The organism is Bacillus sp. 22483 (assembly GCF_052044605.1).
In the GTDB taxonomy this organism is placed as follows: domain Bacteria; phylum Bacillota; class Bacilli; order Bacillales; family Bacillaceae; genus Bacillus; species Bacillus altitudinis.
In genome coordinates this window covers 403,226-459,417 of sequence record NZ_JBQENU010000002.1, presented here as the reverse complement: position 1 = coordinate 459,417, position 56,192 = coordinate 403,226, and the positions used below count along the sequence as shown (strand labels likewise).

Annotated in this window: 61 protein-coding genes, 7 riboswitches and 1 other annotated feature (2 of these 69 running past the window's edge); of the genes, 43 read left to right on the top strand and 18 right to left on the bottom strand. The window is 40.3% G+C overall.

What is annotated here, in order from left to right:
- Positions 1-876, bottom strand: partial view of a bifunctional transcriptional activator/DNA repair enzyme AdaA gene (locus ACTJJQ_RS05305; RefSeq protein WP_217967296.1) — the 5' portion only. 168 nt of this gene lie to the left of the window's left edge; only the first 876 of its 1,044 coding nucleotides appear in the window; its start codon is at positions 874-876; the stop codon falls past the left edge of the window.
- A 199-nt stretch (positions 877-1,075) separates the two neighbouring features.
- A riboswitch (guanidine-I (ykkC/yxkD leader) is annotated at positions 1,076-1,185 on the top strand.
- A 66-nt stretch (positions 1,186-1,251) separates the two neighbouring features.
- Here ACTJJQ_RS05305 and ACTJJQ_RS05300 point away from each other — a divergent pair.
- Together ACTJJQ_RS05300 and ACTJJQ_RS05295 are read left to right on the top strand one after the other, a co-directional pair.
- Positions 1,252-1,581, top strand: a complete 330-nt coding sequence (locus ACTJJQ_RS05300) for a DMT family transporter (protein ID WP_212361541.1) — start codon at positions 1,252-1,254, stop codon at positions 1,579-1,581.
- Positions 1,578-1,892 carry a DMT family transporter gene (locus ACTJJQ_RS05295; RefSeq protein WP_025207223.1) on the top strand — a complete coding sequence of 105 codons (315 nt, stop codon included), beginning with the start codon at positions 1,578-1,580 and terminating at the stop codon, positions 1,890-1,892. Before ACTJJQ_RS05300 ends, ACTJJQ_RS05295 begins: the two co-directional genes overlap by 4 nt.
- Positions 1,893-1,925: 33 nt before the next feature.
- Here ACTJJQ_RS05295 and ACTJJQ_RS05290 read toward each other — a convergent pair whose 3' ends face one another.
- Complete coding sequence (locus ACTJJQ_RS05290; RefSeq protein ID WP_017359125.1) at positions 1,926-2,111, bottom strand: hypothetical protein; 186 nt, start codon at positions 2,109-2,111, stop codon at positions 1,926-1,928.
- Positions 2,112-2,274: 163 nt separating this feature from the next.
- On the opposite strand from ACTJJQ_RS05290, the gene purU reads away from it, so the two are divergent.
- The 6 genes from purU to ACTJJQ_RS05260 all read left to right on the top strand — a co-directional run bounded on the left by purU (position 2,275) and on the right by ACTJJQ_RS05260 (position 7,845).
- On the top strand, positions 2,275-3,177 hold the full coding sequence (gene purU, locus ACTJJQ_RS05285) for a formyltetrahydrofolate deformylase (protein WP_007498809.1): 903 nt from the start codon (positions 2,275-2,277) through the stop codon (positions 3,175-3,177).
- A 43-nt stretch (positions 3,178-3,220) separates the two neighbouring features.
- Positions 3,221-3,440 (top strand) — a binding site (T-box leader).
- A gap of 56 nt (positions 3,441-3,496) precedes the next feature.
- Positions 3,497-4,594, top strand: a complete 1,098-nt coding sequence (gene proB / locus ACTJJQ_RS05280; protein ID WP_217967995.1) for a glutamate 5-kinase — start codon at positions 3,497-3,499, stop codon at positions 4,592-4,594.
- A gap of 12 nt (positions 4,595-4,606) precedes the next feature.
- Complete coding sequence (locus tag ACTJJQ_RS05275) at positions 4,607-5,854, top strand: glutamate-5-semialdehyde dehydrogenase (RefSeq protein ID WP_217967295.1); 1,248 nt, start codon at positions 4,607-4,609, stop codon at positions 5,852-5,854.
- A 125-nt stretch (positions 5,855-5,979) separates the two neighbouring features.
- The gene (locus ACTJJQ_RS05270; RefSeq protein WP_024719625.1) at positions 5,980-7,116 is read left to right on the top strand and encodes a Rap family tetratricopeptide repeat protein; all 1,137 of its coding nucleotides are present in this window, start codon (positions 5,980-5,982) and stop codon (positions 7,114-7,116) included.
- Positions 7,106-7,240, top strand: coding sequence for a hypothetical protein (locus ACTJJQ_RS05265; protein WP_008346190.1), 135 nt, complete (start codon positions 7,106-7,108; stop codon positions 7,238-7,240). The genes ACTJJQ_RS05270 and ACTJJQ_RS05265 overlap by 11 nt, the downstream gene beginning before the upstream one ends.
- 176 nt (positions 7,241-7,416) lie before the next feature.
- Positions 7,417-7,845 carry an organic hydroperoxide resistance protein gene (locus ACTJJQ_RS05260; protein WP_007498801.1) on the top strand — a complete coding sequence of 143 codons (429 nt, stop codon included), beginning with the start codon at positions 7,417-7,419 and terminating at the stop codon, positions 7,843-7,845.
- Between the two features lie 34 nt (positions 7,846-7,879).
- Here ACTJJQ_RS05260 and ACTJJQ_RS05255 read toward each other — a convergent pair whose 3' ends face one another.
- Positions 7,880-8,326: a MarR family winged helix-turn-helix transcriptional regulator gene (locus tag ACTJJQ_RS05255; protein ID WP_008346188.1), complete on the bottom strand. Its 447-nt coding sequence runs from the start codon at positions 8,324-8,326 to the stop codon at positions 7,880-7,882.
- 161 nt (positions 8,327-8,487) lie between these two features.
- On the opposite strand from ACTJJQ_RS05255, the gene ACTJJQ_RS05250 reads away from it, so the two are divergent.
- Complete coding sequence (locus ACTJJQ_RS05250) at positions 8,488-8,904, top strand: organic hydroperoxide resistance protein (RefSeq protein ID WP_039170286.1); 417 nt, start codon at positions 8,488-8,490, stop codon at positions 8,902-8,904.
- A gap of 76 nt (positions 8,905-8,980) precedes the next feature.
- Here the strand turns inward: ACTJJQ_RS05250 and ACTJJQ_RS05245 are convergent, their stop codons facing one another.
- The 3 genes from ACTJJQ_RS05245 to ACTJJQ_RS05235 form a co-directional block, all read right to left on the bottom strand.
- Positions 8,981-9,451: a nucleoside deaminase gene (locus ACTJJQ_RS05245; protein ID WP_008346184.1), complete on the bottom strand. Its 471-nt coding sequence runs from the start codon at positions 9,449-9,451 to the stop codon at positions 8,981-8,983.
- 142 nt (positions 9,452-9,593) lie between these two features.
- Entirely contained in the window at positions 9,594-11,882 is a 2,289-nt protein-coding gene (gene metE / locus ACTJJQ_RS05240) for a 5-methyltetrahydropteroyltriglutamate--homocysteine S-methyltransferase (RefSeq protein ID WP_342467968.1), read from the bottom strand.
- A gap of 156 nt (positions 11,883-12,038) precedes the next feature.
- Positions 12,039-12,231, bottom strand: a riboswitch (cobalamin riboswitch).
- Positions 12,232-12,343: 112 nt separating this feature from the next.
- Positions 12,344-13,303, bottom strand: a complete 960-nt coding sequence (locus ACTJJQ_RS05235; protein WP_007498796.1) for a S8 family peptidase — start codon at positions 13,301-13,303, stop codon at positions 12,344-12,346.
- 460 nt (positions 13,304-13,763) lie between these two features.
- Here ACTJJQ_RS05235 and ACTJJQ_RS05230 point away from each other — a divergent pair, with 460 nt between their 5' ends.
- The 9 genes from ACTJJQ_RS05230 (at position 13,764) to ACTJJQ_RS05190 (ending at position 20,557) form a co-directional block, all read left to right on the top strand.
- A complete protein-coding gene (locus ACTJJQ_RS05230) occupies positions 13,764-14,066 on the top strand; it encodes a hypothetical protein (protein WP_041092341.1) in 303 nt (100 codons plus the stop codon).
- 1 nt (position 14,067) lies between these two features.
- The gene (locus ACTJJQ_RS05225) at positions 14,068-14,271 is read left to right on the top strand and encodes a helix-turn-helix transcriptional regulator (RefSeq protein ID WP_008346178.1); all 204 of its coding nucleotides are present in this window, start codon (positions 14,068-14,070) and stop codon (positions 14,269-14,271) included.
- Between the two features lie 199 nt (positions 14,272-14,470).
- Positions 14,471-15,157 (top strand): response regulator transcription factor, encoded by a 687-nt coding sequence (locus ACTJJQ_RS05220; protein WP_019743445.1) that lies wholly within the window; start codon positions 14,471-14,473, stop codon positions 15,155-15,157.
- A gap of 3 nt (positions 15,158-15,160) precedes the next feature.
- Entirely contained in the window at positions 15,161-16,510 is a 1,350-nt protein-coding gene (locus ACTJJQ_RS05215; protein ID WP_282833559.1) for a sensor histidine kinase, read from the top strand.
- A gap of 66 nt (positions 16,511-16,576) precedes the next feature.
- On the top strand, positions 16,577-17,266 hold the full coding sequence (locus tag ACTJJQ_RS05210; RefSeq protein ID WP_039170297.1) for a PepSY domain-containing protein: 690 nt from the start codon (positions 16,577-16,579) through the stop codon (positions 17,264-17,266).
- 93 nt (positions 17,267-17,359) lie between these two features.
- Positions 17,360-17,878, top strand: coding sequence for a PepSY domain-containing protein (locus ACTJJQ_RS05205; RefSeq protein WP_282833560.1), 519 nt, complete (start codon positions 17,360-17,362; stop codon positions 17,876-17,878).
- A 174-nt stretch (positions 17,879-18,052) separates the two neighbouring features.
- Positions 18,053-18,196 (top strand): hypothetical protein, encoded by a 144-nt coding sequence (locus tag ACTJJQ_RS05200; RefSeq protein WP_008346168.1) that lies wholly within the window; start codon positions 18,053-18,055, stop codon positions 18,194-18,196.
- A 131-nt stretch (positions 18,197-18,327) separates the two neighbouring features.
- A riboswitch (M-box (ykoK) riboswitch) is annotated at positions 18,328-18,491 on the top strand.
- 207 nt (positions 18,492-18,698) lie between these two features.
- On the top strand, positions 18,699-20,057 hold the full coding sequence (mgtE, locus tag ACTJJQ_RS05195; RefSeq protein ID WP_007498785.1) for a magnesium transporter: 1,359 nt from the start codon (positions 18,699-18,701) through the stop codon (positions 20,055-20,057).
- 101 nt (positions 20,058-20,158) lie between these two features.
- Positions 20,159-20,557: a lipoprotein gene (locus ACTJJQ_RS05190; RefSeq protein WP_039170299.1), complete on the top strand. Its 399-nt coding sequence runs from the start codon at positions 20,159-20,161 to the stop codon at positions 20,555-20,557.
- 145 nt (positions 20,558-20,702) lie between these two features.
- On the opposite strand, the gene ACTJJQ_RS05185 is transcribed toward ACTJJQ_RS05190, so the two are convergent.
- The gene (locus ACTJJQ_RS05185; RefSeq protein WP_039170301.1) at positions 20,703-21,566 is read right to left on the bottom strand and encodes a LysR family transcriptional regulator; all 864 of its coding nucleotides are present in this window, start codon (positions 21,564-21,566) and stop codon (positions 20,703-20,705) included.
- 205 nt (positions 21,567-21,771) lie between these two features.
- On the opposite strand from ACTJJQ_RS05185, the gene ACTJJQ_RS05180 reads away from it, so the two are divergent.
- Complete coding sequence (locus ACTJJQ_RS05180) at positions 21,772-22,134, top strand: cupin domain-containing protein (protein WP_098680936.1); 363 nt, start codon at positions 21,772-21,774, stop codon at positions 22,132-22,134.
- A gap of 257 nt (positions 22,135-22,391) precedes the next feature.
- Here ACTJJQ_RS05180 and ACTJJQ_RS05175 read toward each other — a convergent pair whose 3' ends face one another.
- Positions 22,392-22,721: a MerR family transcriptional regulator gene (locus ACTJJQ_RS05175; RefSeq protein ID WP_007498778.1), complete on the bottom strand. Its 330-nt coding sequence runs from the start codon at positions 22,719-22,721 to the stop codon at positions 22,392-22,394.
- Positions 22,722-22,913: 192 nt separating this feature from the next.
- Between ACTJJQ_RS05175 and ACTJJQ_RS05170 the strand changes: the two genes are divergently transcribed.
- From ACTJJQ_RS05170 to ACTJJQ_RS05160, 3 genes are all read left to right on the top strand, one after another.
- A complete protein-coding gene (locus ACTJJQ_RS05170; RefSeq protein WP_089374149.1) occupies positions 22,914-23,069 on the top strand; it encodes a hypothetical protein in 156 nt (51 codons plus the stop codon).
- Between the two features lie 38 nt (positions 23,070-23,107).
- Positions 23,108-23,272 (top strand): hypothetical protein, encoded by a 165-nt coding sequence (locus ACTJJQ_RS05165; RefSeq protein WP_008346148.1) that lies wholly within the window; start codon positions 23,108-23,110, stop codon positions 23,270-23,272.
- Between the two features lie 357 nt (positions 23,273-23,629).
- On the top strand, positions 23,630-24,094 hold the full coding sequence (locus ACTJJQ_RS05160) for a MarR family winged helix-turn-helix transcriptional regulator (RefSeq protein WP_088004396.1): 465 nt from the start codon (positions 23,630-23,632) through the stop codon (positions 24,092-24,094).
- Between the two features lie 234 nt (positions 24,095-24,328).
- On the opposite strand, the gene ACTJJQ_RS05155 is transcribed toward ACTJJQ_RS05160, so the two are convergent.
- Positions 24,329-26,752, bottom strand: a complete 2,424-nt coding sequence (locus ACTJJQ_RS05155) for an EAL domain-containing protein (RefSeq protein ID WP_440599997.1) — start codon at positions 26,750-26,752, stop codon at positions 24,329-24,331.
- 248 nt (positions 26,753-27,000) lie between these two features.
- Here ACTJJQ_RS05155 and ACTJJQ_RS05150 point away from each other — a divergent pair, with 248 nt between their 5' ends.
- From ACTJJQ_RS05150 to ACTJJQ_RS05135, 4 genes are all read left to right on the top strand, one after another.
- Positions 27,001-27,615 (top strand): DedA family protein, encoded by a 615-nt coding sequence (locus ACTJJQ_RS05150; protein WP_007498772.1) that lies wholly within the window; start codon positions 27,001-27,003, stop codon positions 27,613-27,615.
- Positions 27,616-27,693: 78 nt separating this feature from the next.
- A riboswitch (yybP-ykoY riboswitch) is annotated at positions 27,694-27,864 on the top strand.
- A 32-nt stretch (positions 27,865-27,896) separates the two neighbouring features.
- Positions 27,897-28,688 carry a TerC family protein gene (locus ACTJJQ_RS05145; protein WP_046527615.1) on the top strand — a complete coding sequence of 264 codons (792 nt, stop codon included), beginning with the start codon at positions 27,897-27,899 and terminating at the stop codon, positions 28,686-28,688.
- Positions 28,689-28,903: 215 nt separating this feature from the next.
- Positions 28,904-29,659 (top strand): RNA polymerase sigma factor SigI, encoded by a 756-nt coding sequence (gene sigI, locus ACTJJQ_RS05140; RefSeq protein ID WP_008346139.1) that lies wholly within the window; start codon positions 28,904-28,906, stop codon positions 29,657-29,659.
- Entirely contained in the window at positions 29,656-30,849 is a 1,194-nt protein-coding gene (locus ACTJJQ_RS05135) for an anti-sigma factor domain-containing protein (protein WP_019743081.1), read from the top strand. Before sigI ends, ACTJJQ_RS05135 begins: the two co-directional genes overlap by 4 nt.
- A 39-nt stretch (positions 30,850-30,888) precedes the next feature.
- On the opposite strand, the gene ACTJJQ_RS05130 is transcribed toward ACTJJQ_RS05135, so the two are convergent.
- On the bottom strand, positions 30,889-31,083 hold the full coding sequence (locus ACTJJQ_RS05130; RefSeq protein WP_019743080.1) for an alpha/beta-type small acid-soluble spore protein: 195 nt from the start codon (positions 31,081-31,083) through the stop codon (positions 30,889-30,891).
- Positions 31,084-31,207: 124 nt separating this feature from the next.
- Complete coding sequence (locus tag ACTJJQ_RS05125; RefSeq protein WP_236810407.1) at positions 31,208-31,924, bottom strand: DUF1836 domain-containing protein; 717 nt, start codon at positions 31,922-31,924, stop codon at positions 31,208-31,210.
- Positions 31,925-32,202: 278 nt separating this feature from the next.
- On the opposite strand from ACTJJQ_RS05125, the gene htpX reads away from it, so the two are divergent.
- The 5 genes from htpX (at position 32,203) to ACTJJQ_RS05100 (ending at position 35,757) form a co-directional block, all read left to right on the top strand.
- On the top strand, positions 32,203-33,102 hold the full coding sequence (gene htpX, locus ACTJJQ_RS05120) for a protease HtpX (protein ID WP_019743079.1): 900 nt from the start codon (positions 32,203-32,205) through the stop codon (positions 33,100-33,102).
- Positions 33,103-33,245: 143 nt separating this feature from the next.
- A complete protein-coding gene (locus ACTJJQ_RS05115) occupies positions 33,246-34,592 on the top strand; it encodes a TrkH family potassium uptake protein (protein ID WP_007498761.1) in 1,347 nt (448 codons plus the stop codon).
- A 301-nt stretch (positions 34,593-34,893) separates the two neighbouring features.
- A complete protein-coding gene (locus ACTJJQ_RS05110) occupies positions 34,894-35,421 on the top strand; it encodes a DUF421 domain-containing protein (RefSeq protein ID WP_045034960.1) in 528 nt (175 codons plus the stop codon).
- Positions 35,418-35,582 carry a hypothetical protein gene (locus tag ACTJJQ_RS05105; protein ID WP_017367114.1) on the top strand — a complete coding sequence of 55 codons (165 nt, stop codon included), beginning with the start codon at positions 35,418-35,420 and terminating at the stop codon, positions 35,580-35,582. The genes ACTJJQ_RS05110 and ACTJJQ_RS05105 overlap by 4 nt, the downstream gene beginning before the upstream one ends.
- The gene (locus tag ACTJJQ_RS05100; protein WP_017359457.1) at positions 35,575-35,757 is read left to right on the top strand and encodes a hypothetical protein; all 183 of its coding nucleotides are present in this window, start codon (positions 35,575-35,577) and stop codon (positions 35,755-35,757) included. Before ACTJJQ_RS05105 ends, ACTJJQ_RS05100 begins: the two co-directional genes overlap by 8 nt.
- Positions 35,758-35,790: 33 nt before the next feature.
- Here ACTJJQ_RS05100 and ACTJJQ_RS05095 read toward each other — a convergent pair whose 3' ends face one another.
- The gene (locus tag ACTJJQ_RS05095; protein WP_007498757.1) at positions 35,791-36,810 is read right to left on the bottom strand and encodes an acyltransferase family protein; all 1,020 of its coding nucleotides are present in this window, start codon (positions 36,808-36,810) and stop codon (positions 35,791-35,793) included.
- 293 nt (positions 36,811-37,103) lie between these two features.
- Here ACTJJQ_RS05095 and ACTJJQ_RS05090 point away from each other — a divergent pair, with 293 nt between their 5' ends.
- The 3 genes from ACTJJQ_RS05090 to ACTJJQ_RS05080 all read left to right on the top strand — a co-directional run bounded on the left by ACTJJQ_RS05090 (position 37,104) and on the right by ACTJJQ_RS05080 (position 40,016).
- Positions 37,104-39,299 carry a PAS domain S-box protein gene (locus tag ACTJJQ_RS05090; protein WP_440599996.1) on the top strand — a complete coding sequence of 732 codons (2,196 nt, stop codon included), beginning with the start codon at positions 37,104-37,106 and terminating at the stop codon, positions 39,297-39,299.
- A 1-nt stretch (position 39,300) separates the two neighbouring features.
- Positions 39,301-39,792, top strand: coding sequence for a methylated-DNA--[protein]-cysteine S-methyltransferase (locus tag ACTJJQ_RS05085; RefSeq protein ID WP_017359455.1), 492 nt, complete (start codon positions 39,301-39,303; stop codon positions 39,790-39,792).
- Between the two features lie 89 nt (positions 39,793-39,881).
- Positions 39,882-40,016, top strand: a complete 135-nt coding sequence (locus ACTJJQ_RS05080) for a hypothetical protein (protein WP_017359454.1) — start codon at positions 39,882-39,884, stop codon at positions 40,014-40,016.
- A gap of 24 nt (positions 40,017-40,040) precedes the next feature.
- On the opposite strand, the gene mtnA is transcribed toward ACTJJQ_RS05080, so the two are convergent.
- A complete protein-coding gene (mtnA, locus tag ACTJJQ_RS05075) occupies positions 40,041-41,102 on the bottom strand; it encodes an S-methyl-5-thioribose-1-phosphate isomerase (protein WP_284565021.1) in 1,062 nt (353 codons plus the stop codon).
- Positions 41,103-41,108: 6 nt separating this feature from the next.
- Entirely contained in the window at positions 41,109-42,302 is a 1,194-nt protein-coding gene (mtnK, locus tag ACTJJQ_RS05070) for an S-methyl-5-thioribose kinase (protein WP_284565022.1), read from the bottom strand.
- 80 nt (positions 42,303-42,382) lie between these two features.
- Positions 42,383-42,540: riboswitch (SAM riboswitch) on the bottom strand.
- 164 nt (positions 42,541-42,704) lie between these two features.
- On the opposite strand from mtnK, the gene ACTJJQ_RS05065 reads away from it, so the two are divergent.
- From ACTJJQ_RS05065 to ACTJJQ_RS05040, 6 genes are all read left to right on the top strand, one after another.
- Positions 42,705-43,895 (top strand): pyridoxal phosphate-dependent aminotransferase, encoded by a 1,191-nt coding sequence (locus tag ACTJJQ_RS05065; RefSeq protein WP_440599995.1) that lies wholly within the window; start codon positions 42,705-42,707, stop codon positions 43,893-43,895.
- A gap of 44 nt (positions 43,896-43,939) precedes the next feature.
- A riboswitch (SAM riboswitch) is annotated at positions 43,940-44,041 on the top strand.
- 99 nt (positions 44,042-44,140) lie between these two features.
- Positions 44,141-45,358 (top strand): 2,3-diketo-5-methylthiopentyl-1-phosphate enolase, encoded by a 1,218-nt coding sequence (gene mtnW, locus ACTJJQ_RS05060; RefSeq protein ID WP_440599994.1) that lies wholly within the window; start codon positions 44,141-44,143, stop codon positions 45,356-45,358.
- Positions 45,359-46,054 carry a 2-hydroxy-3-keto-5-methylthiopentenyl-1-phosphate phosphatase gene (locus ACTJJQ_RS05055; RefSeq protein WP_135226812.1) on the top strand — a complete coding sequence of 232 codons (696 nt, stop codon included), beginning with the start codon at positions 45,359-45,361 and terminating at the stop codon, positions 46,052-46,054.
- Positions 46,018-46,650, top strand: a complete 633-nt coding sequence (locus ACTJJQ_RS05050) for a methylthioribulose 1-phosphate dehydratase (RefSeq protein ID WP_099496475.1) — start codon at positions 46,018-46,020, stop codon at positions 46,648-46,650. Before ACTJJQ_RS05055 ends, ACTJJQ_RS05050 begins: the two co-directional genes overlap by 37 nt.
- Before the next feature lie 16 nt (positions 46,651-46,666).
- Positions 46,667-47,197: a 1,2-dihydroxy-3-keto-5-methylthiopentene dioxygenase gene (locus tag ACTJJQ_RS05045; RefSeq protein WP_019743068.1), complete on the top strand. Its 531-nt coding sequence runs from the start codon at positions 46,667-46,669 to the stop codon at positions 47,195-47,197.
- A 301-nt stretch (positions 47,198-47,498) separates the two neighbouring features.
- The gene (locus tag ACTJJQ_RS05040) at positions 47,499-47,741 is read left to right on the top strand and encodes an aspartyl-phosphate phosphatase Spo0E family protein (RefSeq protein WP_008346101.1); all 243 of its coding nucleotides are present in this window, start codon (positions 47,499-47,501) and stop codon (positions 47,739-47,741) included.
- A gap of 51 nt (positions 47,742-47,792) precedes the next feature.
- Here the strand turns inward: ACTJJQ_RS05040 and ACTJJQ_RS05035 are convergent, their stop codons facing one another.
- Positions 47,793-49,292: an ATP-binding protein gene (locus tag ACTJJQ_RS05035; protein WP_440599993.1), complete on the bottom strand. Its 1,500-nt coding sequence runs from the start codon at positions 49,290-49,292 to the stop codon at positions 47,793-47,795.
- 204 nt (positions 49,293-49,496) lie between these two features.
- Here ACTJJQ_RS05035 and ACTJJQ_RS05030 point away from each other — a divergent pair, with 204 nt between their 5' ends.
- Positions 49,497-49,952 (top strand): MarR family winged helix-turn-helix transcriptional regulator, encoded by a 456-nt coding sequence (locus tag ACTJJQ_RS05030; RefSeq protein ID WP_003211701.1) that lies wholly within the window; start codon positions 49,497-49,499, stop codon positions 49,950-49,952.
- A gap of 186 nt (positions 49,953-50,138) precedes the next feature.
- On the opposite strand, the gene motB is transcribed toward ACTJJQ_RS05030, so the two are convergent.
- From motB to ACTJJQ_RS05015, 3 genes are all read right to left on the bottom strand, one after another.
- Positions 50,139-50,903 (bottom strand): flagellar motor protein MotB, encoded by a 765-nt coding sequence (motB, locus tag ACTJJQ_RS05025; RefSeq protein WP_017367125.1) that lies wholly within the window; start codon positions 50,901-50,903, stop codon positions 50,139-50,141.
- Complete coding sequence (motA, locus tag ACTJJQ_RS05020) at positions 50,896-51,690, bottom strand: flagellar motor stator protein MotA (RefSeq protein ID WP_008346088.1); 795 nt, start codon at positions 51,688-51,690, stop codon at positions 50,896-50,898. Before motA ends, motB begins: the two co-directional genes overlap by 8 nt.
- A gap of 561 nt (positions 51,691-52,251) precedes the next feature.
- Positions 52,252-54,357, bottom strand: coding sequence for an AAA family ATPase (locus ACTJJQ_RS05015; RefSeq protein ID WP_440599992.1), 2,106 nt, complete (start codon positions 54,355-54,357; stop codon positions 52,252-52,254).
- 245 nt (positions 54,358-54,602) lie between these two features.
- Between ACTJJQ_RS05015 and ACTJJQ_RS05010 the strand changes: the two genes are divergently transcribed.
- Together ACTJJQ_RS05010 and queC are read left to right on the top strand one after the other, a co-directional pair.
- Positions 54,603-55,646, top strand: a complete 1,044-nt coding sequence (locus tag ACTJJQ_RS05010) for a YkvI family membrane protein (protein WP_048003074.1) — start codon at positions 54,603-54,605, stop codon at positions 55,644-55,646.
- Between the two features lie 71 nt (positions 55,647-55,717).
- Positions 55,718-55,762: riboswitch (PreQ1 riboswitch) on the top strand.
- A gap of 158 nt (positions 55,763-55,920) precedes the next feature.
- Positions 55,921-56,192 carry the beginning of a 7-cyano-7-deazaguanine synthase QueC gene (gene queC, locus ACTJJQ_RS05005; RefSeq protein ID WP_008348090.1) on the top strand. It continues 385 nt past the right edge of the window, so the window shows 272 of its 657 coding nt (coding positions 1-272); its start codon is at positions 55,921-55,923; its stop codon lies beyond the right edge, outside the window.

Sequence of the window (56,192 nt, the reverse complement as noted above, 5' to 3'; positions counted from 1 at the left end):
CATGATGGCAAGATCTCGATACGATCTCGTTTCGCCTGGCGGAATCTGTAATAGAAGATCCCATACCCTTTTCTGAAAAGGGGTGCCATGTATAGCAAGTGGCACAGTAAACTGCGTGAGTTTCTTTTCAAAATATAAGGCCAATTCCTTTGCTAACTGCTGATGGACGTTTGTTTCTCCAACTAAAAGACGGGCATGATGTTTTTTTCTGATGTTCTCAATTTCTCTTTCTAATCCTCGCCTGTCCATAAATTCAAGCAAATACACATGGGTTGCATCTGAAATGCTCATCATCCGCCCAATCGGAGTAGAAATAAAATTCGCATGCAAAATATTGACTTGCGCCTTTTTGGGTGGATTCCCCATGATTTTCGTAAAGGCATCATTGAAGGCACTGGAAGACTCGTAACCGAAGGTGACTTGCTGATCAATGACTTTTTTTCCGTTCAGAATCTCTTTAAACGCTAGCCCCATTCGGCGTGATCTAGCATATTGAACAAAGGTCATTCCATAGATTTCTTTGAATTTTCTCCGAGCTGTTGCAGAGTGAATCCCTAATTGGCGAAAATCTTCTTCTTTCCACCGTTTCTCAGGACTCTCTTCAACTGCTGATACAAGTGTTTTGACTTCTTCTGGAATGCTGTTAGGATATGTTAAAGGCGTGCATCGCTTACACGGCCGATACCCTGCAAGCAGTGCCTCCTCTGCTGTAAAGAAAAACTCGCAGTTCTCATATTTTGGTTTTCTAGCAGTGCACGTGGCATGGCAGAAGATGCCGGTTGTTTTAATACCAGCAAAAAACGTGCCGTCATATTGCGGATTCTTATCAACAAGTGCTTGATAAAATTCGTGTTTTTGTTCGTCGGTCATCATCATTTGATCCACCTCTTGTTTTATTATATCAGTGATGTGGTCGTTCCTCTTTCTAACATTTAGTATACTTCGCTTTCATCCACTTTCTTTCGAAAAATGAACAAGTATATTTGAAGGGGAAAAGCAAAGTGGTAGACCGGCATATCAGGGTGTGATACACTTTTTCATACAGAATCGGCTCTACGCTAGATCTGCTTATCATGAATTGGTTTTCTAGGGTTCCGTGCGGGCAGCGCAGTCTGGACCGAGAGAAAACACATAGGGTCTAGACAATAGACCGTATGGACACGGAGGGATAAAAGCCCGGGAGATTTGATCAAACGATCGATTTCCGGGCTTTTTTTATTGCTTGGAATCGGTAAGAAAGGAAGAGATCGAATGAAATGGGGAAATGTTTTGATTGCAGCCGTATTTGAAGTCGGCTGGGTGATGGGGTTGAAATATGCTGGCTCTATATTGGAATGGAGTGCAACCATCGTTTGTATTGTTGTCAGCTTTTATTTACTCCTGAAAGCCACGACTGTACTTCCAGTTGGCACACTTTACGCCGTTTTCACCGGACTTGGAACAGCCGGTACGGTCATAGTAGGGATGGTCATGGGTGAGCCGGTACAGCTAGTAAAAATACTTTTGATCATGGTGCTTTTAAGCGGTGTATTAGGACTCAAATTGACCACAGGTGAAAAGAAAGGGGAGGCTGAATCGTGAGCTGGCTTTTACTCATTGGGGCAGGCATCTTAGAAATGCTTTGTGTCACCATGATGAATCAATTCCAGAAAGATCGCCATGTCAAATGGATTTTCTTCATAGCAGCTGGATTTTCGCTATCCTTTTTGATGCTGTCTCTTGCGATGAATACAATTCCGATGGGAACGGCGTATGCGATTTGGACAGGAATCGGAGCAGCTGGAGGAGCGATTGTTGGGATGATGTTTTATGGTGAGTCGAAAGACGCAAAACGTATTTTCTTTATCGCACTCATTTTATCAGCAGCGGTCGGGTTAAAAATCATTGAATAAGAAAAGGCTGGCAAACATGTGCCAGCCTTTTTGCTACATCGAATGATGATTGGAATCGTTTTCATTTTTGCGGTAAAGCTGACTCACAAGCAGAAAACATACACCAAATGTAAGTAAAGGAATGAGTCTTTCTCCGGTCATAAATAGATAAATGCCCGTGATTAGACATACGATGCCGAGCCAAAAGCTCACTTTACCAAACAAAGTCATGTTTTTCATCTCCATCACTCCTTTTGTGATAAAAGGTCTATTCATATTATATCACGCCAGGTGCAGAATTGAATGAATATTCAATAAAAAACACGACGCTTAATTGCTTTTTCTCTTTCCAGTCCAGTATAATATTTCATTAGAATGAAAAATGTAAATGAGGTCATAAGACATGAGAACATTGATTACAGAGAAACTTGAATTGCACAGACAAAAGCATGAGCAAAAAGGAAGGCTTTTAGTCAGCTGCCCGGATCAGCCTGGTATTGTGTCAGCTGTTTCTACTTTTTTATTTGAACATGGAGCAAACATCATTGAATCTAGTCAATACACAACAGATCATGAGAGTGGCCGGTTCTTTTTAAGAATTGAATTTGATTGGAAAGACATTTCTGCCAACTTAGATCAATTGAAAAGCAGTTTTGAGCCAATTGCGCAATCATTTCACATGACATGGAGCATGTCACGTGCAAGTGATCTGAAAAAGCTGGCGATCTTTGTGTCCAAAGAGCTTCATTGTTTACATGAACTTTTATGGGAATGGCAAAGCGGTAATTTAATGGCTGAAATAGCGGTTGTCATCAGCAATCATGAAACGGCAAAAGATACAGTCGAAGCACTCGGCATTCCATTCCACTTCGTGAAAGCAAATAAAGACATTCGCCAAGATGCAGAAAAACAACAGCTTGCATTATTAGAAGAATATGATATTGATGCGGTTGTGCTTGCTAGATACATGCAAATTTTGACGCCAGCCTTTATCGAACAGCACCCGAACAAAATCATTAATATTCATCATTCCTTCCTGCCGGCTTTTATAGGGGCTAACCCTTACAAGCGTGCATATGAGCGAGGGGTTAAACTGATTGGGGCGACTTCTCATTACGTGACAAATGATTTAGACGAAGGGCCAATCATTGAACAGGATATTGAGCGGGTAGATCATAGAGATGATGCAGAGGCATTAAAAAATATTGGCCGCACGATTGAGCGCAGCGTGCTTGCCCGAGCTGTCAAATGGCATCTGGAAGATCGAATCATTGTTCATGAGAATAAAACGATTGTGTTTAATTGACCGCTTGACTTTTCTGAAGCAATTGGTGATAATATAAAAAAATTAACGAGCGTTGAGAAGGAATAGTAAGCAGGACCTGCTGTGTAAAAGAGAGCAAATGACATGCTGAAACATTTGCCGCAGACAGCTGCTGAACCTACCCTTTGAGCCTTAGAGGAAAAATCTAAGCGCATGCCTGGCGTTACAGGAGTTGAGTGGAATAAGCAGACGTATGCTTATTCAATGAAGGTGGTACCACGGAAAATCCCTTTTTCGTCCTTTACATAAGGAGAAAAAGGGATTTTTTATGTGGTGAAAGGTATAGCGGAGGGAATCAATGATGAAAAAGCAAAGGATCGTCATAAAAATTGGTAGCAGTTCATTAACAGAGCAAAAGGGAGCCATTGATGAACAAAAAATGCAGGATCATGTCAAAGCCATTGCAAAGCTAAAAGAGGCAGGACATGAAATCATTCTCATTTCGTCAGGAGCCGTTGCGGCGGGATTTGGCAGTTTAGGATATCCGTCAAGACCTGTGACCTTAAAAGGGAAGCAGGCTGCTGCTGCTGTTGGTCAAGGCTTGTTAATGCAGAAATATACAGAACTATTTTCACAGTTTCAGATGACGCCTGCACAAATGCTTTTAACACGTAATGACTTTTCAGATCGTACAAGATATCGAAATGCTTACGCAACGATGATGGAACTGCTCGAAAGAAAAATTTTACCGATCATTAATGAAAATGATTCTGTGTCCATCGAGGAGCTTACCTTTGGTGATAATGACATGTTATCAGCACTGGTCAGTGGCTTAATTCATGCAGACCAATTGATCATTTTAACAGATATCAACGGAATTTATGATGCCAATCCAAGTGAGAATCCTGATGCGAAGCGGTTTGATGTGCTGACTCACATTTCAGATGAATTGTTCTCATATGCGAAGAGTACGGGTTCAAAGGTTGGAACAGGCGGGATGAAATCTAAGCTTTCAGCTGCACAAACAGCTCTCTCCCTTGGCGTTAAAATCTTCATTGGCACAGGTACAGGGGAAGACAAGCTTCTTCACATTCTCGATGGTCAAGGGGACGGCACATATATTGGTGAACAAGACTTATCATCAGTCAATAACCGTCGCCAATGGATTCAATTCCACTCACCAGTCTCTGGAAAGATCATGATTGATGCGGGGGCAGAGGCGGCGATTTTGCATAATGGAAGGAGTCTTCTTCCAGCTGGTGTCATTGATGTAGCTGGTGAATTTTCTAAAGGAGAGGTCGTCGAAGTTGTTGGTCCAAACGGATTAGTCGGTAAAGGACAAACATTGTATGATTCAGATGAGCTTCTTGGCATTAAAGGGATGCGAAGTCATGAGCTTTCTTATGAAAAACCTGAAGTCATTCACCGAGATCACTGGGTTCAGCACGTACAAAACTGAGGAGGGAAAACGATGAATGAAGTTCTAGAAAAAGCAAAAAAGGCAAGCGCAGCCAAAGATCAGCTGCTATTAAAAACAACTGAACAAAAGAATGCTGCATTAGACGCTATTGCAAAAGCATTAAAAGCATCTTCAGCGTATTTAATTGCCGAGAACCAAAAAGATGTTCAGGCGGCTATAGACAAAGAGTTCACGCCATCTGTGATCGACAGAATTACATTAACAGAAGAGAGAATTGAAGCGATTGCAGACGCTACGCATCAACTCATTCAGCTCAAAGACCCAATTGGTGAAACATTAGAGACCATTCAAAAAGAAAACGGGCTTTTCATTGAAAAAGTACGTGTGCCTCTTGGAACGGTTGGGATGATTTACGAAGCAAGACCAAACGTGACAGTCGATGCGGCCACTCTTTGCTTGAAAACTGGAAATGCTGTGATTCTACGAGGAAGTTCATCGGCCATTCATAGTAATAAAGCGATTGTGAAAGTCATTCATGAAGCGCTGCAACCATCGGATATTCCCGTAGACAGTGTACAATTGATTGAAGATACAGGCCGTGAGACGGCTAAAACCCTGTTCACTTTAAATGACTATCTAGATGTCCTTATTCCACGCGGCGGGAAACATTTAATTGATCTTGTTGTGAGAGAGTCTACTGTTCCAGTACTTGAGACGGGTGCAGGGAATTGTCATATTTACATTGATGAAACAGCCCAAAAAGAAATGGCTGAACAAATTGTTCTGAATGCGAAAACACAAAGACCATCTGTTTGTAATGCCATTGAGAGCATTGTCATTCATGAAACATGGGCAAAAGAACATGGCGCTTCGCTTTTTGAAGCACTTCAGACACATGGTGTAGAAATACGGGGCGATGAAGCAGTATGTGCACTTGCACCTAGTGCCACATTAGCGACGACCACTGATTTTGAAACGGAATTTTTAGCGCCGATTGTCAGTATTAAAACCGTAAAGACCATGGAAGAGGCGATACAGCATATTCAAATGTATAGCTCTAAGCATTCTGAAGCGATCATTACGGAAAACGAGCAGCATGCGGCACTTTTCTTAACAGCCGTTGACGCTGCCGCTGTGTATCATAATGCATCTACCCGGTTTACAGATGGCTTTGAATTTGGCTATGGAGCGGAAATCGGCATTAGCACACAAAAATTGCATGCTAGAGGACCAATGGGTCTGCCAGCCCTAACCTCTGAAAAATTTGTCATTCGTGGTCAAGGACAAATAAGAGAATAACCCATCCAAAAAGAGAGTCTTATCGCACAAGGCTCTCTTTTTCCTTTCATTTTTGTATTTCTTCGGTCAAGTATGATAAAATATGGTAATGTTTTATATTTTGAGAAGATTGGAGAAGGCAACGTATGGCGAAAATCATTCCCTCTTCGGATATTGGAGTGAAAATCAACAAGTGGTATGAATTAATCCGCAGATTTGATTCAGAACAAGCAGAACAGTTAAAGCAGGAAATTCGCACCTCTCTTGATTCAATGGAAGAAGATCAGAATTTGCTTCTCTATTTTTCTTTAATGGAATTCAGGCATGAGGTCATGCTCGATTATTTAAAGCCATTAAAGGAAGGAAAGCTTCGCGCCAACTTTTCCGAGCTTTCGAAAGAAATAGATGAGCATCAAACGCATGTCACAGGCATGCTTGAATATTACTATCATTTCTTCAGAGGCATGTATGAGTTCGGCCGGAGAGAGTACATTGCTGCCATATCGTCCTATCAAAAGGCAGAGCACAAGCTTTCTTTTGTATCCGACGATATTGAACGTGCAGAATTTCATTTTAAAATGTCAGAAATATATTATCACATGAAACAAACACACATTTCGATGCACCATGCCAAACTAGCGCTGGATGTCTATATTCAGCACGAACTATATGCGCTTCGTACCATTCAGTGTGAATTTATTGTAGCCGGTAATTATGATGATATGAGAAGGCATGAAAAGGCATTGCCACATCTCGAAAGAGCACTTGCAAGATCAAGAGACTTTCAGAATGTGCGTTTTATTGCTTCTTCTTTGTTTAATATGGGCAACAGCTATTACAGAATGGGAGACTTGAACCGCGCACTCGACTTAATGAAAGAATCCATCTCATTATTTGATCAAAACCAATCTGATCATCTTCGTCGATCGATAGACCCTCTTTATACAGCCGCTCAGATCTTATACAAACAAGGTAAAAACGATGAAGCATTATATTACAGAGAAGAATGTATGAAACGAGCAGAAGCTCTGCAGGATGACATTCATATTCAGAAGACCATTTTTTTAGAAGCATTGTACTTACGACAAGATGCAGAGCATATTAAACGGATTTTCCATTTTTTAGAATCTTCCTATGCATATCCAGATATAGAAGAGCTGGCTTTAGACACCGCAAAGTATTATAATGAAATGGAGGATTATGAAAAATCTTCCATGTTCTATGGGGAAGCGGAACATGCTCGTATCTATATTCAGAGAGGGGATTGTTTATATGAATTTTAAAAAATGGGCAGTCGTCTGTACAAGCATCACGATCTTGGCATTATGGATCACATCACCTAATGCCGACCCCGATAACAGAAACCATACGCTAGAAAAACCGAATCCGCAGCATATCACGATCTGAAAAGCCCTTTTTAAAGGGCTTTTTTTATTGACCGCTTCAATCATCGTAGGTTGCACATTCATAAAAATAAAAAATGGAGGAAAGATGAAAGTGAGTGTTTTCCATTGACTCTTGAATTTAGATTGTGTACAATTAAATTGTAGAAAATATTAATAGAGCGAAAGAGGGTTATATTCATGTCAGAAGTTTTATTTACTGCAACGGTATCAGCTGTAGGAGGAAGAGAAGGTAAGGTTGTGTCAACAGATGGTGTACTAGAGCATGATGTAGCAATGCCAGGAACGCCAAGAGCGAAAAAGCTTGAGAAAGCAACGAATCCAGAGCAATTATTCGCAGCGGGTTATTCTGCATGTTTTGATTCAGCCCTTCAAATGGTCGCAAGACAAGAGCGTATCCGTTTTGAAAGTGAAGTAACGGCACATGTAAGCTTAATCAAAGACAGTTCAGACGGCGGTTTCAAACTAGGTGTTAAATTAGAAGTAAAAGGAACTGGAATTGAGCAATCTGCACTTGATGAACTTGTTCATAAAGCACACGGCGTTTGCCCATACTCAAAAGCAACGCAAGGAAACATTGAAGTAGAATTAGTAGCTGTCGCTCAATAATAGACATCAAAAAAAAGGCTGAGAGAATATTCCCTCAGCCTTTTGATTGTGTTAATTTTTGCAGAAGCTCATGTAAAGAAGCGCGAAGTGTTTTCAGCTCTTCTTCTGATCTGCCTGTTCCAGACAGCATTTGAAATGGAATCGAAGTGGCCTTCTCTTGTAAAGCTTCTCCGTATTCTGTTAAACGAATTTGGACCGAACGCTCATCCTCTTTCGAACGTTCACGGATGATGAGTCCATTTTGTTCCATTCGTTTTAGCATAGGTGTGAGTGTACCGGAGTCTAAATATAAAAGCTCTCCCATTGTTTTCACATTTAATGTCCCATGCTCCCATAACAAAAGCAGTGCCAAATATTGCGGGTATGTGATATTTAACTCTTCTAATAATGGTTTATATTGCTTCGTCATTTCTCTTGAACTTGCATATAACAAGAAACAAAGCTGATTTTCCAGCTTCATATGTTCAAATTCATTTGTCATATCTGTCACCAACTATTTTTTGTCATACTTATCATTGTATAAGATTTTCTTCCTTTTTAAAATAAATACAGATTAAAAATGAAAAATTCTTCAATGTGCCATAAATGTTTGAGCAACGAATAGAACGTGAAAGGTATAAGTAGAAGAAGGAGGAGATCAAGATGAAACCATTATTTACTGCAAAAGTAAAAGCACAGCACGGAAGAGCAGGACATGTTCGTTCTGATGATGGTGTGCTTGACCACAACATTGTGATGCCAAACGCAAAGAAAGATGGAGAAACTGGTACGAATCCTGAACAATTATTTGCAGCGGGTTATGCGGCCTGCTTCGGAGGGGCGCTTGAACAAGTCGCCAAGAAGCAAGGTGTCGAAATTGAATCAGAAGTAGAAGGACATGTCAGTCTATTAAAAGATGAAAGTGATGGCGGTTTTAAACTTGGCGTGAAGCTGATTGTTTCCGCTAAAGGGCTTGATCATGACAAAGCGAAAGAGCTTGTTGAGGCTGCACATGAATTCTGTCCATATTCAAAAGCAACAAGAGGAAACATCGAAGTAGAGCTCGAAGTGGCGGACTAATGAAAAGAAAAAAGGGCTAAAATTTAGCCCTTTCTCAAGCATCTACTGACACCTGCTGTGGAGCAGGTGTCTTTTTTTAATATTCTTTCTTTTTGTCGTATGTGTCCCATGCTTCAAATGGAGCAAGGGTTTTTTGAAGGGTCAGCTGGTAAAATGGAATGTTTCTTGATTCGTATTCTTTGTTGATTTCTTCATAAATAAAGGAGTCATCAAAACCAGAAGTCGCTGCATCCTTGTGTCCAGCGGCAAAATATACGGCCTTTGGTCTAGCCCAATAGATAGCACCAAGACACATTGGACAAGGCTCACAGCTTGTATACAAAATACAGTCTTCTAATTGGTATGTATGTAGTGTTTGGCACGCCTTTCGAATAGCTGTCACTTCTGCATGTGCAGTTGGATCATTACTCGTTGTGACATTGTTGCTTCCCTCTGCAATAATCTGACCGTCTTTGACAATGACCGCTCCAAAAGGGCCGCCTGTGCCACTATTTACTCCTTCTACTGCAAGATCAATTGCGCGTTGTAAAAAAGCTTCGTGATTCATTGTCTTCCTCCCTTTGTTCGACTGACTTCTCTAGTATAAACGAATCATGATAGAAAAGGAATCATTGTAGGAGGAGATTGAACAGGACAATTTGCGCATAAAAAACCCCTGCCAAATGTTCAGCAGGGGAAGAGTGAGTCCATTATGCGTGCTGCGCTAGCTTTTTACGAGCGACTTCAGCAGCTGTCACCATGTTTTTCAAAGCAGCAATGGTTTCAGGTTCTTGTCTTGTTTTCAGTCCACAGTCAGGGTTGACCCAGAAGCGATCTGTCGGACATACGTTCAGTGCATCATCAATGATTTTACTCATTTCTTCAACAGATGGAACGCGCGGGCTGTGAATGTCATACACCCCAAGTCCAAGGCCTTTCAAATACGGGTGTTTTTCTAAATAATCGAGGAACCCGCCATGGCTGCGTGAATGTTCAATCGTAATCACGTCTGCATCAAGGTCTTCAATCGTATCAACAATATCCTCGAAGTTACTGTAGCACATATGTGTATGAATTTGCGTTTCATTTTGAACAGACGATGTCGATAGACGGAATGACTCTGCTGCCCAGTTTAAGTATGCTGCCCAATCACTCTCTTTTAAAGGAAGACCTTCTCTTAGCGCAGGTTCATCCACTTGAATCACTTGAATACCCGCTGCTTCTAACGCTTCTACCTCTTTACGTAAAGCAAAAGCGATTTGGAAGGCAATGTCTTTACGAGAGATATCTGTTCTTGGGAAAGACCAGTTTAAGATCGTGACAGGCCCTGTCAGCATTCCTTTGACTTTTTTCTCCGTTAAGCTTTGAGCGTAAACCGTTTCTTTCACTGTCATTGGCTCTGTAAATTCTACATCTCCATAAATGATCGGCGGCTTCACGCAGCGTGACCCATAAGATTGAACCCAAGCGAATTTTGTAAAGGCAAATCCAGCGAGTTTTTCACCGAAGTATTCAACCATGTCTGTACGTTCAAATTCTCCATGAACGAGTACATCTAGGCCAATCTCTTCTTGAATATCAATCCATCTTTTTGTTTCTTTTTTAATAAATTCATCATACTCTGCATCTGTCCACTCATTTTTGCGCCATTTTTGACGAGCACTGCGCACCTCAGCTGACTGAGGGAAGCTTCCGATTGTTGTGGTTGGAAGAAGCGGCAGTTCAAGAGATTCATTTTGAATGCGTAGTCGTTCTTCAAAAGCAACTGGACGTTTAAAATCTTTTGATGAAAGATTGTTGCGCTCTGCTGTCAGGTCCGCATTCGTTCCTTTCGCGAATTCTTTTAACGTCAGAAGTGCTTCATTTGCTGCATGGATGTCTGCATCAATGGCAGCCGCTCCTTTTGATAAGCCTTCTTTTAATAGCGTTAATTCAGCCAGTTTTTCAGTGGCATAAGAAAGTCCGTTTAATAGTTTATCTTCAAGCTGTTCGCTCGGATGTTTTGCAACTGGTACATGTAGCAGGCTGCTTGAAGGTTGCAGCCATACTTCTTTCGGCTGCACGTCAGCAATCACTTCAGAAATAAACGATAATCTTTCTCCTAGATCTGATCTCCAAATATTTCTGCCGTCGATGATACCGGCTGCTAAAATTTTATCTTTTGGGAAGCCGTGTTTTTTCAATTGTTCAAGGTTTCGTCCTTGATCATGGACAAACTCAAGACCGATGGCTTCAACAGGATACGTCACAAGCTCTTCATAGGCATCTACTGAGTCAAAGTATGTTTGAAGGAGAACGTTTAAGGCAGGTACAGCTTCTTTAATCGTTTGATAGATGGCTTTTACTGCTTTCACGTCTTCACTTGAAGCTGTGACTAAAGCAGGCTCATCAATTTGAACCCATTTTACACCGGCTTCTTCAAGCTCTTTTAACAACTGAGTATAAAGCGGCACTAGGCGTTGCTGAATCTCTTTTACTTCATTTGGTTCATAGCCTTTAGAAAGAGAAACAAATGTATAAAGACCAAGAACGACAGGTTTTGTTTCAACACCAAACGCTTTTTTCACCTTTTCGTATGCTTCAAGCGGTTTGTTATGTGTGAGTTTGAATTCTGTGCTTTTTTCGTATTCTGGAACGATGTAGTGATAGTTTGTATTAAACCATTTTGTCATTTCACTTGAGACAGCATCTTTTGTTCCTCTTGCCATCGCAAAGTATGTATCTAGCGGGTCTTTCAAGCTGCGGAAGCGCTCTGGAATCCAATTGAACATAACGGCAGTATCCAGCACGTGATCGTAGAAGGTGAAGTCCCCAGAAGGAACAACGTCAATTTGTTGATCAATTTGAGTTTTAATAGCGGCTAAAAATTGTTCATCGAGTGTGCTTAAGAGGGTTTCTCGGTCAGTTTGACCTTTCCAATAAGACTCAAGTGCTTTTTTCCATTCTCTGTTTAAACCAATTCGCGGAAAACCTAGATTACTTGTTTTAACAATTGTCAATTCCAATTCCTCCTCTAAATATAAAAAGACACTCACACTCATGGTCAAGATTGATGAGGGCAAATGTCTGGTTTAAAAAGACAAAATGTGTGTGCGAAAGAAGGCGTAAGTATCAATGACGAACGCTTTTCCGACATCTCCTATCAACCGTAGGGGGTTTGATGTGATAGAGCGGCTGGTATCCTGGCTAGTGAATCTGCAAGCTTTTCATCCTTCCCATCCTCACGACAGTGGATTATTAACGAAAAGCTCTCCTCACTTACAGTGGCGGGACCGCGCCGGATTTTCACCGGTCTTCCCAATTAAAATTCGACGTGTGATCGAATTACCGACTCTCAAACTATGAATTTATTGTGTTCGATTATATAACGTTCACTTCATTTCGTCAAAGTAAATTTTGAATAATTTTAATTAAAAAAATCCTGAGAAAATTCTATCTTTTCTCAGGACCTAACATGTACCTATAGAGACAAAAGTTCTGCTTCCAATGTTTTCTCAAGAAGCACATCTGGTGCAGTTAAATATAAAAACCCGTTTCCTACAAGGGTTTTCGATTGTTTTAGCGGAAGGGTTCTTCGTACGAGCTGAGCATATACCTCAGGTTCTGTCAGCTTACGCTGGAACGCTTCTTCTTCGGCATTTTTAATAATGGCGAGTGCACCGCTCACATGAGGGGCAGCCATGGAAGTGCCTGTTAGTCTTCCGTATTTATGGTTAGGGAGAGTGGATAAAATGTCTTCACCTGGAGCGACGAGGTCGATTTCTTTATTCGCATTGGAGAATTCAGAGGATTCTCTTGCAAGAGAGACAGAGCCGACGGCAATGACCTCGTTGTATGCAGCTGGGTAGGAGAACTCTTCAGTACGCTCGTCTCCGTCACCTTCATTTCCTGCTGCGCAGACAACAAGCACACCGCTGCTTACCGCATGTTGGATGGCCTTTTGCAGTTCTGGTTCATTGCTTGGTCCACCGAGAGACATGGAAATGATATCAACTTTCTGTTCAACCGCATAGTTAATGCCATTGATAATCCATTCGTATTTCCCGCTGCCATTTTTCCCTCCAAGAACTTTCACGATCAACAGCTTGGCTTCAGGCGCAACACCTAAAATGCCACCATTTTGATCCGTTGCTGCAATCGTTCCTGATACATGGGTACCATGCCCGTTGTAGTCTTTTACATTCTCAGCATCGCCATTGTCATCATCGGTAAAGTTTTTTCCTCCGATAATCTGATCTTTTAAATCGGGATGCTCCGTGTCGCAACCTGTATCAAGGACAGCAATGGTTATGCCTTTTCCTTTGAAGCCACTTGACCAAAGTTCGGGTGCTTTAATCTCCTGAATACTTTCCGGCGTCTCTTTCGCTTCCATCACATTGGCTTTTACTTCATACGGAATTAAGCGAATTTCACCTTTCATAAGAAAGCCCTCCTTATTTTGTTTTCAAAGTAGATTCAGGTTGCGTAATGTTATTGTATAAAACAAATGTTTGATCGGAAAGGGTCAATTGTAATAATTTTTCAAATAATCAAATAATTATTTATTGTGCAGTTCTCCTCATATCTTGCCGAAAGAAGTCACCTTTTGAGGAAAACTCTTAGTATCATATGAAAAAGAATGAAATGTTGCATAGTGAGCTTGCACCTGTACAGATGAAAATGGGTGAAAAGAACTAAAAAAGGCAGATCGAAAAAACAATCATATAAAGAGATAGAGGATGACAGAAAAGAAAAAGGTACATGGCATGTGCAGATAATTGTTTTTTCATTATAATGATCGAAAGAATATAGAATGTAAAAAGTATTTGACATTTTTTAAGCGGATGATATGATTGAAATGTAAAAAGTATTTGACATTTTGATTGGGAGGGGACTAACCGTTGGATGTTGTCAAAGTTGTGTATTCAGTCATCTTATTAGTGGTCGGACTGTTCATTTTTATCGCGCCCATGATTCAAAAGGGTGATGAAAGAAAGAGATTTATCTACTCAAAAGCTCAATCGTATGCATTTATGGTGGTCATTGGTATGCTTTTATTAGAAGTCGCAGAGTCTATATTTTTAACGACCCAAGGGAACAATTCTGATAAGGGGTTTGGGATTTCTCCCATCATGTTCCTAACTGTGATTTCGGTCATATATTTAGTTACATTACTCATATACAGAAAAAAATATGGTGATTAAATTGCAAAATCATATAAGAGAACTAAGGAAATCCATTAAATTATCCCAAGAAGAACTTGCTAAACGGTGTAAGGTCTCGAGACAAACCATCAATGCCATTGAAAACGATAAGTACGACCCTACTTTACAATTAGCCTTTGACATCGCCTCTGTTTTGAATACGACTGTAGATGAGCTTTTTGTCAGTCAACCTAAAAAGAAGTAAGGGACCAGCCTCAGAAAAGAGGCTTTTTTTGTTGATTTCTGTAATGTGAAAGGGTCAGCTGAAAATAAAAATCAACCATATTACATAACAATTCCTTATTCATGAAAAATAAGATATGAAGATTGTGACTGTTCCAATGGAGAAAGGCAACATATAATAATGGAAAGACAAGCTTGCCTTTCAGATAGGAGAGATAGAGATGAACAAAGGGAAGATACTCGTGGTAGAAGATGAAAAGAAAATTGCAAGAGTGCTGTCATTAGAACTTGAATATGAAGGATATGAGGTCACAGTCCAAGATACAGGGATGAAAGGACTCCAGGCACTCGAGGAGGAGAGTTTTGATTTAGTGCTTCTAGATGTCATGCTTCCAGAATTAAGCGGACTTGAAGTGCTTAGAAGGGTTCGAAAGACAAATACGGCAACACCGATCATTTTGATTACCGCAAGAGGAAGTGTTCCCGATAAGGTCAGCGGTCTTGATCTTGGGGCAAACGATTATATTACAAAACCCTTTGACATAGAAGAATTATTAGCGCGAATTCGTGCACAGCTGAGGTTCAATCACAATGCGCAAGAGGAAAAGGAAATTGAGCTAAGTATTGCAGATTTAACGGTGAATGAGAAAACAAGAGAAATTCAAAGAGGCGATCAGACGCTTGAGCTGACACCGAGAGAATATGACTTGCTTGTTCATTTATTGAAACATCAGCAGCAAGTGCTCACAAGAGATCAGCTTTTAACAGCTGTTTGGGGTTTTGATTATTTTGGTGACACGAACGTGGTTGATGTCTATATTCGCTATTTAAGAAAAAAAATCGATTACCCGTTTGAAAAACAATTGATTCACACAGTGAGAGGTGTGGGTTATGTGATGAAAGGATAAAGCATGAGATTAAAAAATAAGATCCAGCTTTATACATCGTTGTCCTTGTTTTTAATGGTGCTGCTGTTTCATACAGCGATTTATTTTATTTTTTCGATGACCTTGACGCAAAAAGATATGTCCAGACTGTCGGAAGTAGCTGAAAATATTGCTATTGCACTAAAGAAGTCAGAAGAAGAGGGGCTTCCATCTTCAGAGCTTCTGAAAGCGTATCTGCCTCAAAATGGTATGATCCGTGTCGTCACAGAGAAAGGTGAATCAAAGCTGACCGTCACGAAGGAATCTACGTTTAGCTCACTTCCTTTTACATACGAATCTGGTCAGACAGCAGAAATTCAAGAATACAATAAGCATATGATTGCGTTCGCGGCTATCCCTGTCATTTGGACAAATGGGGACATTGTGTCGCTGCAAGTATATGAAGAAATTGAAAATACAGAAGAGAACTTGGCGTTATTAAAAATGATTTTAATCGCTACTGGCGTTTTGTTTATTGTGCTTTCTTATTTTGCAGGCCACATTTTAACGAAACAAATTGTCCGCCCAATTAGTCGAATGACCAATACGATGAAAGCAAGTATGAGAGAAAAGGCATTTAAACGAATTGAATTAACAGGCGATTCAAAGGATGAACTGTATCAAATGGGTCAAACCTTTAATGAAATGGCCGAAATTCTCGAGAAACATTATGAGAAAGAGCAGCAATTTTTGCACGATGCTTCTCATGAATTGAAAACACCCATTACCGTCATCATGAGCTACAGCAATTTACTAAAACGCTGGGGGCAAAGCCGGCCAGAGGTCGTAGAAGAATCCTCTCAAGCCATTCATGATGAGGCAAAAAAAATGAAAAGGCTGACAGATCAACTACTCACACTGGCGAAAAATGGGCAACCGCTTTACTTGGACATGAAGCCGGTTGATCTTGGTCAATTGTGCAGCCAAGTTGGGCATACACTTGAAGTGGCAACCAATCGAACCATCTTTACTCATGTACAAACAGATCAGCCTGTGATTGCTGAAGGGGACGAAGAGAAGATCAAACAGCTTTTGACCATCTTGATTGATAATGCGGTTAAATATAGTGCAGAGCCAGTTGATGTGAACTGCGGACGAGCAGGAGAGAAACCGTTTATTTCGGTTGTTGACAAAGGAATTGGCATAAAAGAAGAGGATCTGCCGAAAATCTTTGACCGCTTTTTCCGTGTGGATGAAGCGAGAAACAGTGAGACGGGCGGAACTGGGCTTGGCCTGTCAATTGCGAAGCAAATTGCTGAAGAGCATGGGGCTGAGCTAAAGGTAGACAGCCGTATCGGTGAAGGAACCGTGATGACCATTCTTTTTCAGAAATAAGTAGGTCTTTTCTCATCAATTTCTCATTTCCTCCTTATAAAATAGGAAATAGGAAGGAGGCGCTGCATGTCTAAAAAAATGAAAATGCTGCTTACGCTCGCAGGATGTCTTTTCATTCTTGTGGCTTTTGCAATGCTCATGATTCAAACCATTGACAAAAAAATATTAAGCGAAGCAGACATTAAAAAAATCATCGCAAAAGACTACAATGGAAACATCACAAATATTGATCTGATCAATCATAAACAGGACTATACATTGACGCTTGAAAATTCAAATGGCATCTATCAAATCATTGCATCTTCCTCAAGCGGTCAAATGAAAGAGATGAAACAGTTAAAGAGCTATCAAAAACCAAATGAGAAAAATGCCGAACTCCAAGCAGAAGAAGTGGCAGTGAAAAAAGTGAAGGGTACCGTGATTCAAAAGAAAGAAAAATCGGATCGCTTTATCTTTACGATTCAATCAAAAAAAGAACTGTATCAAGTGGATGTTGAGAAAGACACGTTCAAGGTGATTGAAGCAGAAAAGAAAAAGCCAACCTCTAAAGAAAAGAAGCTGACAAAAATAACGGTAGAAGAAGCCATTCAGATTGCCGTAAAAGAAGTGGGCGGTACAGTGGATGATGCAGATCTTGAAACTTTTAGCGGAATGCTCGTGTTTGAGGTAGAGCTCGATTTGCCGGATGGAAGAGAGGCAGAGGTATTAGTGAATGCCTATACAGGAGATATTGAAGGCATTACGTACGAAAACTAATCATTTTCTCATGATTTTCTCATGTTCCTTTCCTTCCTTTATCATCTTGTTTTTTTAAGATAAAGGAGAAATCAAACAGAGGAGGAGTTAAACATGATAAAAAAAGTACTAGTAGCTACAGCATTCACAGGAGTACTTGTCGCAGGTGGTTTCACCCTTCAAGCGCAAAATACAAATCAAACGGCAAATGCCGAACAAGTGGTGCAAAAGAAATCTTCATTTGTCTCAAAGAAACAGGCTGAAAAAGCAGCATTAAAAGTTGTGAAAGGCTATGTAGATGATGTAGATCTTGAGCGTAAAAAAGGAAAATGGGTATATGAGGTCGAGATTAAAAAAGGCGGCTTTGAATATAAAGTATATGTCGATGCCAAAACAGGCAAAGCGCTCAATGATCCAGTCAAAGAAAAGAAACAAAATGTAAAAATCACCAAAAAACAGGCTGAACAAATTGCCCTTGCAAAAGTAAAAGGAACAGTCACAGATTCAGAATTAGATAAAGAAAATGGTGTGTACTTGTATGAAATTGAAATTACGACACCAAGCGGCGAAGAAGTTGATTTTGAGATTTCCGCTAAAACAGGCAAAATCCTCAAGCAAGAATGGGACGATTAAGGTATAAATGAACCTTTGAGCGTGATAGAAAACCTTTGCAGCCCTAGGAAGGACGAGTACTGGCGCGGGGCGAAATTGACATTCGTGAGCACCAGCACGCACACGCTGAACCTTACACTTTTATGTGTAAGGTTTTTTCATTGGGACAAACTACTGGAAAGGAGGCGAGAGAATATGATGAAGAAAAAAGAAGAAGAACAGACGATGGATCGTGCGGAATATGTTCCCCATCCTGATGGAGAAGGATATGCTTTGTTTTTGCATGATTCTTTTCATCTCCTCTCCCAAGAGGATATGAATCAGCCAGAAGAGGAATAGAAGACATGAAAGGGCGATGGTCAACTTGTCTATCGCTCTTTTTTTGAAAAGTAAGCGAATACATCAGGAAACTTGGCATCTTGCTTATTGACATCATTGCGCTTTTTCTGTAATCTCAGTGTGTCAACAATATGAGACTTCGTTAGGTGAGGCTCCTGTATGGAGATACGCTGCTGCCCAAAAATGTCCAAAGACGCCAATGGGTCAACAGGAATCATCGACATAAGGTGATTTTTAATGCAGCTGGATGAATCCTATGCCATACAGTGCTAAAGCTCTACGATTGAAGGAGCAAGTGTTTATTTGTCATGCTTACAAAGCGCCTTCATTCGGTTGAAGGTGCTTTTTTATGAGAAAAGGAGGTGTGGGGATGGATCATCCCGATTCGAGACACATAGAGAGTATGTCAAAAGATCAGATTGACGCATCAGATAGAGGAGATCCTGACCCCCGCACAATCTAAGGGATTCGGGTATCTCCTGATTTTGGGGAGGTAACAGCGATGATACAGAACATTACGTACGATGAACTCATTTTACGCATCATTATTTTACTAAGAGATGGAAAACGTAAAGAATTTAAAAACATTATGGAAGAACTTCAGCCTTATGATATGGCCTACTTATTCAAGGAGCTTCCAGAAAAACACCGCGGCCGCTTTCTCAGCTTTTTAACAGTCGATGACGTGACGGAAATGATGGGTGAACTGGAGCGGGAATATCAAGAGATTGTTCTTGAAAAAGTAGGGAAAGACAAAGCCACCTTCGTCACAAACAAAATGGATAACGATGATCTAGCCAACTTGTTTGATGAGATGGAGGATGAGCTGAAGGATCAGCTTTTATCTAACATGGAAGCAGAGGAATCCAAGGCCGTCCAGCTTCTCATGAATTACCCTGCTGAGACAGCAGGCCGGATCATGACCAATCGGTACGTTTGGATTCCGCAGCATTATACGGTTCAGGATGCCGTGGTGAAGCTGAAAAGCTTTGCTGAAATTGCTGAATCGATCAACTACTTATATGTCATAAACGATCAAAAACAGCTTGTAGGGGTACTCTCATACAGGGATCTTATTTTAGGTGAGCCAGATGAAAAAGTGCAGGATCTTATGTTTACAAGAGTCATTGCCGTTGGTGCCTTTCAAGACCAAGAAGAAATCGCAAAGCTCATTGAACGATATGATTTCCTTGCCATCCCTGTTGTAGAAGAGAACAATGTCTTAGTCGGAATTGTGACAGTCGATGATATCATTGATGTTGTGATTCAAGAGGCAGGAGAAGACTATGAAAAGTTTGCTGCCTCTGGTAAAGATATCACGTTCGACACACCGGCATTTGTGGCGGCATATCGCCGTCTTCCATGGCTCATTTTGCTCCTATTCATTGGGCTGATTTCAGGCAGTATCTTAAATTATTTTGAAGATACCTTGCAGCAAGTCGTTGCTTTAGCATTCTTCATGCCGATGATTGCAGGTATGACAGGGAATACAGGGACACAGTCTCTAGCGGTTGTCATTAGAGGATTGTCAAAAGAAGAATTAACGAAAAAAACCATTATGCGCTTGATTTTCAGAGAGCTGAGAACAAGTATTTATATTGGGATTGTTTGTTCAATCATTATTACGGTCGTTGCCATGGTATGGCAGGGCAATATGATTTTAGGTTTTGTTGTAGGTTCCTCGCTTCTTGCAACACTGATTATTGGGACGATGGCAGGTACGGTCGTGCCGATTATTTTACACAGATTAAACGTCGACCCAGCCATTGCATCTGGACCGCTGATCACAACATTGAATGATATTTTATCCTTACTCATCTATTTTGGAATTGCAACAGCATTTCTTCATACACTGATGTAGTCAAAAGACTGTAAAATGTAACGTTTTACAGTCTTTTTTGAATAAAGATTGCATATAGCGCTTCCATCCTTTACATTTTAAGGAGAAGGTGGGAGAAAAAAATGAAGAAGTTTTTATTCATTTTCATGTGCATTGTTTTGCTAAGTGCATGTTCAAGAGAAGACGAGGGGAAAGACAGAAGACTTGTGGCATCAGAGCATATGTTAGAAGCGATAACTGAAGGAAATAAACGAAAAATGGACAATGTCTATGTCGAAGGCGCAGTCCCAAGCCCAAGTGACATTCTTAAATCGAAAAAGGAATGGGGAATTGAGACGCTTTCTTATGAAGATTTTCAATTGGAAGAAGCCAGCATCCATGTCTTTCATGCAAATTATAAAGATGTAAACACTGGAGAAAAAAAGGCGCTTGCCTTTCGGGTGAAAGAAGATCCTGAAAAAGGCGGCGTACGAATTGACTTTGTAGGGGTTGTTGAAGGAACTGACGCTTCATCTAAATAAAAAGAATCGTTCATATGCTTTATGATAAATCAGGCATAAGTTGAGATAATGTAAAAGGATAGAAGAGCTGAAAGAATGTCGCTCTATCTATCCTCTTTTTTTAACACACATGATCTTATTAATGAAAACAATGATCTGTCTCAGATCACATATTCGTAATGCCTATTAACTCCATAAATTGTGACAGAGCACTGGTCATGTACGAATCACGTCGCCTGATCAACACAGTGGGCACGATTCGATGTGGTTCCGGTAATGGATGACAGGTAAATTTGCCTTCCCCCCGAGATTCAACCATAGATTTTGGTAATATAGTCACTCCCAGCCCGCTTTCAACACATTTAAGGACGCCCTCTAACGTACCATATTCCATGACCTTCATAGGAGGATAGCCGTTGTTCTCTAGCCACTTTTGCCATCGTCCTAAATAAATACAATGGGCGAATGACGAGAGCAACGGCTCATGTAAAATAGATTCTACCTGGAATTGCTCCGTGGAGTAGCTTGTAATGAGAACGAGGGATTCTTCCAATACAGGATACTCGATGATTTCTGGATGAAGAATTGGCCCATCTACTAACGCGCTGTCTACTTTGTAGTTGAGGATAGCGCTAACTTGGTCGACTGTAGGTGCCATATACAAGCTCAATTCTACTTGTGGGAATTTTTTGTGATATTCTGTGAAAATGCTGGGCAATCTTGTAGATGCGGTGGACTCTATAGATCCAATGTGTAAAGATCCCCGCGGAGTAGAGGAAAGCTTTACTGCTTCTATCGCTTCTTCGTAATCGTATAGTAATTTATTTACATAGGGCAGCAGTTCACGTCCTGCAGGCGTTAAAGATATTTTCTTATGATATCGATAGAGAAGAGGTACACCTAACTCTTGTTCAAGACGTTGGATTCTTGCGGTGACATTGGACTGCACATAATTTAATTTTTGAGCAGCTTTTGTGATGCTTTGTTCAATGGCAACGGCTTTAAATACTTCCAAAGATTTAATATCCAAACTAACTCTCCTTTTTTGCATCACAAATTGTGATGATCTATATGCTATTTTTTGATTTTACGTGATCCAAAGAAGTATGTAAACTAAATGATAGAAGAGGTTGATGCTCATTGCGTCCCTTTTATCTGATCGAGAGGAGAAAATGAGAATTTTTTAGCTGTGGCAATTAAAACAGACGTTTCCATTTAATAAGGAGGGGAATCGATTGATTTCAAAGGTAAATATCGAAGAAAAATTTTCGCAAATAAATGATTATTGGAATCCTAGAATAGGTGGAGAGTTGAACGACTCATACATGAAAATGGTGAAAATTAAGGGTGAATTCATTTGGCATCACCATGATGATGAGGATGAAATGTTCTTTGTGTGGAAAGGCAATCTAGTCATCCGTTTTAGGGATAGGGAAATAACGCTTCATGAAGGAGAATTTCTTGTGATTCCAAAAGGAGTTGAACATCAGCCAATTGCTGAAGAAGAAGTTCACTTGCTCTTAATAGAACCCAAAACGACGCTAAACACGGGGAATGTGCTCAATGAACGAACTGTTTCGATTCCTGAACAAATTTGAAAAACTAAAACGTTAAAGATCAAGTACCTTAGGGGATAAATAGTTGAATGGTTGTTTTAGCTAATAACGAGGCTGCAATTGCTGCCTCGTTTTGTTGCTTCAATGATTCAGATGAGTTGTAATGCATTTCCTTTCGCTACCTGAAATAGACTCTTCAGCAAGAATCGGTCTTTGGGTCAGTTCGTGCTTTCATCGATTCATATTCAGGACGATCAGATGCTAAGTTTATTTTGCCGAGTAAGCAATTGTTATTTAGTTCATCGATTCTTGTACCGGAAGTGCGCGTTGATCTGTCCTTCCAGCATTTTTTTCTTATATTGTCCGCTTTTTAATGCCTGTTCTTTTTTCTTCATGTCTTTTAAAATTTCCGCTGTCTGCACACCATCTTCCCGTTTATTGGCGATATCCATTAAACGTTCTACATCAGAAAAAGAATATTTCCGTGTGCCTCTTGTTGAGCGCTGGGGATAGATGAGTTTACGTTCCTCATAATATCGGATTTGCCTGACGGAAAGTCCTGTTAATTCACTGACAATCCCGATTGAAATGACTTTTTTATCTTTATAAGATACATCTTCCTGCGTCATATCCTCACCCCTGCAAGTCTTTTCTTCATATTATATCCAACAGTCAGTAAAAAAACCTAACGTTTGTTAGATAATATAACACAAAAATGAATAAAGTGAAAAACAATGGAAGGAAAATTGACATATAAAGTGCAAATCATATCACGTGAACATATGATAAGAAAAAGAAAAAATAAGGAGGGGGCGCACTTGATGGAGAAAACACAGATCATCCGTATGGCAAAAGAAATCATCGCATTAGATGTGAAGAGGGATGAACTGCTGGAGCAGTTCATGCAGGTTGCGGGTCAGAATGCACATGCTCTTCTTAGAGCCGTACAAAATGATTTGTATAAAAAGTCCTCATAAGCACCCGATCCATATCCATTGATAGGAGGGGAGATGTCGTGCGGCGTATATTAAAAGAAGCTTTAGCGAAAGAAAGACATTATTATACGAAGCAGCTTTGCTCACTTGGGGTGTATAGCCCTGATATGACCAAGAACATGACAATTAGTGACTTAAAAAAAGAGTATCATTTCTTTTTCAACAAAACCGATCGCTATCTTTAACATCCCTTATCATGTGCACTGTCACATGAAGGGTTCTTTTTTTGTGTGTTTAATATTATAGCAATATTGAATTTTGTAGAAATTTGACGAATCAAATGTAAGAAAATATAGAGTCTTTACAGATTATGTTAAAATTTGTCGTAACATGATGGTTTGCTGGAAAAGCTTTTTTTCGAGATGATTGTGAAAAATAAGAAGGATTTTAAAAGTTTATATCGAAATCTTATACATAACACGAATGGAGTCACTTATGTGGTTGAAAGGGTTTTCAAAAACGTACTTCTATTTTTTACGAAAGGCTCCAACTGCACCGCAAGAAAGCCTTGAAGTTAAAAAAATATTATAAGAGGTAGATATGTGATGAGACTATCGTTTAATGAAGAAGAAGTAGAACGTTCAATGACGCTTTACAAAGTTTTTGCAAGGGCATTTAAAAGCGTTTCCGAACACAGTATTAGAGACAGCAAGGAGCATGGATTCAATCCAACTGAATTTGCCGTTCTCGAATTACTGTATACGAGAGGTGCTCAAAAACTTCAGCAAATCGGCTCAAGACTCCTGCTTGTCAGCGGGAATGTGACGTACGTAATTGACAAGTTAGAACGAAATGGTTTCATTGAAAGAGAACAGGACCCAAAGGATAAGCGGTCAGTTTATGCCCATTTAACGGATAAAGGGCGCAGTTATCTGGATAAAATTTATCCAATCCATTCTCTTCGAATTGCGCGGGCGTTTTCTGGTCTTTCGCGTGAAGAACAGGAGCAATTAATTAGTCTGCTGAAAAAAGCAGGTATTCACAGTCAGCATTTGTTATTTAGATAAAACGAAAAGGTGCCATGGTTGGCACCTTTTAGATTGTTGACAAAGGGCTAAAATGAACTTGATTTTAGCCCTTTGTCTTCTTTTCAGCCCAGCGTGATAGAAAACCTTTGCAGTCTAGGAAGGACGAGTACTGGCGCGGAGCGAATTTGTCATTCGTGAGCACCAGCACGCAGGACTGACAAAGAATGCGAGGGTTTGTCTACACGCTGAAAGGTGCCATGGTTGGCACCTTTTTTATGTATCCAGCTGATGAGCAGGATAGGCGATAAATTTTTCAATGTCACTAGCTGGAAGTGGCTTGGCATAATAAAAGCCTTGTAGATCGTCACAGCCCTGCGCAGATAAAAGTTGCGCTTGTGCAAAAGTTTCAACACCTTCAGCAATGACTTCTAGAGATAGCTGGTGCCCCATTGCAATAATAGCCCCTGTGATTTGCTCAGACTTTGAATCGCTCAAAATATCCTCGATAAATGATTTATCAATTTTCAGGCGGTGAATCGGCAAATCCTTCAAATAGCTTAAAGAGCTGTGGCCTGTACCAAAATCATCAATACTAATACGGACGCCAAGTTGTTTTAGAGATGTCAGTACTTGTTTTGACTGCTTGATGTTGTCCATTGTCATGCTTTCTGTCACTTCAAGCTCAAGAAGTGATGGTTGAAGGTCGTATTTTTTTAGCGTTAGTTTGATCAAATCAATTAAGTCTTCAGAGTTAAACTGCTTAGCAGATAAATTGACCGCTACAGGGATTTTCAATTGCTTGTCATACCACAATTTTGCCTGCTTACATGCTGTGTCAATGACCCACCTTCCAATATCGATAATCAGGCCCGATTCTTCAGCAAGTTCAATGAAAGCCTCTGGTGATTTTAGAGAACCGTCTGGTGCTTTCATTCTTAAAAGGGCTTCAACACCTGTCATCTGTCTTGTTTTGGCGCTGATTTGCGGCTGATAATGAAGCACAAACTGCTTTCTTTGAATGGCATCTCGTAGCTCCAGTTCGCGATTGAGTCTGTCCTCACTCAATCTTTCCATAGATTCAGTAAAGAATTCATAGCGGCTTTGTTTATGTTTCTTTGATAAATACATGGCCATATCTGCTTTTCTCATCAATTCCATACCATTCTTACCGTTTTGCGGAGAGATGGCGATTCCAATACTAATGGATGTAATGAGCTGATGGTTTTGAATGAAAAAAGGACGTTCAAATTGGCGAATGATGTTTTTCAAAAGCTGTTCAATTTTATGTGTGTTATGCTCCATGTGAGGAAAGATCATTAAAAATTCATCCCCGCCAATTCTTGCAATAAAGCCATTGTCAGGCAAACATTTGGTTAGTCTGTTTGCGGCCGCTTTCAACAGCAGATCGCCTATGTTATGACCAAGGGCATCATTAATAATTTTAAACCGGTTTAAATCAAGAAAAAGAACTGCCGTTGACGTTTTTGTCTCTTCTTGAGCGGATAAAACATCATTTAAATGATTAATTCCGTGACGACGGTTCGGAAGTTCAGTTAATGCATCATAATGTGCCATCACATGAATTTCTTTTTCAGCAATCTTCTGCTGGGTTAAATCCTTAAAAACGAGATAAATGCTGTCAAGTGTATGGTTGACGTGTACGGGTATGTATGTAACATGATAATAATAAAAACGATCTGCTGCTTTCAGTTCTGCTTCACGCGTAATTGCTTTTTTTGATTGATAAATAAAGTCTTCCCACATCTCAGTCGGCATGACGTATTGACTCACATCATCACCAATCCAGGAATTGCACATTTTCAAAATGTGTTTGCCTGGGTCATTCGCCGATATCACTTTTCGATCAACAGATAACACGATAATACCATCTATATTATGTTTGATCAGTGATTGGAACCGCTGTTCATTTTCTTTTAGCTGATCTGATTGTGACATAATCCGTTGATCAATATAGGCGCCGAAAATCATGAGTGATTGGACGATAAGCGTCATCAGGCCGATGAAAATGGACAGGCTAAATGGTGACATTTCAAGAGAACCACCCGTAGCGACCTGACCATCTGAATGAAAAAACATCGTCGAAGACGCCATGCCAGTGTAATGCATGCCCGCAATAGCACCGCCCATCATCAGCGCACCCGCTATTTTTAACAGCTGATCCTCCCGCCTTTTCTCAGAGCGATGGAGCCGGAAAAAAAGGTGTAATGAAAAGAATGAAGCGAGCGCACCAATAAAAAACGAAAGAAAAAAGAGAACAGGATCATAGCTGATGGTGACATTCGCCATTGATTCCAATCCGAGGTAGTGCATGCTGCAAATAGCTGAGCCCATCGTGATCGAACTAATCAAAAGTCGTCTTGTAGAAAGTTGCTGCTGAATACATATTGAAAAAGCAATGAAAGAACCGATAAAAGAGGCCAAAATCGATAAAATGAGTAAGGGTGTTTCATATGTGATACCAGAGCGTAGATGAAACGCCATCATGCCAATAAAATGCATTGACCATATTCCCATCCCCATGATCATCGCACCAATGATCAACCATACTCTTTTCTTTGCGCCGCTCGACTGGATCACCCGGCTGGCTAATTGAAGAGCTGAGTAGGAGGCGACAGCGGCGACAGCGACTGACAGAAAGACAAGCCATCCGTTGTAGCTTCCTGTTAAATGTGTCATGTAAGAAAACCTCCTGTATCTAAAAACAGACATATACTTAATATATCGGATCAAGTGGCGCCTGTGTTCACTTTTCCTTTACTTAAAAAGGGCATTCAGCATTTTTTTTGACCATTTTTTATAGTAAAATCAAATTTAATGTAAAAAAACGAAGAAAAGTGAATCATTTTTGGTTTTTTATTCGTTTAATAGGTGGCACGGTACGATTTGCAAGCATAGCCTGTCAAACTGATTATGTGTGAAAGGGATTGATAAACATCGAAGATTTTATTATTTCATTAGCTGATGCCTTTAAGAATTTGTCGTACTTCGGCATCTTTCTTGCATTATGCATTGAATTTGTTCCTGCTGAAGTGGTGTTGCCTCTTGCAGGTTACTGGGTTTCAAAAGGGGACATGGCCTTCATTGGTGTTGTGGCTGCCGGTTCTATTGGCGGTGTGGCAGGCCCCTTGACCTTGTACTGGTTAGGGCGTTACGGAGGCAGACCCTTTTTAAATAAATATGGGAAGTATTTCTTTGTGAAACCTGAGTCACTTGATAAATCGGATGCTTTTTTTGAAAAACATGGCGGATTTGTTGCGTTTAGTGGCCGGTTTATTCCAGGGGTCAGAACCCTTATTTCCATTCCGTGTGGGATTGCGAAGATGAATGTGTGGGTTTTTTGCCTGTATACGTTTTTGGCGATTACGCCAATTACATTTGTATATGTGTATCTAGGATTTGTCCTTGGGGAGAACTGGCAAGAGGTTGGAACCATTTTAGAACCATATGTATTGCCGATTGGAATTGGTATGCTCTTATTGTTTGTTCTCTACGTGTGGCTGAAACGAAGAAAAAGAAAAACAGAAACACCAACGGCTTAATCAATGGGTGGAGATAAAAAGTCACCTGTTGACAATCCGGGGTCTGTTGATTATGATATAAGTAATCTAAATATTCTTAATCCCACCAAAGGGGAGTAGCGTCCGGTTTTTACCGGAAACAAAGTCGTCATTACATGGAACCTCATTCCATCGGCTTTGTTGGCATGATTTACATATCACATGTCTAGCAAGACCTTTGCCATTACAGGCAAAGGTCTTTTTTGCATTCATAAGCCTTTGTCTGTTGTGGGACAATAGATAAAAAATAAGGAGGAATGATGATGGATGCAGCAATTATTTTAGAGTACGGGTGGGTTCTTCTCGTATTGATTGGATTAGAAGGGATTTTAGCAGCTGATAATGCGCTGGTTATGGCTGTGATGGTCAAACACCTTCCTGAAAAACAGAGAAAAAAGGCATTGTTTTACGGACTTGCGGGAGCATTTGTCATGCGATTTGGTTCTCTTTTTCTTATTTCGTTTTTAGTAGATGTGTGGCAAGTTCAAGCCATTGGCGCAATTTATCTTCTATATATTTCGATTCACCATATTTTAAAATCGCACGTATTTAAGAAAAAGGAAGCAGACACAAACATGAAACAAAGCGGCTTTTGGGCAACCGTCGTGAAAGTTGAGCTTGCTGACATTGCATTTGCAGTAGATTCTATTTTAGCAGCTGTTGCATTAGCTGTGACTCTGCCAGCAACAAACCTTCCACAAATTGGCGGGCTTGATGGCGGTCAATTTATTGTCATTCTATTGGGCGGTATCATTGGTCTAGTGATCATGAGGTTTGCGGCGACTGTATTTGTGAAACTGCTTAAAACGAGACCAAGCCTAGAAACAGCAGCATTTGTCATTGTCGGATGGGTTGGCGTGAAGCTGACGCTCTATACACTTTCTCATCCAGCCATTGGGATCGTGTCCTCTCATTTCATTCATTCAACATTATGGAAAGTCATTTTCTGGACGGTTCTTCTCGCAATTGCAGCATTTGGTTGGTTTTTATCAAGTCCATCAAGAAAAGGCGGCCAGCAAAACGAGGAAAAACAAGAGATGCGGCTGGAAGAGTAGGTTTTTTGAAAGAAATATCATTTCATTTTCATAACACGTATATTACAAAAAAGGGGGGGATACCCCCTTATTTCTTTGCTTTTAAACGAAACGTTGTAAAGTAGATAAAGAAATACATGTCACAATTGAGTAACAGGAAATGAATTCCTCATTTCTTCCTTTGCGCTTCCCTCATAAATTAGCTATCATAAATGAGTAATATAGGGAGAACTGAGGTGAAACCATTGCTTAGCCTTTTGTTTAAAAAGGGAAAGAAAAAGCAAACATTAGAGCAGTCGGCAATCAACATCCAACAGGGTGATACCGAGCTGCAAAATGCATTAATCGAGCAATACAAACCATTTGTCGCTAAGACGGTTTCATCCGTTTGTAAACGATATATAGATGAAAAAGATGATGAATTCAGCGTAGGCTTAATTGCCTTTAATGAAGCGATAGAAAAATACTCTGCCGAAAAAGGCAACTCACTCCTTGCATTTGCGGAGTTAATTATTAAAAGAAAAGTAATCGACTATATTCGAAAAGAAGCAAGAAACGCGCCAACGGTTCAAATGGACCTTCAAGAAAGTGAGAATGGCGAGTACTCGCAAAGCATGATTGAAGCAGAGCTTTCTGCAAATGAATATAGGCGTTTAATTGAACAAGAACATAGAAGAGAAGAGATTGAACATTTTAAAGAACGATTGAAAGTATATGGTCTTACGTTTCAAGAACTGCTTGAGCATTCACCAAAGCATGCGGATGCGAGACAAAATGCCATTAAAGTGGCCCATACACTCGTTAAGCACGATGAACTGAGAACCATTTTATTTCAGAAAAAACAATTGCCAGTCAAACAGCTGGAAAAGCTAGTGGAAGTCAGCCGCAAAACGATTGAGAGAAATAGAAAATATATTATTGCGATGGCGATCATTATGACAGGTGATTATGTGTATTTGAAAGATTACCTTAAAGGGGTGCTTAATTCATGAGAAGAGGCATTATAGTAGAGAAAAACAAAAAATATGTCACACTGCTGACCCCTGATGGACAATTTCTGCGGACAAAGTATGAACAGCAAGACTATGAAATCGGTCAAGAAGTGACGTTTCCGAATGAATCACGTCTCGAAAGAAAAAGAGCCGGTTTTTTTGACCTGCTTCGTTTACGTCCGTTAAATGCAGGAATTCTATCAATTGCAGCAATTATTGTCGTGATCTTCACTATGATGCCATCTTTCTCAAGTCAAAAAGCATATGCATATATGACGATTGACATTAACCCAAGTTTTGAGCTGAAACTCGATCACAATTATCAAGTGATCGGTGTCACTCCGCTGAATAAAGATGCGAAGCAAGTACTGGCCAGTATGAAAGATTTAGAAAAAAACGACATGACCAAAGTCGTGCAGGAAATCATCGATGATTGTGATAAAAAAGGATACGTGAACCACTCTAAAAGCATTTATATTTCAACTGTTTATGAAAACAAGCAGGATCATACATACAAAACAAACGTAAAAAGTAAAATCAGCACCATCTCGGGGGAATATCAAAAGCGCAATTATAAGCTGGAAACTGTGGAAGGTGACCTGGAAACAAGAGAAAAGGCACAAAAAGCAGGCATTTCAACAGGAACTTATATTAGAAATCAAGAAATGCAAGACAACGAACAAGAGGACGTTAAAAAAGAAGATGAAGATCCAGCAGATGACGAGGCTGTCAAAGAAGAAGAGCCGAAAAATGCTGATGAAGATCAAAAAGACGAAGACAAAAAAGAAGATATAAAGACAGACGTTAGCGATGAGATGCAGCCGGATAAAGAGGCTCCAGAAGGCGAGGACAAAGAGCAGAAGGAAGTTGAGAGGGAAGAGCAAGGAGCTGTTCAAAAGCCTCACCAAACAAGCCCTAATCATGAAAATAAAGAGAAAAAGGGAAAAGAAGAAAAGGACCGCCCTTTTGAAAAAGACAAAGAGCAAAAAAAAAATCACTCGACTGATCCTGATGAAAAAAGACATCCAAATGGCACATCACGTGGTGATGCTGAAAAGCATGTAAAAAAAAACGACAGTGGTCAGAATCGTCCGTACGTCGAACGTAACAGAAATGACGTCAAACAAAAAGGGAAAAATACACCGCCTTCATACCGTGAAAACCGGGATGAGCCTACATATGAACAGTAAAAAAACGCCAGAATAGATCCGGCGTATTTCACCATGTCTTTATTTAGTTGAATGGCCCATTTGAGATTGCGCCTGCTGTACGAGTCTTTTTGTAATCTCGCCGCCAACAGAACCGTTTGAACGTGCGACTGTATCTGAACCGAGAGTCACGCCAAATTCTTGAGCGATCTCGTATTTAAATTGATCTAATGCTTGTTCTACTCCAGGAACAAGAAGTTGATTTCGATTTGCCATCACAGATTCCTCCTTTCACCTCATGTTTGTTGCGCCTTCTTATTTTGAAAAAAACAGCCTGCAATTATGCTGGCAATTGCTGCACAAAAAAGCCGAGGTGATGAAGGTCACCTCGGGCTCTGTTTTAAGCCTTTTTCAGCTGAAGCGTATTAAACATCATTTCTTGCGCTGTGCTTTGCAAGTGAGAAGTGAAAACGGAGAAAACGGTAGAACTGATAATGCCTTTAATCAAGTGCCATTGCGGCTTCGTCAATTCTGTAAACTCTTCGTGGAGCTTGTCCGTCTGTTCTTCTGTCATTTCTCTTAAATTCGTTTCCTTTAATGGAAAATGTGTATGGTGATAAATAAAATCAAGGACGTGCGCATATGCTTCATAAAAACGGATGGGGCTGATAATATCATCCGTTCGATCTGTGATCGTATTAAATAAGGCAGATAAGATCATACGAATAGAATCAAAATCAAATACTGATTTTAAATCCCGGACAATTAATAAAATAACGACCTGATCAATGGAGTACTTCTTGCCAAGCTCTGGATGGCCGATCATATCTTTAATATCGCGCTTGATCCAGTTTTGAATGGCTGTCGATTTAAGAGAAGTCAGCTCACACAAGTTGCCAAGCTCAACGATTTCGTTCGTTGAAAGCCCGTGCTCTGATTTTTGCTTCCGCCGTTCGAGTTTTTCAAAAAACGAAGGGATTTTTAATTCATCATATTCATGTTCCTTATCGCTTTTTACAGATAAATTCAAAAGCTGAAGCGGAGTCAGATCTCCCTCGCCTTTTAGAGAATACAGAAGTCTCGTCATGTCAATTCTCGTTAATTTAAAAGTCACCATGTTCCACCTCATTTGTACGTCAAAAACGTGATTATTGATCTAATTCAACATCATAATCTCTTTTTAATGAAAATGCAAAATAAACTAAAATAGGACCGCTGCGTCACAATTTGTTCACTTTTTAGCGGATGCAAGTAGCGTAATCATTGAAATGACGAGGTTTGAGCCAGTATGATAAACATAGAAAACGATTCCTTTTTCCTTGCAATTTGAGACGTTTATTTTTATAATTTTATTAATAAGTTCAAATGAACTTAATATGACAGCGGAGGTTATGTATGGGTAAAAGAATATTTCTGTTTATATTAACGAACATTCTTGTTATCACTACGATTGGTATTGTCCTATCGGTTATTAGTGCAGCAACTGGTGTTGGTTCTTATATAGGAGCAGACGGAAGACTTAATATCCTTTATCTTCTTGTATTCAGTGCAGTTGTTGGTTTTGTAGGCTCGTTTATGTCACTAGCGATGTCTCGCTGGATGGCAAAAATGATGATGGGTGTGCGTGTGTTAAATCCAGAAAAGGATTCTTTAACATATGATGAGCAGCAGCTTGTTGACCGCGTTCACAGACTATCAAGAGCAGCAGGCCTTTCTAAAATGCCTGAGGTCGGTATTTACCAATCATCTGAAGTAAATGCTTTTGCGACAGGTCCTTCTAAGAGAAGATCGCTTGTTGCCGTATCAACTGGATTGCTTCATGAAATGGATGATGCAGCAGTTGAAGGGGTTATCGCTCACGAAGTCGCTCACGTAGCGAACGGTGACATGGTCACAATGACGTTACTTCAAGGAATCGTCAACACGTTTGTTGTCTTCCTTTCAAGAATTGCGGCATGGATCGCAAGCCGTTTCGTTTCACGTGAAGAGCTTGTGCCGATTGTTCACTTTATCGCTGTGATCGTCTTCCAAATTATTTTCTCTATCTTAGGAAGCCTTGTCGTGTTTGCATATTCTAGACATCGTGAATTCCATGCAGACCGCGGCGGTGCGGACCTTGCAGGAAAAGATAAAATGATTCATGCGCTTCGTTCACTAGAGGCGTATACATCAAGAATTAAAGATGATGATCAAGCAGCTGTTGCTACACTGAAAATCAGTGGTAAAAGAAAAGCTTCTCTTTTCTCAACACACCCTGATTTAAACGAAAGAATTAGAAGACTAGAAGCAAAATAAGAAAGATCAAAAGACATTCTGCGTAAGGATGTCTTTTTCTTTTTGATGAAAAAGTAAATAAAGCACAAAATACCTTTAAAATCTTCTCTCTTTTCATTAAAATGATATAGTATTCGAAAAGAAAGATAAAAGAAGGAATAACCATGAATCCAATGAAAAAACTAATTGACCGGCTGTCGGCTTTTCAGCTGATTGCCCTTTACTATTTTCTTGCTGTGACCGTGTCGTTCATTCTACTCAGTCTGCCAGTGGCTCACCAAGAAGGAGTCAAATGGACATTTATTGATGCGCTATTTACAGCTGTGAGTGCTGTCAGTGTCACGGGTCTGACTGTTGTCGATACGTCACAAACATTTAGTGTGACCGGGATGTGGATCCTTGCATTTGTTTTGCAAATCGGTGGTATCGGCATTATGACACTTGGTACATTCGTCTGGCTGGTTATGCGAAAAAGGATCGGCATTAAAGAAAGAAAATTAATTATGGCAGACCAAAACCAAAGCAACTTATCAGGAATTGTGAAACTCATGAAGCAGGTCTTATATTTAATCTTGCTGATTGAGTTTGTAGGCGGTCTGATTTTAAGTATGTATTTTCTAAAGTATTACGATGTGCAAGGCGCTTTTTTACACGGATTTTTCTCTAGTATCAGTGCCACAACCAATGGAGGCTTTGATATTACAGGGAATTCGTTAATTCCATATAAAGATGACTATTTCGTCCAATTTATCACGATGCTGCTCATCATTTTTGGCGCTATTGGCTTTCCTGTACTTGTCGAAGTAAAGGATTATTTATTCAATCAAGACCGAAAACATGCATCGTTTTCATTGTTTACGAAAATTACAACGATTACGTTTGGTCTCCTTGTTGTCGTTGGGGCAATTGGGATTTATGCACTTGAAGCCCGGTTTACTTTTCTAGGGAAGAGCTGGCATGAAATCTTGTTTTATTCTTTGTTTCAATCAACAGCCACCAGAAGTGGCGGGCTTTCGACATTAGATATTACGCAATTGACAGAGCCGACACTGTTATTTTTATGTTTGCTGATGTTTATCGGGGCATCTCCAAGCTCGGTAGGGGGCGGAATTCGGACAACCACGTTTGCCCTTAATTTACTTGCTTTGTTTCACTTTGCGAGAGGAAATAAGTCCATTAAAATCTTTAAAAGAGAGCTTCATCAAGCGGATATTAATAAATCCCTCATGGTGACGATGATGGCCTTTATTTTAGTGTTTGGTGCTACGTTTCTGTTAACTTTATCAGACCATCATACACTTCTTGAAACTTTATTTGAAGTTTGTTCTGCCTTTGGAACAACGGGACTGTCGCTCGGAATTACGTCTGACTTGTCGGTATTTGGTAAGTGTATTATTATGGTGGTCATGTTTATAGGACGGATTGGAATTCCAAGCTTCTTGTATTTAATTGGCCGTCGTGAAAGTGAAGCGAATTATCATTATCCGAAAGAGCGTGTGATCATCGGCTAACCAGCATTCCTACTGAATGCTGGTTTCAGCGTGTAGACAAACCCTCGCATTCTTTGTCAGTCCTGCGTGCTGGTGCTCACGAATGTGAAATTCGCTCCGCGCCAGTACTCGTCCTTCCTAGACTGCAAAGGTTTTCTATCACGCTGAAAAGAAGACAAAGAGTTAAAATAACGATCATTTTAACTCTTTGTCGACAATCAGACCAGCATTCCTACTGAATGCTGGTTTTTTTTATTTCCATTATATAACTGGCTAAATCACAAGGGATGTTCGCAATCTATAGGTAAGAGGTGAAAGAGACGTGCTGGATGTGTTATGGAAAGCAATTGTAATGCTACTCGTTGGTACCTTGCTGCTGAGAATAGCAGGACCTAAATCCATTAGTCAATTAACGGTTCAACAGACAGTCATCATGATTTCAATTGGATCGATTATTATCCAACCCTTCATTGAGCATAATTTACTTGAAACCATTTATGCAGCGACCATCTTTATTGTGGCACTTGTGGTGATGGAAAAGCTGTCAATTCGGTTTGATTTCTTTGAAAAATTGGTTTCAGGGAAGTCTGTGGTGATTTTAGAGGATGGAGAAATGCTTGATCACAAGCTGAAAAAAACGCGTCTGACAAGGGACGAATTCAAAATGCGCTTAAAGCAGCAGGGCATCACAGACATCAGCAGTCTCAAAAAAGCAACGCTAGAAGCGAATGGGCAAATTGGATATGAGTTAAAGCCTGAGGAAAAACCAGTGACAGTCAAACAAATGAAAGAGCTGTTTGATCAATTGAGCGAAGAACTAAACATGTTAAAAAGGAATGATGACAAATGAAAAGAAAAGCAGCAAAAAATGAAGCACTCACGAATAATATGACGCCTACAGAAAGCATGGCACACGATCAAGGACAAACACAATTTGACGAGCAATCAGAAGACCGCCAGGCGAACCGAAATTCTCATCAAGGGAAACAGGGGGGAGCGTCTCGTGACTAAAAAACATGTGAAAAGTAAAGATATGAAAGACCATAAAAAACCGATGAACCCCGATATCTTGCAAGAGGAATTTGGCAGCGAGCTGGGAGATATAAACAGCAGTAAATGGATTGATACCTTAATGAAGCCTAAAAAAAACGATGAATGTCATACTGAACAGAAAAACAAAAAATAAATAGAAAAAAACGATCCTGAGAGATCGTTTTTTCTATTTAATATAACTGTTTTGTCTGCCAGTAATGGTTCTCATCAGGCTGGTCATTTTGAGCTCGATGACTGGTTGTGCAACAGTTTTAACAAATGTACTAGATAGGGTAAAGGTTAAGAGGACCGTAAGCAGCAATAGAATCAATACACTTGCCGTATTTAGAGCCCAATCATCAAACCAAGTCGTTCTTAAAAGCTTAATCACAAAGCCATGAAGTAAATAGACATATAACGTTCTTGTGCCCCATTTGGTAAAGAAGAACCGGCGTGTAGGGACTAATGCAAAGAAACTAAAGGTAGCAGCAAATGCAAGTAAATACCATGCCATTCGTTTCATCGCTGCAATGAGTCCTTCATCTCCAAGAGAAGCGTACGATTGTGACCCAAATAAAAAGGAATAATCGAATTCATAAAAATAGCAAAACATGAACACGGCCATCAGTACAAGAAGTGCAGTCAGTTTCCCTTTGCTTGTTCGGATAAATTCAAAGTGCTGCTTTTTTAAATAAAAGCCAGCTAAAAACATCGGCAAAAAGACAAACGTACGAGATAGGCTGAGCGTATCGCTAATGCTGTCCACGTAACCGACAAGTAACGCCATCGATAAACTAACGATCATTGCCCAGTGGAATGGCAGTTTTGAAAAAGGAATGAGTAGTAAGTTCCAAAAGAATAAACTGATTAAAAACCATAAAGACCACTGCGGATCAATCGGATTTAAGTTAGAGATGCTTTGATCCTGTAAGAAATAATAATACACAGAATAGATGACCTGAAAAATCAAATATGGGATGATCAGCTTAACTGCGACTTTTTTCATAAAACCTGGTTTTCTAAAACCTTTGGCAAAGAAGCCAGACACCAATATAAAAGCGGGCATATGGAATGTATAAATAAATTTATATAAGTAGAGTATCCAGTCATTATCATGTATGAATGACCGTAACAAATGACCAAAAACAACTAGAAAAATCAGAAGAAATTTTGCATTATCGAAATAACTGTCTCTCGTGGACGTCATAACATCACCTTTCCTGCTTCATTTCGAACATAAACGTTCTAAGTGCACTGTTCCCTCATTTGCCCCATTTTAAAATACAAATTGGCTCATTTCGCTATTTGATGTGAAATTGTAGAACGGTTGTAAAAGAAGCGTAAGAAAAGAGAATCGTTATACAATCGTGTCATCCAAATGAAACAAATGAAGCAAGCCTCGTGTAAAAAGTTCTCTTTTTTTATGAGTCGAATGAAGGAACAATGAAAATCTTGTAGAAATATTGTAGAGGAATGAGGCTGGAAAAGGAGTGTAAGAGAATGACTGAAACGCTCGATGGCGCGAAAAATATCAGAAAATTAGAAAAAGAGAACGAATATTTGCGAAATGAATTGATACAGCACAAAATGCTGTTAAATAAGACGTTAGATGCCATTTTTATATTTGATCAGCACCTCAACATTATTCAAGCCAATGAAGCGACATGTAGGCTTGTGCAAACACCGAAAGAAGACCTCCTCAATAAATCCGTTCTAGATTTCCTATACGGCATCCCGAAAAACAAAATTGACTGCTCACTTGAGATTTTTTTTCGAAAAGGAACGTTAAAAAGAGAGATCTCCATTCAACTTGAAAATGGAGAGACAAAATATATTGAATTTGTAGCAGAGCACGACGTGGTGAATCAACAATATATTGTCGTCATGCGTGATATTTCTTCAAAGAAAATATTAGAGCGAGAACGTTCGATGAATGAGCAGCTGTTTAAAGATTTATTTGATCGAGCGATTGACGGTATGGTCATATTTGATCAGGATGGTTGTATGATTGACGCCAATCACTCTTTTTGCCAGAGCTTTGAACTTCAAAAAACAGATTTAACAGACCGCTACTTAAATGAATTTGTTGAAGAAGAAAATCTTCCAGCGCTCCAGCAGCTCTTAACTTCATTGAAAGAAACAGGGAAAGCAAAGGGTGAACTTCCTGTTACCCTTCAATCTGGGCAGCACAAATTATTCGAACTGACCATCACATCCAATGTGATGAGTGGTTTTTACATGTCCATCATGCGTGATATTACAGAAAAAAGATTAATGGAAGAAAAGCTGCTAAAAAGTGAAGAACGTTTTAGAGAAATATTCGAAAATGCGATGGATGCCATCATCATTTGGGCGGATGATGGAGAAATTGTCAGGGCAAATGAATCTGCCTGCCGAATTTTCGAATTACCGATGCATCAGCTGATTGGCAAGAAACTCATGGATTTTCTAGTCAAATCTGATCGCAGATACCGGCCGACAAGAAGACGGTATATCAGGAATCTTGAAATCAGAGAAGAACTCCTCTTTAGAATGGCGAATGGCCAATTCAAAGAGCTTGAGTTCACCTCTAAGCATGCGGTATTAGAAGGGCAGCACTTAACCATATTACGGAATGTCAGTGACAGAAAGCGAATGGAAGAGGAGCTGCGAGAAAGTGAGCTCAAATTCCGTAAAGTATTTAATGGCTCTATGGATGGCATTGTTCTTTTCGATAATCAATACCGGATTATTGATGTGAATCCATCCGCAAGTGAACTGCTTGGCCTCAAAGATGATCACTTAACGGAAATGAACCTTTTTCATATCCTTGCGCCATATCAAATTGAAAATTTGGCGCAGCCAGCTCAGGCGATGTCATTAGATGAGATGGACAATGAAGTTCCATTTGTGCTGAACCATCCAGATCAACGTATTTTGGAGTTTTCTTTTAAACGAAATATTATTCATAACATGAATTTGGCCATCTTTAGAGATGTGACTGAGCGCAAGGAATTAGAGGAGCGGGTAAGAAAATCGGATACGCTTCATGTTGTCGGAGAGCTTGCCGCTGGAATTGCCCATGAAATTAGAAATCCAATGACGGCTTTAAAAGGCTTCATTCAGCTGCTCAAAGGAAATATTGAAGGGGAGTATTCGCTCTATTTTAATGTCATCACATCAGAGCTAAAAAGAATCGAATCCATCATTACAGAATTTCTGATTTTAGCAAAACCGCAGGCCATCATCTATGAAGAAAAAAATGTCGTGCAAATTGTCAAAGACACGATGGATCTTCTTCACGCACAGGCCAATCTTGGCAATGTGCAAATGCACTTAAATGTGCTGGATGATATTCCGCTCATCTACTGTGAACAAAATCAATTGAAGCAAGTCTTTATTAACATTTTGAAAAATGCGATTGAAGTAATGCCTCAGAAAGGAAATGTATACGTGAGCATTCAAAGGAAGGGGAAGGAGCACATTGTGATTTCTCTTCGTGATGAAGGCTGCGGCATGACAGAGGATAAACTAAAACGTCTCGGAGAACCATTTTATACAACAAAAGAAAGAGGCACTGGACTTGGGTTAATGGTTAGTTATAAAATTATTGAAGAGCATCAAGGAACCATTGAAGTAGAGAGTGAAGAAGGGGTTGGAACAGTGTTCCATCTCACGCTTCCACTCCGGCAGCAGAAACAAGAAGGGGAGCTTTAATGTGTATTATACAGTCTATACCGCACCAATCGGGGCATTATACATACTAGAGAAAGATGGTGCCATCATTGAAGTGAAGTTTGATGATGAATCGTTTTTGGTCAAAGAACAGAGAGACCATTTTAAACAAGAAGACACGCCTGTATTAAAAGAAGCGAAAAAACAGCTGGATGAATATTTTAAGGGCGATCGGAAAGTGTTCGATCTCCCGCTCAAGCAAGCAGGCTCTCCGTTTCAAGAGCAAGTGTGGGAGGCACTTTCTACTATTCCGTATGGTGAATCAAAAAGCTATGCTGATATTGCAGAAGCGATCGGCAATCCAAAGGCTGTCAGAGCCATTGGACAAGCTAATAGACGCAATGCATTGCCTATTTTTATCCCGTGTCACCGGGTCATTGGAAAAGACAGGACTCTGACTGGTTATGCAGGGACGAAGACAGGGATGAAAGCGATCCTGTTAGAATTAGAAGGCATCCCATTTGTTCAAAAATAAATGAATTGACCTGTTCCAAATGTTTAGTGAGCGACATATCCTTTTATTAAGCTAAAAAAGTTGGTCTAGGGAAAAAGGAGGCTGCTAACATGTTATGGGGCAAAAAAGATAAAATGTACGCCGTCACATCACTATGTGTCAAAATGAACGTGTTGACAGAAGAACAGAAAAAAGAAATATTAGCAAAAACGAACGAAACAAAAAAGCGCGGTGCTCTTAAATGATAAGAACCCCGCGCTTTTGTTTGATTAAAGTGACGCGCTTTCGGTGAATAGTGCATCAATCTCTTCTGTATAGTTGGAAGTGATAATGCCTTTTTCTGTAATGATCCCGGAAATGAGATGGTGAGGAGTGACATCAAAGGCAGGGTTAAATACCTGCACGTCAGGAGGCGCAATTTGGATGCCGTTTAATTCCTTTACTTCCTGCGGGTCGCGTTCTTCAATCGGAATATCTGATCCATCCTGAGTTGACACATCAAAGGTCGAAAGAGGCGCTGCCACAAAAAATGGAATTTGAAAGTGTTTAGCTAAAATAGCCAGACTTAACGTTCCAATTTTATTTGCTGTATCACCGTTTCTAGCGATTCGATCTGCACCAACAATCACGGCAGAAATTTGTTTTTCTTTCATCGTATGGGCTGCCATATTATCCGTGATAAGCGTCACATCTACACCGCCCTGCATCAATTCCCATGTCGTCAGACGAGCGCCTTGAAGGACAGGACGTGTTTCACATGCGTAAATGTGAAGATCGAGGTTTTTCTTTTTCGCTAAATAAAAGGGTGCAAGCGCTGTTCCGTACCGGCTTGTGGCAATGGAGCCTGCGTTGCAAATGGTCATAATTCGATCACCAGATTTAAAGAGCTGAAGAGCATTTTGACCGATTTGCCGACATGTTTCTTCATCTTCGATTTGAATTTGAATGGCTTCATGGACAAGATCAGTTTTGGCTGCATTCACCGAAGCAGCACGCTCAATGCGCTGATAAAGCCGGTCTAATGCCCAGGCAAGATTCACAGCGGTTGGACGAGCACTGTTTAAATATTCTTTCAGGCGAGCGACTTCTCGCTTAAAGAGATTAATGTCTTCTGTATCAATCTCTTGTGCACTGAGTGCGAGCCCAAAAGCCGCTGTAATGCCAATAGCAGGTGCTCCGCGTACTTTTAGCGTCACAATGGCATCATACACATCTTCTTTTGTATATAAATGCTCAAACACGGTTTCAGCGGGTAATTTTTGCTGATTCAAAATGTTGATACGGTTTTCTTCCCATTCGACGGAACGGGGAACTTCAAATTCTTTAGACAAAACTCGTCACTCCTTTACAGTTTGCTGGAATAATGCGACGAGGTCAGACGCTGTTTCCACTGCTTGATATTGTTTGATCAATGTTTTTCCTAGTGTAAGTGCTGCTTTTTTCTGCTGAAGCCTTCTAGAATGTGATGGAATCGCATCAAGATCAGCCGCATGCGCAAGACCGATGGTTCGGCGAACAAGCTCACAGCCAGCAAAGCCGGTGGCTTCTTTTAAAATACGGTCAAACGTTGTTTCTAAAAAGCTGTCCGATACACTAAACGCTTCAATACTGTCTTCTTTCCATGCTTTTGTGAACACTTCTTTGAATGTTGCCCACACATTGACGACATGATCAAAAAGGTGCTGCTGATCCTGCTCATTCTCATGAGATAAAGCATTGATGAACAGATTGGCAATAAAGTGACCGATATCGAATCCGAAAGGACCGTAAAAAGCGAACTCTGGATCAATGATTTTCGTTTCCGTTTCGTTTGCAAAAATACTGCCTGTATGAAGATCTCCATGTACCAGTGTTTCAGCAGAGGTTAAGAAGATCCGTTTCAATTCGGCTGCTTTTGCTTGCAGTTCAAGATCAGCCCATAGTGCTTGTGCCTCTTCTCTTAATTCCTCTTCGAAGTCATTCGTTTCGCTGTCAAAGAAAGGATCTGTGAAGACGAGTTTCTCTGTAATGTCACAAAGATCAGGGTTTGTAAACTGCTTCACGAATTGTTTTTTGATTTTAGGATTTGTGGCAAAGTCAGACGTGTAAAATAGTGTTTTGCCTAAAAATTCTCCGACATGATCTGATAAATACGGATAATGTTTTCCGGCAATTAGCCCTTTTCTGACGATTTCAAGGTGTGATAGATCCTCCATTGCCGTCACTGCAAGAGCTGTATCCGAATAATAGACGGTTGGTACGAGATGTGGTGCATACTCTGATTGCTTGATGAGTGCTGCACTTTCAATTCTTGCACGGTCTAATGTCAGCGGCCAGCTTTCTCCAACGACTTTTGCGTAAGGAAGGGCCTGCTTGATAATCAGTCCTTTTGCTTGTTTGTGATCATAAATATGAAAGACGTAATTTAAATTTCCGTCACCGATTTCAGTGCATGTTAAATGACTGCTCTCCTGAATCAATCCAAGTCTAATGGCAAGTGCAACTGCCGAACTTTCTGTTAATTCTTCATATGATGCCGTAAGTGTAACCAATTGCTTCCCCTCCAAATCATATAAAAAAGCCTCTTTCTCCTGAGAGAAAGAGGCTTGATGGCGTGTATGCTCGAAGCCTCTCTTATCTCTCAGCACATACGTCTGATGGAATTAGCACCGTGCCCTATAAGACAATTGTCTTGGCGCTGTACTTGCTGCGCCCCACTTCACAGTGGTATTAACGGTCGGTTGCTGTTGGGGTCAAAAGGCCAAATCCCTCGCCCAACTCTCGATAAGAGAAATCAATATGTAATTGTTTCATGTCTGCTTGCATTTCTTAATTCTAGATATTATCAGAGCTGCAGTTCACATGTCAATCTTTTTTCAAAATTGCTTTACAATTCATAAAACAATCCATTACAGTGATTGTATTGTCATGTAACTTGAATAGAAGGTGAAAAAATGGAATTCCAGCAATCGGATGTATTGAAACATTTACCGAAACAATTTTTTGCGTCGCTTGTACAAAAAGTACAGAAAAAAGTGCAGGAAGGGGCAGATGTGATTAATTTAGGTCAAGGAAATCCTGATCAGGCCACTCCTCCACATATTGTGAAAGCGATGCAGGAAGCGGTAGCAAAACCTGAAAATCATCAATACTCCTCATTCCGCGGGACAGCGAAACTAAAAAAAGCTGCAGCTGCTTTTTATGAAAGAGAATATGGTGTCACGCTTGACCCAAAGACAGAGATTGCCATCTTATTTGGAGGGAAAGCGGGACTAGTCGAATTGCCGCAATGTTTACTGAATCCAGGTGATACGCTGCTTGTTCCAGATCCGGGCTATCCTGATTACTGGTCAGGCGCTGTGCTTGCCGGAGCTCGCATGGTCACAATGCCTCTTCTTGAACAAAATGAATTTTTGCCTGACTACCACCAACTGTCTGAGGAAGATAAGAATCAAGCAAAATTGATTTACTTAAATTACCCAAATAATCCAACTGGTGCGACTGCAACCAGGACATTTTTTGAAGATACTGTTGCGTTTGCGAGTGAAAATAAGATGTGTGTTGTCCATGATTTTGCATATGGTGGCATAGGATTTGACGGCGAAAAGCCCCTCAGTTTCCTGCAAATAGACGGAGCAAAAGAGACAGGTATTGAAATCTATACATTGTCCAAAACGTATAATATGGCTGGCTGGAGAGTCGGTTTTGCAGCAGGGAATGCCTCTGTTATCGAAGCCATTGAGCTTTATCAGGATCATCTGTTTGTGTCACTGTTTAAAGCAACTCAAGATGCAGCAGCAGAAGCACTTTTAAGCGATCAAACGTGCGTACAAGTACAAAATGATCGGTACGAAAAAAGACGAAACACTTGGATTGCTGCATGCAAAGAGATTGGCTGGGACGTCAGTGCGCCAAAGGGCTCATTTTTTGCTTGGTTAAAGGTGCCTGAAGGGTATACATCGGAAACTTTTTCTGATGTATTATTAGAAAAAGCACATGTTGTTGTGGCACCGGGGAATGGCTTTGGTGCTCATGGTGAAGGCTACGTCAGAGTCGGGCTTTTAACAAGTGAGGAGCGGCTAAAGGAAGCCGCTGATCGTATCGCTGCCTTGCAGTTATTTGAAAAAAAGCCATTGACAACGTAAAAAAATGGTGCGATAATTCAGGCAATATTTAAGAAAATTGAATATTCTTATCAAGAGTAGGCAGAGGGACTAGCCCAATGAAGCCCGGCAACCGACTTCCATGAAGCACGGTGCTAATTCTTGCAGCAAGCGCTGAGAGATAAGATTCGGATGAATGAGACGAAACCTCTTTAACGCGCTGATCAAGCACTTAAAGAGGTTTTTTTATTGACCATATACAGGACGCAATCGAAAGGGGATTCCTAGTGAGTGAACTACTGGCAACATACGTACTAACACATCGAGAGGATGAACAAATAGACCGAAAAGCAGAGCAGATCGCACTTGGGTTAACGGTCGGGTCATGGACGGACTTGCCGCAGCTCAAAAAGGAGCAGCTGAAAAAACATAAAGGCCGTGTGGTGAGCGTAAAAGAACAGTCTCCCACAAATGGTGGTCTGTATCAATCAGAGGTGACCATTGCTTATCCTGAGGCGAACTTTTCAGCTGATATACCAGCGGTGTTGACGACGATTTTTGGAAAGCTTTCACTGGATGGGAAAGTAAAGCTCGTCGATATCGAATTTTCGGAAAGGTTTAAAAGCTGTCTGCCAGGACCGGTATTTGGCATTGAGGGGATACGAAAGAAAGTAGGCGTGTTTGATCGGCCGCTATTGATGAGTATATTTAAAGGCGTGATCGGCCGTGATATGGAGGATTTAAAAGAACAGCTCCGCTTACAGGCTTTAGGTGGAGTAGACTTCATCAAAGATGATGAGATTTTATTTGAAAGCCCATTAGCCCCTTTTGAAGATCGAATCAAGGAAGGAAAACAGATATTAAAAGAAACATATGAAGAGACAGGACATCGCACGCTTTATGCTGTTAATTTAACGGGTAGAACTTTTGATTTGAAAGATCGAGCAAGAAAGGCAGCCGAACTCGGGGCTGATGCGCTTTTATTCAATGTTTTTGCCTATGGACTTGATGTCATGCAAAGCTTGGCTGAAGATCCAGAGATCCGATTGCCGATCATGGCACATCCGGCAGTGAGCGGTGCAATGACATCCTCTCCAGACTATGGATTCTCGCATTCTCTTCTTTTAGGCAAATTAAATCGATATGCTGGCGCTGATTTAAGTCTTTTTCCCTCTCCTTATGGATCAGTCGCCCTTCCGAAAAAAGATGCCATTGGCATTTTCGAAGCATGTGTGAAAGAGGATACAGTTCAACAAACATTTCCTGTCCCTTCAGCAGGCATTCACCCGGGAATGGTGCCGATCTTAATCAAAGATTTTGGACTTGATCATGTCATTAATGCAGGCGGGGGAATTCACGGACATCCGCGGGGAGCAATTGGAGGAGGGAAAGCCTTTCGTTCGATCGTTGATGCGGTGGTCAAAAAAGAGTCTATCGAAGAAAAAGCATCAACTTGTCAAGACTTACAAGCAGCACTTGATCTTTGGGGAAGGGTAGCAGAATAAATGAAAAAACCAATTGTATGTTGTGATTTTGATGGTACGATTACGAAAAATGATAATATCATTCGCATCATGAAGCAGTTTGCTCCAAAAGAATGGACGAAATGGAAGGATGGTGTTCTAGCAAAAGAGATCACGATCCAAGAAGGCGTCGGGCAGATGTTTCAGTTACTGACGAGTGATCAGAAAGAAGCCATTCGGTCATTTATTTTAGAGGATACAGAGATTCGTGAGGGATTTGAACAGTTTGTCGATGATGTCAAAAAAGCAGACATTCCTTTCTATGTACTCAGCGGCGGTATGGACTTTTTTGTCTATCCTATCCTTGAAGGGATTGTCGAACAAGAGAATATTTATTGTAACTATGCATCATTTAAAGAAGACCATATTCAAATTGAATGGCCGCATGCCTGTGATTCAGAATGCCAAAATGGCTGTGGCTGCTGCAAGCCTTCCATTATTCGAGAACTGACGCAGGAAGATGACTTTATTATCATGATTGGTGATTCAGTGACTGATATTGAGGCAGCGAAACATGCGGATCTCACGTTTGCGCGTGATTATTTACTGAACGAATGTAAAGAGCTAGGGCTCGTACATCAAGAGTATGAAACATTTGTTGATCTAAAAGCGCAATTTGATCAAATAAAGGAAGTGAAGGAATGGCAGACGAGAAGAGTAAACGCTGGAAGGAACTAGCAGACGTCAAACGTGAATTGGCACAAAGAGACTGGTTTTACGGAACGAGCGGCAATTTATCGATAAAAGTGTCGGATGATCCCATCACGTTTTTGGTGACGGCAAGCGGCAAAGATAAACGAAAAGAAACCGATGAAGATTTTGTTCTTGTTGATGCAGCAGGTCAGCCGGTTCATCCGAATCAGCCGCTCAGGCCATCAGCTGAAACACTGCTTCACACATACGTTTATGAGCGGACGAAAGCAGGATGTTGTCTTCACGTCCACACGATCGATAACAATGTCATTTCTGAGCTGTATGGCGATAAAGGAGAAATTCGTTTTAAAGGTAATGAAATCATTAAAGCGCTTGGTTATTGGGAAGAGGATGCAGAAGTTGCTGTTCCTATTATTGAAAACCCAGCTCATATTCCGCACCTTGCAGAGCAATTTGCAGTGCACCTGACGGACGATGCTGGTGCTGTACTCATTCGTAATCATGGCATCACCGTTTGGGGGAAAAGCGCATTTGAAGCCAAACGAGTCTTAGAGGCTTATGAATTTTTATTTACCTATCATTTGAAAGTAGCGCTTTATCAAAAGCAGCTTGTTAAATAAAAAGGAGGAAACACACATGGCGACCATTTACATTCATAATGAAGAGAACACGTTACTTGAGAACGAACAAGAGGTTCAGGCGTATTTAGAACAGCAAGGGGTCATTTATGAACATTGGGATATTGAAAAACTACCAAAACAGTTATCAGAAAAGTACGATTTAACAGATGATGAAAAGGAAGAAATTTTAACTGTGTTTCAAGAGGAAATAAAGAGTATTTCCGAGCGAAGAGGATACAAAGCGCAGGATGTGATTTCATTATCAAATGCGACTCCTAATCTGGATGAACTGCTTCAAAACTTTAAACGTGAGCATCATCATACGGATGATGAAGTCAGATTTATCGTGAGCGGTCATGGAATCTTTGCCATTCAAGGCAAAGACGGCGTCTTTTTTGATGTGAGACTGAATCCAGGTGATTTAATTTCTGTGCCCCCGAATATTCGTCACTACTTTACACTTCAAGAAGATCGTCAAGTCGTCGCAGTTCGCATATTTGTCACAACTGAGGGCTGGGTGCCAATTTACGAAGAAGAAACGGTTTAATAGTGGGAGCTGATCATTTCGCATGAGGCGGAAGATCAGCTTTTTTTTAGGAAAATAGACATAAAATGAGAGAGAAAATAGTTGATTTTGGTCTTCTGCATAGGATAAAATTCTGTTTAATCAATGTGTCAGTCCTGTCCAATTTTGAAGTTTACCCCCAGAATTCATTGGGTAAAAGGTCTTTAGGCTGTAAAAAATTAAATAAAATAAGCATATTTAATTTAATTTACAAATAAAGTATAATTTTGGTGTCGGATCATTTAGAGCGTAGACAGACGAATTCATAGCGGGAGCTGAGATCATGAATATTTATGTACGGAAAGAACAGCTATTAATGTCAATTGATGAAAAGAGAAGACAAATGGTAGAAGCTGCTCAAGTAGAAGGCTATACAGGTGAGACGACAATTAAATATAGTCAAGAACTGGACAACCTGATGAATGAGTATCAGTATCTTCTTTTTCATGAACAACAATCTGTTGCTTCCTTTCATGATCTTGTATCACAAATGAGTCTCCTTTCTGTCAATCGTCCTTCTTATTGACATCAAAAAACCGGTCTTGCCATTAGCAAAACCGGATGAATGCTTCAGCTATTAGTGTGCAGAAGGGAGCATGATGATCACGGTTGTTCCTTTATTCACTTTGCTCTCGATATCGATTGTCCCCCCATACATCGAAATGATTCGTTTACACACAACAAGCCCAAGACCTGTTCCTTTTTCTTTCGACGTAATAAAAGGGAGGAAGATATGTTTCAGCATCTCTTCTGGTATACCTTCACCTGTATCTTTCACTTTTATGATGACCTGTTCTTTTTCAGCCTCAATGACAATCTTCAAATGACCGCCATTTGGCATCGCTTCTAACGAGTTTTTCGCTACATTCAATACCACTTGTTTAATGTGATCCTTCGTGCAATACACGCCAACATCTTGAATGGTATTGATTTGCAAATCAACCTCGACATTATAAAGATTCGCCTCAGAAAATACAATTGGCATGATCTCACTCACAATTTCTTTCACAGAATTATTTTGCCACTTTTCAGCCGTTGGTTTTCCTAGCACAAGAAACTCACTGACGATTTGGTTAATCCGTTTAATTTCTTCCTCGATGACAGAAAAATAAAGCTGATCCTCTTCTGAACGATACTTCTTTTGCAAAAGTTGAATAAACCCGCTAATGCCTGTTAATGGATTGCGAATTTCATGAGCTGTACTTGCCGCAAGTGTTCCAATGAGTTCAAGCTTTTGTGCTTCATTTTGGTGGCGTTCCTGCTGGGTTTGTCGTCTTAAAATGATATATTGGACGAGTGTGAATAAGATATTTAAGAGAATAAATGCACTGGATAAAGGAAACAGCATCACAGACAGTACTTCACTTGTTGTCGCACGCTGCGGAAAAACCTCCAGCTTCCAGCTGTTTTCATCTAAATATGTAGACACGGTGCTATCACTTTCAGATGCTGGCTGTGGACCACTTGTAAACACAACGTCTCCATTTTGATTCAGCATCTTAAAATGAAGCTCTGGGTTTAATACATTCATAATATTTCTTAAATAATCAATTTGAATCGCAGCGACTAGCACATCCGTGACTTCGTCGTTTTCATTCAAAACAGGGACACAAATGGAGAGAATCCGCTGCTTAGTAATGCGGCTTACATAGTTATCTGTGATGACGGTCTGTTTTGTAACTTGAATACGTTTAAAGTAATCTCTAAATGACAGGTTGATTTTTTCCTTTAATGGTGTGGTGCTGGCTGTGACATTTCCTTTTTGGTCTAGGAGATACAGGCCTGAAAAACGAGGTTCTTGTTTATAGATTTTCTCTAGGATGTTTTGTACTCTTTTCGTTTCAAGCGGCTGGTCAAATCCCATGGCAAGGGAAGTTAATCTTGCTTCTGTTTCACTGATTAAATAATTCATTTGGTTTTTGTGAATATTTAACATAAGTGTAGCGGTTTGTTTGTTTTTTACATCAATTTTCTCAGTTTCTTTTTCGTAGATAAAATAACTAATGATGAGGGTTGGAATCACGACCAAAATAAGGTAAAGCTTGATCTTCTTCCAAAACCCTTTCAGTATACTCATGATTCATCGCTCCAACGTATTACCTAATAGACTTATTATAGCATTGAACCTATCTTTATTACGATGACTTGTGAGATTTTTAAAAAATTAGGTGATTCGTTCTGGTCTCTTTTTCATGCTAAAAATGGTTCAACATGTTGACATTTTACTTATTGTTTATTAATGTCACATTAGTGGGTTGCATTTCATAAAGGATGATAAAAAATGGAAAATCATAATGTTGAGAAATCTTTGAAATTATTTATTGTACTATCACGTGCCTATCGCTCCATTAATCACCACATGAACAAACATATTGTGAAGCACGGTCTGAATCCAACTGAATTTGCTGTATTAGAATTGCTGTATCATAAAGGTGATCAGCCGCTTCAGCAAATAGGTGATAAGATCTTACTCGCAAGCGGAAGCATCACGTATGTGGTTGATAAATTGGAGAAAAAAGAACTCCTTAGCCGGAAAGCTTGTGCAGAAGACCGCAGGGTGACATTTGCACATATTACGGAGCAGGGAAGAGCTTTGCTTGATGACATCTTCCCAGATCATGCAAAAGAGATTCACGAGATGATCAGTGTGCTTAGTGAAGAGGAGAAGGATGCCTGCATCGATATGCTCAAACATGTAGGACTGCGTGCCAAGCATTTATATGATCATAAAGAATAAACACATAAAAAAGGAAGCCGCTGGCTTCCTTTTTAGTATGTAGACTAATCCTCGCATATGGTGTCAGTCCTGCGCACCGATAAACGACAAGCGCTTTCAGTCGCGCTCATAAGAAAGACAAAGGGCTAAAATAAACATTATTTTAGCCCTTTGTCATGATCTGAAAGGAAGCTGCTGGCTTCCTATTTATTTTGCTTTTTTCTCAATTGGCAAAATAAGAACTTCGACGCGTCTGTTTTTACTTCTGCCTTCTGCGGTATCGTTAGAGGCAATCGGTTTAAATTCACCGTAACCTTTTGTGCTAAAGTTCTCTTGGTCTAGGTTGCTGTTTTCAAGGAGAATATTTAAAAAGTTGACCGCACGAATGGCGCTTAAATACCAGTTGGATTCAAATTCAGAATTCCGAATCGGAACGTTATCTGTATGTCCGCTAATGACGATATCACGAGCAGGGTTAATGACGAGCAGCTTTGATATTTCCTTGGCTAACGGAACATCCTGCGAGCGGATCACCGCTCGCCCAGAATCAAAGAAGATGCTGTCTTCAATTGTAATAAGCAGACCTTCATCCGTCAGCTTTGTTTCAAGCTTCGAACCAAGTTTTTTATCCGCAATGAATGAATCTACTTGCTTTTTAACCTTTGTTAATACCGCTTGGTCACGAGCTTTCGCTTTTGCTTCTTCTTCATCTTCTGCTGATTTTTTGGTTTGATTACTGTTTTCTGTTTCTTCGGTGCTCTGCATGCTTGATTGGTCCATTACGCCAGTGCCGCCAGTAAAGACAACATTAAACGATTTAGCCATCTGTTCATATTTTGCCGCATCAATGGAGCTAGATGCAAACAGCACAATGAAGAGGGCGAGAAGAAGCGTAAGAAGATCGGCGTAAGGGATCAGCCAAGACTCATCTACATGGTCTTCATGATCATGTTTTTTACGTTTCCTAGCCATTCTGTTTTTCTCCTTCTTCAATGACAAGATTTGCACGTTCTTTTGCTGGTAAGTACATCAGAAGTTTTTGCTCAATGACCTTTGGAGACTGGCCTTCAAGGACAGAAAGAATCCCTTCAATCATAATGAGACGAAGCTTTACTTCTTCCTTTGATTTACGCTTCAGCTTGTTGGCAAATGGATGCCACAACACATACCCTGTAAAAATCCCAAGCAGTGTGGCGACGAAGGCAGCACTGATCGCATGTCCAAGTGCTTCAATGTCTCCCATGTTTGCAAGTGCGGCAATAAGTCCGACAACGGCACCAAGTACCCCTAGAGTCGGAGCGTATGTACCAGCTTGTGTAAAGATTAATGCGCCTGACTGATGTCTCTCCGACATGGCATCGACTTCTTCTGTTAAGACGTCGCGAATAAATTCAGCACTTTGACCGTCAACTGCCATGCTTAAGCCGTTCTTTAGAAAATCGTCATCGACTTCCTCAAGATTTGCCTCTAATGCCAAAAGACCTTCACGACGAGCAATTTGTGCCCAGTTTGAAAATAGAGGAATCATCTCTTGTATCGTTGGAAGCTTGCTATCTTTGAAAATTTTGCCGAATAATTTTGGTGTTTTCTTAATTTCACTAGATGGGAAGGCAATGACAACAGCTGAAATTGTCCCAACCACAATGATCAATATAGCCGCCGGGTTGATAAGAGCGGTTAGACTCACACCTTTCAAAACCATACCGACACTCAGTGCAATAAATGCTAAAATAATACCAATTAACGATGTTTTGTCCATTATCTCACCAAATCCTTTAACTATCTTTTTCTATAGTTAATATCGGTGTCTTCTAGAAGGGTTTTAGTCAGAATATAAAATTAAGACAGTTTATGTGAAGAAATTTTGACGAAAGCGCTTTCTGTGAGCCTTAAAAAAAGAAACTCCCTCATATAAAAGGGAGTTTTCAGCGTGTAGACAAACCCTGCATTCTTTGTCAGTCCTGCGTGCTGGTGCTCACGAATGTGACATTCGATCCGCGCCAGTACTCGTCCTACCTAGACTGCAAAGGTTTTCTATCACGCTGAAAAGAAGACACAGGGCTAAAATCAAGTTCATTTTAGCCCTGTGTCAACAATCTGGAAACTTCATCTTTTTTGAGCTGTTTCATCTAAGAGCAATTCTTTTAATTTTTCTTCATGTATGATTTTGATCAAATCGTAGTTCCAATTGATCATGTGATCCATGTGATCCACCTCTTTTTCTTTTATCGTAAAGGAAAAGAGGCGGGGGAGCATCGGCGCTCAGATGGAATTTAGACACTGCCACATGATGGAGCTGAAGATCCTCCTTAGGATGTACTTAGCTCTTTTTCACAACAATTTCGTCATGTTCAACATCGACTGTAAATCCAGTAAGTTGTTCTTCTTCAAGCAAGATGTCCGTCATTTGATCCTCAACATGCTCTTGAATCGTTCTTCGTAACGGACGAGCCCCAAATGCTGGATGATAACCAAGTTCAGCGATTTTTTCTTTCGCTTCGTTTGTGATGTGAACAGTTAGATTTTGTTCTTTTAACTGCTCTGACAAATCTTTGAGCAGAAGATCCACAATTTTGACTAAATCGTCTTTATCTAATGAATCAAACTGAATGATGCTGTCAAAACGGTTCAAGAATTCCGGTTTGAAATAAGCGTTCAGTGAATCAATCAATGATTGTTCTTCGATGGCTTCTTCTTGTTCAGACTGGAATCCGACTTTGACTGCTTTTTTATCTGTGCTGCCAGCGTTACTTGTCATAATGATGACTGTGTCTTTAAAGCTGACGGTTCTGCCTTGGCTGTCTGTTAGACGGCCATCTTCCATGATTTGAAGGAACATATGCTGGACATCAGGGTGCGCTTTTTCGATTTCATCGAGCAAAATGATGCTGTATGGTTTTCTGCGAACCTTTTCCGTGAGCTGGCCGGCTTCATCATGTCCAACGTAACCAGGAGGAGAACCGATGATTTTGGACACGGAGTGTTTCTCCATGTACTCACTCATATCTAAACGAATGATCGCTTCTTTTGAGCCAAATAATTCTTCCGCTAATGTTTTAGACAATTCGGTTTTCCCGACGCCTGTTGGTCCAACGAAAAGGAAGGAGCCAGTTGGTCTGTGTTTTGATTTTAAGCCGGCTCTGCTTCTTTTTACGGCTTTCGCCACTTTTTCAACCGCATGTTCCTGACCAATGACGCGGGCTTTTAAGCGGACATCAATTTCTTTCATTTTTGTTTGTTCGTCTGCTTGCAGTTTGCCGACAGGGATACCTGTTTTTTGTTCTACAATCGACTGAATGTCCTCAGCTGTGACGACATGTTCTTTGTCATTTGTTTTGTTTTGCAATCTCGCTTCAATCGCTTCTTCTTCGTCTCGAAGCTTCGCTGCTTTTTCATATCGTTCTTCATTTAAAGCAGCTTGTTTTTCAGCGGCAATTTGCGCAAGACGGTTTGTTAATTCATCTTCACTTGCTGCATCAATGGAGAGATTCGCTTTTGAACCTGCTTCATCCATTAAATCAATGGCTTTATCTGGCAAGTGGCGGTCTTGAATATACCGCGAAGATAATTGAACACACGCTTTAATGGCTTCGTCAGAATAGGTGACACCATGATAGGCTTCATACTTATCTTGAATGCCTTTTAATATCTCGAATGCTTCATCCTGTGTTGGCTCATCAACCATGACAGGCTGGAACCTGCGTTCAAGGGCAGCATCTTTTTCAATTTGACGATACTCTTTTAATGTTGTCGCACCTACTAGCTGCAGTTCCCCTCGAGCTAGAGCTGGTTTCAAAATGTTTCCGGCATCCATTGACCCTTCGGCAGAGCCTGCGCCTACAAGAAGATGAATTTCATCAACGAATAAGATGATATTTTTACGGCTTTGCAATTCTTTGATTAATTGCTTCATCCGTTCCTCAAATTGACCACGTACACCTGTGTTTGCCACAAGTGAAGAGACATCTAATAAATAAACTTGTTTGTTCTTTAATTTATTTGGTACATCTCCATTTGCAATTTTTAGTGCTAGTCCTTCGGCTATGGCCGTTTTACCAACACCAGGTTCACCAATGAGGACAGGATTGTTTTTATTTCTTCTATTTAAAATCTCAATGACTCTTGTGACTTCTTCATCACGGCCAATGACAGGATCGATTAAACCAGCATGTGCGCCATCCGTTAAGTTCCGGCCAAGCTCGTCTAGCAAGCCTTTTTGTTTAGGCCGCTCTTGGCTCGTCGCATGTCCTGCTTGCTCAGAGAAGAATGAACCGCCTCCGAACAGGTTAGGACCCATTTTCATTTTTGACTGTTCCATCAAAGAGGTATAGCAGTCTTCACATAAAACCATTTGGCTACGGGACGAATTTACTTGCATATTCAGGCGAATAGTTGCTTCATTCACTTGACAATGTTGACAACGCATGAGCCATGACCTCCTTAAAATAAAGTTTGACTTTATTTGACCAATGAATGTTAAATAAAATGGTCTGTTGTTTGACCATCTTTGACTATAGTATACTCTGACCTATTTTGACTTTCAACTGTTTTGCTCATCGCTGAATGAAAAAGCCTTTTTTGCATTTAATCATGGTTTGTCCTTCTTTTCAAGGAACTTGTCTCATAGGATAAAAAAGAGACAATCGAAAGTGATGGGTGCGGAGGGGTCATATGAAACGTTCAAATGAATCCGCTTTTCAGCTTGCCTTTGTATATGTAGGAACAGTGGTTGGAGCTGGGTTTGCGACAGGAAAAGAAATCGTAGAATTTTTTGTTCGTTTTGGCTGGATTGGATTGATCGGGATTTTGATTAGCGGTGTTATTTTTACCGGCCTTGGCGCAAAAATGATGCTGATTTCCAAACGAATTGAAGCGGAGTCTTATCAAGATATGAATCGGTTTTTATTTGGAGCTGCTGCGAGTCGATATATTAACATCGTCATGTTTTTTATATTACTAGGTGTGACGTCAGTGATGATTTCTGGAGCAGGCGCTATTTTTGAAGAACAACTTGGCATCTCAAAAGAATATGGTATTTTTTTAACGATTATTTTAAGTGTCATTGTCCTTTTTAAAGGGTCAAAAGGGTTATTTGGTGTCAATGTACTTGTCGTTCCAATGCTGATTTTCTTTTCGCTGATTGTGTTTCTAGACTCATTTGTGTTTAGTAGCGGTGAAAGCCACGTTCTGGGGCTGCAAATGGGAGAGGGCGAATGGATGTTGTCTGCGATTTCATATGGTGCATTTAATTTAGCGCTGTCTCAAGCCGTATTAGTGCCGGTCGCAAACGAAATGACATCCGAAGCCGTTATAAAAAAGGGAGCGGTGCTTGGAGGTCTGATGTTGACACTCATTCTGCTCGCCTGCTTTTTATCCCTTTCTTCATTAGAAATGCTGGAGGCGTATGATATCCCGATGGCTCAAGTGGTGTATCAAGTCGCAAACTCCATTCATCTCATCTATTTATTCGTGATCTTCGGTGAAGTCTTTACATCCGTTATAGGGAATTTATACGGTCTCGAAAGACAAGTGAGGGTGTATATCCGATTGAACAGTACGTATACGATATCCTTTATTCTTCTTTGCTGTTATGTGATCAGTAAAATTGGATACGGCACACTCATTTCAACGGTTTACCCTGTTTTTGGCTATGTCAGTATCTTTTTTATCCTCTTCCTTTGTCTGAAAAAAGTGCCTGCATCAGGTGATAAGTAAAGAAGGGATAGCTTGTACACCAATTATGTGGTACACTATCCTCTGTGAAAATTGAACAAAAATCCGTGAAAACGGGAGAGGTTCTAGCAAAACCCTCTATAAAAAACTAAGGACTTGCCGTATCCTTGGATGTGGCATTTTTTATTTTTTATGGCTGGGACACCTCATACACATGTAAAGGTGTCTTTTCTTTTGAGAAAATAGGGGTTTTCATGAACCTTTCAGATGCAGCTTTGTGCGGTGGTACGGGTCTGCAAAAGGAGGAAAAGGAAAAATGAAAAATGAAAAAGCGGTCGTTGTCTTTAGCGGGGGACAGGACAGTACGACATGTTTACTATGGGCACTTCAACAATTTAAAGAGGTTGAAACGGTAACCTTTCATTATAATCAGCGTCATCAAGAAGAAATTGATGTCGCCAAAAGAATTGCTGACAAGCTAGGTGTGAAAAATCATCTATTAGATATGTCTCTTTTAAATCAGCTTGCACCCAATGCCTTAACAAGAGATGACATTGATATTGAAGAAAAAGAAGGAGAACTGCCTTC

What these genes read in the sequence shown, in the direction of transcription:
- htpX (WP_019743079.1), top strand. Translation starts at nt 32,203, where the DNA reads ATGGGTAAAAGAATATTTCTGTTTATATTAACGAACATTCTTGTTATC.
- ACTJJQ_RS05115 (WP_007498761.1), top strand. Translation starts at nt 33,246, where the DNA reads ATGAATCCAATGAAAAAACTAATTGACCGGCTGTCGGCTTTTCAGCTG.
- ACTJJQ_RS05270 (WP_024719625.1), top strand. Translation starts at nt 5,980, where the DNA reads ATGGCGAAAATCATTCCCTCTTCGGATATTGGAGTGAAAATCAACAAG.
- ACTJJQ_RS05080 (WP_017359454.1), top strand. Translation starts at nt 39,882, where the DNA reads ATGTTATGGGGCAAAAAAGATAAAATGTACGCCGTCACATCACTATGT.
- ACTJJQ_RS05235 (WP_007498796.1), bottom strand. Translation starts at nt 13,303, where the DNA reads ATGAAAGGTGAAATTCGCTTAATTCCGTATGAAGTAAAAGCCAATGTG.
- ACTJJQ_RS05250 (WP_039170286.1), top strand. Translation starts at nt 8,488, where the DNA reads ATGAAACCATTATTTACTGCAAAAGTAAAAGCACAGCACGGAAGAGCA.
- proB (WP_217967995.1), top strand. Translation starts at nt 3,497, where the DNA reads ATGAAAAAGCAAAGGATCGTCATAAAAATTGGTAGCAGTTCATTAACA.
- ACTJJQ_RS05125 (WP_236810407.1), bottom strand. Translation starts at nt 31,924, where the DNA reads ATGGTGACTTTTAAATTAACGAGAATTGACATGACGAGACTTCTGTAT.
- ACTJJQ_RS05055 (WP_135226812.1), top strand. Translation starts at nt 45,359, where the DNA reads ATGAAAAAACCAATTGTATGTTGTGATTTTGATGGTACGATTACGAAA.
- ACTJJQ_RS05045 (WP_019743068.1), top strand. Translation starts at nt 46,667, where the DNA reads ATGGCGACCATTTACATTCATAATGAAGAGAACACGTTACTTGAGAAC.
- ACTJJQ_RS05190 (WP_039170299.1), top strand. Translation starts at nt 20,159, where the DNA reads ATGAAGAAGTTTTTATTCATTTTCATGTGCATTGTTTTGCTAAGTGCA.
- ACTJJQ_RS05275 (WP_217967295.1), top strand. Translation starts at nt 4,607, where the DNA reads ATGAATGAAGTTCTAGAAAAAGCAAAAAAGGCAAGCGCAGCCAAAGAT.
- ACTJJQ_RS05210 (WP_039170297.1), top strand. Translation starts at nt 16,577, where the DNA reads ATGTCTAAAAAAATGAAAATGCTGCTTACGCTCGCAGGATGTCTTTTC.
- ACTJJQ_RS05095 (WP_007498757.1), bottom strand. Translation starts at nt 36,810, where the DNA reads ATGACGTCCACGAGAGACAGTTATTTCGATAATGCAAAATTTCTTCTG.
- ACTJJQ_RS05205 (WP_282833560.1), top strand. Translation starts at nt 17,360, where the DNA reads ATGATAAAAAAAGTACTAGTAGCTACAGCATTCACAGGAGTACTTGTC.
- ACTJJQ_RS05135 (WP_019743081.1), top strand. Translation starts at nt 29,656, where the DNA reads ATGAGAAGAGGCATTATAGTAGAGAAAAACAAAAAATATGTCACACTG.
- ACTJJQ_RS05015 (WP_440599992.1), bottom strand. Translation starts at nt 54,357, where the DNA reads ATGCGTTGTCAACATTGTCAAGTGAATGAAGCAACTATTCGCCTGAAT.
- ACTJJQ_RS05255 (WP_008346188.1), bottom strand. Translation starts at nt 8,326, where the DNA reads ATGACAAATGAATTTGAACATATGAAGCTGGAAAATCAGCTTTGTTTC.
- ACTJJQ_RS05170 (WP_089374149.1), top strand. Translation starts at nt 22,914, where the DNA reads ATGGAGAAAACACAGATCATCCGTATGGCAAAAGAAATCATCGCATTA.
- ACTJJQ_RS05130 (WP_019743080.1), bottom strand. Translation starts at nt 31,083, where the DNA reads ATGGCAAATCGAAATCAACTTCTTGTTCCTGGAGTAGAACAAGCATTA.
- ACTJJQ_RS05050 (WP_099496475.1), top strand. Translation starts at nt 46,018, where the DNA reads ATGGCAGACGAGAAGAGTAAACGCTGGAAGGAACTAGCAGACGTCAAA.
- ACTJJQ_RS05260 (WP_007498801.1), top strand. Translation starts at nt 7,417, where the DNA reads ATGTCAGAAGTTTTATTTACTGCAACGGTATCAGCTGTAGGAGGAAGA.
- ACTJJQ_RS05030 (WP_003211701.1), top strand. Translation starts at nt 49,497, where the DNA reads ATGGAAAATCATAATGTTGAGAAATCTTTGAAATTATTTATTGTACTA.
- ACTJJQ_RS05010 (WP_048003074.1), top strand. Translation starts at nt 54,603, where the DNA reads ATGAAACGTTCAAATGAATCCGCTTTTCAGCTTGCCTTTGTATATGTA.
- motA (WP_008346088.1), bottom strand. Translation starts at nt 51,690, where the DNA reads ATGGACAAAACATCGTTAATTGGTATTATTTTAGCATTTATTGCACTG.
- ACTJJQ_RS05245 (WP_008346184.1), bottom strand. Translation starts at nt 9,451, where the DNA reads ATGAATCACGAAGCTTTTTTACAACGCGCAATTGATCTTGCAGTAGAA.
- ACTJJQ_RS05175 (WP_007498778.1), bottom strand. Translation starts at nt 22,721, where the DNA reads ATGACGCAGGAAGATGTATCTTATAAAGATAAAAAAGTCATTTCAATC.
- ACTJJQ_RS05300 (WP_212361541.1), top strand. Translation starts at nt 1,252, where the DNA reads ATGAAATGGGGAAATGTTTTGATTGCAGCCGTATTTGAAGTCGGCTGG.
- ACTJJQ_RS05145 (WP_046527615.1), top strand. Translation starts at nt 27,897, where the DNA reads ATGGATGCAGCAATTATTTTAGAGTACGGGTGGGTTCTTCTCGTATTG.
- ACTJJQ_RS05265 (WP_008346190.1), top strand. Translation starts at nt 7,106, where the DNA reads ATGAATTTTAAAAAATGGGCAGTCGTCTGTACAAGCATCACGATCTTG.
- ACTJJQ_RS05065 (WP_440599995.1), top strand. Translation starts at nt 42,705, where the DNA reads ATGGAATTCCAGCAATCGGATGTATTGAAACATTTACCGAAACAATTT.
- ACTJJQ_RS05090 (WP_440599996.1), top strand. Translation starts at nt 37,104, where the DNA reads ATGACTGAAACGCTCGATGGCGCGAAAAATATCAGAAAATTAGAAAAA.
- ACTJJQ_RS05035 (WP_440599993.1), bottom strand. Translation starts at nt 49,292, where the DNA reads ATGAGTATACTGAAAGGGTTTTGGAAGAAGATCAAGCTTTACCTTATT.
- motB (WP_017367125.1), bottom strand. Translation starts at nt 50,903, where the DNA reads ATGGCTAGGAAACGTAAAAAACATGATCATGAAGACCATGTAGATGAG.
- purU (WP_007498809.1), top strand. Translation starts at nt 2,275, where the DNA reads ATGAGAACATTGATTACAGAGAAACTTGAATTGCACAGACAAAAGCAT.
- ACTJJQ_RS05155 (WP_440599997.1), bottom strand. Translation starts at nt 26,752, where the DNA reads ATGACACATTTAACAGGAAGCTACAACGGATGGCTTGTCTTTCTGTCA.
- ACTJJQ_RS05220 (WP_019743445.1), top strand. Translation starts at nt 14,471, where the DNA reads ATGAACAAAGGGAAGATACTCGTGGTAGAAGATGAAAAGAAAATTGCA.
- ACTJJQ_RS05040 (WP_008346101.1), top strand. Translation starts at nt 47,499, where the DNA reads ATGAATATTTATGTACGGAAAGAACAGCTATTAATGTCAATTGATGAA.
- ACTJJQ_RS05290 (WP_017359125.1), bottom strand. Translation starts at nt 2,111, where the DNA reads ATGAAAAACATGACTTTGTTTGGTAAAGTGAGCTTTTGGCTCGGCATC.
- ACTJJQ_RS05215 (WP_282833559.1), top strand. Translation starts at nt 15,161, where the DNA reads ATGAGATTAAAAAATAAGATCCAGCTTTATACATCGTTGTCCTTGTTT.
- ACTJJQ_RS05105 (WP_017367114.1), top strand. Translation starts at nt 35,418, where the DNA reads ATGAAAAGAAAAGCAGCAAAAAATGAAGCACTCACGAATAATATGACG.
- mgtE (WP_007498785.1), top strand. Translation starts at nt 18,699, where the DNA reads ATGATACAGAACATTACGTACGATGAACTCATTTTACGCATCATTATT.
- ACTJJQ_RS05200 (WP_008346168.1), top strand. Translation starts at nt 18,053, where the DNA reads ATGATGAAGAAAAAAGAAGAAGAACAGACGATGGATCGTGCGGAATAT.